At 69.5% G+C, this 55664-nt stretch carries 55 protein-coding genes and 1 pseudogene (1 of these 56 running past the window's edge); 28 read left to right on the forward strand and 28 right to left on the reverse strand.

Annotated features, from left to right (window positions below; genetic code table 11):
• Positions 1-628 precede the first annotated feature (628 nt).
• From H7965_RS18615 to H7965_RS18665, 11 genes and pseudogenes are all read left to right on the forward strand, one after another.
• Complete coding sequence (locus H7965_RS18615) at positions 629-1423, forward strand: enoyl-CoA hydratase/isomerase family protein (RefSeq protein WP_186772091.1); 795 nt, start codon at positions 629-631, stop codon at positions 1421-1423.
• Between the two features lie 148 nt (positions 1424-1571).
• Positions 1572-2765, forward strand: a complete 1194-nt coding sequence (locus H7965_RS18620) for a sensor histidine kinase (RefSeq protein WP_186772092.1) — start codon at positions 1572-1574, stop codon at positions 2763-2765.
• 217 nt (positions 2766-2982) lie between these two features.
• Positions 2983-3527 (forward strand): annotated as a pseudogene (locus H7965_RS31085) (IS701 family transposase); the annotation flags it as partial.
• 260 nt (positions 3528-3787) lie between these two features.
• On the forward strand, positions 3788-4186 hold the full coding sequence (locus tag H7965_RS18630; protein ID WP_229682700.1) for a PadR family transcriptional regulator: 399 nt from the start codon (positions 3788-3790) through the stop codon (positions 4184-4186).
• 67 nt (positions 4187-4253) lie between these two features.
• Positions 4254-5651, forward strand: coding sequence for an NAD(P)-binding domain-containing protein (locus H7965_RS18635; RefSeq protein WP_186772094.1), 1398 nt, complete (start codon positions 4254-4256; stop codon positions 5649-5651).
• Positions 5652-5775: 124 nt separating this feature from the next.
• Positions 5776-6858, forward strand: coding sequence for an MFS transporter (locus tag H7965_RS18640; RefSeq protein ID WP_229682702.1), 1083 nt, complete (start codon positions 5776-5778; stop codon positions 6856-6858).
• A gap of 33 nt (positions 6859-6891) precedes the next feature.
• Positions 6892-7056 (forward strand): hypothetical protein, encoded by a 165-nt coding sequence (locus H7965_RS18645; RefSeq protein ID WP_186772095.1) that lies wholly within the window; start codon positions 6892-6894, stop codon positions 7054-7056.
• A 156-nt stretch (positions 7057-7212) separates the two neighbouring features.
• Positions 7213-8073: a metalloregulator ArsR/SmtB family transcription factor gene (locus tag H7965_RS18650; protein WP_186772096.1), complete on the forward strand. Its 861-nt coding sequence runs from the start codon at positions 7213-7215 to the stop codon at positions 8071-8073.
• Positions 8070-9113, forward strand: a complete 1044-nt coding sequence (locus H7965_RS18655; protein WP_186772097.1) for an ArsJ-associated glyceraldehyde-3-phosphate dehydrogenase — start codon at positions 8070-8072, stop codon at positions 9111-9113. The genes H7965_RS18650 and H7965_RS18655 overlap by 4 nt, the downstream gene beginning before the upstream one ends.
• A gap of 1 nt (position 9114) precedes the next feature.
• The gene (gene arsJ, locus H7965_RS18660; protein WP_186772098.1) at positions 9115-10392 is read left to right on the forward strand and encodes an organoarsenical effux MFS transporter ArsJ; all 1278 of its coding nucleotides are present in this window, start codon (positions 9115-9117) and stop codon (positions 10390-10392) included.
• A 325-nt stretch (positions 10393-10717) separates the two neighbouring features.
• Positions 10718-10912, forward strand: a complete 195-nt coding sequence (locus H7965_RS18665; protein ID WP_186772099.1) for a hypothetical protein — start codon at positions 10718-10720, stop codon at positions 10910-10912.
• 85 nt (positions 10913-10997) lie between these two features.
• On the opposite strand, the gene H7965_RS18670 is transcribed toward H7965_RS18665, so the two are convergent.
• From H7965_RS18670 to H7965_RS18705, 8 genes are all read right to left on the reverse strand, one after another.
• The gene (locus tag H7965_RS18670) at positions 10998-11660 is read right to left on the reverse strand and encodes an FMN-binding negative transcriptional regulator (RefSeq protein ID WP_261394294.1); all 663 of its coding nucleotides are present in this window, start codon (positions 11658-11660) and stop codon (positions 10998-11000) included.
• 693 nt (positions 11661-12353) lie between these two features.
• Positions 12354-12896, reverse strand: a complete 543-nt coding sequence (locus tag H7965_RS18675) for a DUF1003 domain-containing protein (RefSeq protein WP_186772100.1) — start codon at positions 12894-12896, stop codon at positions 12354-12356.
• 270 nt (positions 12897-13166) lie between these two features.
• A complete protein-coding gene (locus H7965_RS18680) occupies positions 13167-15623 on the reverse strand; it encodes a peroxidase family protein (protein ID WP_186772101.1) in 2457 nt (818 codons plus the stop codon).
• A 201-nt stretch (positions 15624-15824) separates the two neighbouring features.
• Positions 15825-16502, reverse strand: coding sequence for a DUF599 domain-containing protein (locus tag H7965_RS18685; RefSeq protein WP_186772102.1), 678 nt, complete (start codon positions 16500-16502; stop codon positions 15825-15827).
• A gap of 353 nt (positions 16503-16855) precedes the next feature.
• Complete coding sequence (locus H7965_RS18690; protein ID WP_186772103.1) at positions 16856-17860, reverse strand: hypothetical protein; 1005 nt, start codon at positions 17858-17860, stop codon at positions 16856-16858.
• A gap of 8 nt (positions 17861-17868) precedes the next feature.
• Positions 17869-18510 carry an OmpA family protein gene (locus tag H7965_RS18695; protein WP_186772104.1) on the reverse strand — a complete coding sequence of 214 codons (642 nt, stop codon included), beginning with the start codon at positions 18508-18510 and terminating at the stop codon, positions 17869-17871.
• A gap of 64 nt (positions 18511-18574) precedes the next feature.
• Positions 18575-19156: an OmpA family protein gene (locus H7965_RS18700; RefSeq protein ID WP_186772105.1), complete on the reverse strand. Its 582-nt coding sequence runs from the start codon at positions 19154-19156 to the stop codon at positions 18575-18577.
• Positions 19157-19343: 187 nt separating this feature from the next.
• Positions 19344-20732 carry a carbohydrate porin gene (locus H7965_RS18705; protein WP_186772106.1) on the reverse strand — a complete coding sequence of 463 codons (1389 nt, stop codon included), beginning with the start codon at positions 20730-20732 and terminating at the stop codon, positions 19344-19346.
• 178 nt (positions 20733-20910) lie between these two features.
• On the opposite strand from H7965_RS18705, the gene H7965_RS18710 reads away from it, so the two are divergent.
• The 3 genes from H7965_RS18710 to H7965_RS18720 all read left to right on the forward strand — a co-directional run bounded on the left by H7965_RS18710 (position 20911) and on the right by H7965_RS18720 (position 22627).
• Positions 20911-21618 carry an RraA family protein gene (locus H7965_RS18710; RefSeq protein ID WP_186772107.1) on the forward strand — a complete coding sequence of 236 codons (708 nt, stop codon included), beginning with the start codon at positions 20911-20913 and terminating at the stop codon, positions 21616-21618.
• Between the two features lie 93 nt (positions 21619-21711).
• Positions 21712-22182: a thioesterase family protein gene (locus tag H7965_RS18715; RefSeq protein ID WP_186772108.1), complete on the forward strand. Its 471-nt coding sequence runs from the start codon at positions 21712-21714 to the stop codon at positions 22180-22182.
• A gap of 181 nt (positions 22183-22363) precedes the next feature.
• Positions 22364-22627 (forward strand): diguanylate cyclase domain-containing protein, encoded by a 264-nt coding sequence (locus tag H7965_RS18720; protein ID WP_186772109.1) that lies wholly within the window; start codon positions 22364-22366, stop codon positions 22625-22627.
• Between the two features lie 315 nt (positions 22628-22942).
• On the opposite strand, the gene H7965_RS18725 is transcribed toward H7965_RS18720, so the two are convergent.
• A complete protein-coding gene (locus H7965_RS18725; protein WP_229682699.1) occupies positions 22943-23995 on the reverse strand; it encodes a 1-phosphofructokinase family hexose kinase in 1053 nt (350 codons plus the stop codon).
• Between the two features lie 322 nt (positions 23996-24317).
• On the opposite strand from H7965_RS18725, the gene H7965_RS18730 reads away from it, so the two are divergent.
• Positions 24318-25187: a TauD/TfdA dioxygenase family protein gene (locus H7965_RS18730; protein WP_186772110.1), complete on the forward strand. Its 870-nt coding sequence runs from the start codon at positions 24318-24320 to the stop codon at positions 25185-25187.
• A gap of 27 nt (positions 25188-25214) precedes the next feature.
• Here the strand turns inward: H7965_RS18730 and H7965_RS18735 are convergent, their stop codons facing one another.
• Entirely contained in the window at positions 25215-26207 is a 993-nt protein-coding gene (locus H7965_RS18735) for a tripartite tricarboxylate transporter substrate binding protein (RefSeq protein WP_186772111.1), read from the reverse strand.
• Positions 26208-26334: 127 nt separating this feature from the next.
• On the opposite strand from H7965_RS18735, the gene H7965_RS18740 reads away from it, so the two are divergent.
• Positions 26335-27081: an enoyl-CoA hydratase-related protein gene (locus H7965_RS18740; RefSeq protein WP_186772112.1), complete on the forward strand. Its 747-nt coding sequence runs from the start codon at positions 26335-26337 to the stop codon at positions 27079-27081.
• 55 nt (positions 27082-27136) lie between these two features.
• Positions 27137-27778 (forward strand): glutathione S-transferase family protein, encoded by a 642-nt coding sequence (locus H7965_RS18745; protein ID WP_186772113.1) that lies wholly within the window; start codon positions 27137-27139, stop codon positions 27776-27778.
• Here the strand turns inward: H7965_RS18745 and H7965_RS18750 are convergent.
• The 8 genes from H7965_RS18750 to H7965_RS18785 all read right to left on the reverse strand — a co-directional run bounded on the left by H7965_RS18750 (position 27775) and on the right by H7965_RS18785 (position 35591).
• A complete protein-coding gene (locus tag H7965_RS18750; protein WP_186772114.1) occupies positions 27775-29319 on the reverse strand; it encodes a DHA2 family efflux MFS transporter permease subunit in 1545 nt (514 codons plus the stop codon). The genes H7965_RS18745 and H7965_RS18750 overlap by 4 nt on opposite strands.
• Positions 29319-30215 carry an HlyD family secretion protein gene (locus H7965_RS18755; RefSeq protein WP_315898703.1) on the reverse strand — a complete coding sequence of 299 codons (897 nt, stop codon included), beginning with the start codon at positions 30213-30215 and terminating at the stop codon, positions 29319-29321. Before H7965_RS18755 ends, H7965_RS18750 begins: the two co-directional genes overlap by 1 nt.
• Before the next feature lie 9 nt (positions 30216-30224).
• On the reverse strand, positions 30225-30413 hold the full coding sequence (locus H7965_RS18760; RefSeq protein ID WP_186772116.1) for a hypothetical protein: 189 nt from the start codon (positions 30411-30413) through the stop codon (positions 30225-30227).
• Positions 30414-30429: 16 nt separating this feature from the next.
• Positions 30430-30882 (reverse strand): MarR family winged helix-turn-helix transcriptional regulator, encoded by a 453-nt coding sequence (locus tag H7965_RS18765; RefSeq protein ID WP_186772117.1) that lies wholly within the window; start codon positions 30880-30882, stop codon positions 30430-30432.
• A gap of 501 nt (positions 30883-31383) precedes the next feature.
• Entirely contained in the window at positions 31384-32703 is a 1320-nt protein-coding gene (gltA, locus tag H7965_RS18770; protein WP_186772118.1) for a citrate synthase, read from the reverse strand.
• A 145-nt stretch (positions 32704-32848) separates the two neighbouring features.
• Positions 32849-33412 carry a thermonuclease family protein gene (locus H7965_RS18775; protein ID WP_186772119.1) on the reverse strand — a complete coding sequence of 188 codons (564 nt, stop codon included), beginning with the start codon at positions 33410-33412 and terminating at the stop codon, positions 32849-32851.
• A 77-nt stretch (positions 33413-33489) separates the two neighbouring features.
• Complete coding sequence (locus tag H7965_RS18780; RefSeq protein ID WP_186772120.1) at positions 33490-34956, reverse strand: CYTH and CHAD domain-containing protein; 1467 nt, start codon at positions 34954-34956, stop codon at positions 33490-33492.
• Positions 34957-35039: 83 nt separating this feature from the next.
• A complete protein-coding gene (locus H7965_RS18785) occupies positions 35040-35591 on the reverse strand; it encodes a SixA phosphatase family protein (protein WP_315898702.1) in 552 nt (183 codons plus the stop codon).
• A gap of 271 nt (positions 35592-35862) precedes the next feature.
• On the opposite strand from H7965_RS18785, the gene H7965_RS18790 reads away from it, so the two are divergent.
• The 4 genes from H7965_RS18790 to H7965_RS18805 all read left to right on the forward strand — a co-directional run bounded on the left by H7965_RS18790 (position 35863) and on the right by H7965_RS18805 (position 38036).
• Complete coding sequence (locus H7965_RS18790) at positions 35863-36495, forward strand: DUF6134 family protein (RefSeq protein ID WP_186772122.1); 633 nt, start codon at positions 35863-35865, stop codon at positions 36493-36495.
• A 70-nt stretch (positions 36496-36565) separates the two neighbouring features.
• Positions 36566-36769, forward strand: a complete 204-nt coding sequence (locus H7965_RS18795; RefSeq protein WP_186772123.1) for a hypothetical protein — start codon at positions 36566-36568, stop codon at positions 36767-36769.
• Positions 36759-37523 carry a creatininase family protein gene (locus H7965_RS18800; protein WP_186772124.1) on the forward strand — a complete coding sequence of 255 codons (765 nt, stop codon included), beginning with the start codon at positions 36759-36761 and terminating at the stop codon, positions 37521-37523. Before H7965_RS18795 ends, H7965_RS18800 begins: the two co-directional genes overlap by 11 nt.
• Positions 37524-37547: 24 nt before the next feature.
• Positions 37548-38036 (forward strand): GNAT family N-acetyltransferase, encoded by a 489-nt coding sequence (locus H7965_RS18805; protein WP_186772125.1) that lies wholly within the window; start codon positions 37548-37550, stop codon positions 38034-38036.
• Between the two features lie 6 nt (positions 38037-38042).
• Here H7965_RS18805 and H7965_RS18810 read toward each other — a convergent pair whose 3' ends face one another.
• The 5 genes from H7965_RS18810 to H7965_RS18830 form a co-directional block, all read right to left on the reverse strand.
• The gene (locus H7965_RS18810; RefSeq protein ID WP_186772126.1) at positions 38043-39011 is read right to left on the reverse strand and encodes a Bug family tripartite tricarboxylate transporter substrate binding protein; all 969 of its coding nucleotides are present in this window, start codon (positions 39009-39011) and stop codon (positions 38043-38045) included.
• Between the two features lie 47 nt (positions 39012-39058).
• The gene (locus H7965_RS18815) at positions 39059-40672 is read right to left on the reverse strand and encodes an AMP-binding protein (RefSeq protein WP_229682697.1); all 1614 of its coding nucleotides are present in this window, start codon (positions 40670-40672) and stop codon (positions 39059-39061) included.
• Complete coding sequence (locus H7965_RS18820; RefSeq protein ID WP_186772128.1) at positions 40665-41873, reverse strand: acyl-CoA dehydrogenase family protein; 1209 nt, start codon at positions 41871-41873, stop codon at positions 40665-40667. Before H7965_RS18820 ends, H7965_RS18815 begins: the two co-directional genes overlap by 8 nt.
• Positions 41874-41883: 10 nt before the next feature.
• The gene (locus tag H7965_RS18825; protein WP_229682696.1) at positions 41884-42663 is read right to left on the reverse strand and encodes an SDR family oxidoreductase; all 780 of its coding nucleotides are present in this window, start codon (positions 42661-42663) and stop codon (positions 41884-41886) included.
• Between the two features lie 68 nt (positions 42664-42731).
• Positions 42732-43694, reverse strand: a complete 963-nt coding sequence (locus H7965_RS18830) for a Bug family tripartite tricarboxylate transporter substrate binding protein (RefSeq protein WP_186772129.1) — start codon at positions 43692-43694, stop codon at positions 42732-42734.
• Between the two features lie 52 nt (positions 43695-43746).
• On the opposite strand from H7965_RS18830, the gene H7965_RS18835 reads away from it, so the two are divergent.
• Positions 43747-44757 carry an ABC transporter substrate-binding protein gene (locus tag H7965_RS18835; RefSeq protein ID WP_186772130.1) on the forward strand — a complete coding sequence of 337 codons (1011 nt, stop codon included), beginning with the start codon at positions 43747-43749 and terminating at the stop codon, positions 44755-44757.
• 61 nt (positions 44758-44818) lie between these two features.
• Here H7965_RS18835 and panB read toward each other — a convergent pair whose 3' ends face one another.
• The 4 genes from panB to H7965_RS18855 all read right to left on the reverse strand — a co-directional run bounded on the left by panB (position 44819) and on the right by H7965_RS18855 (position 48454).
• A complete protein-coding gene (gene panB / locus H7965_RS18840) occupies positions 44819-45631 on the reverse strand; it encodes a 3-methyl-2-oxobutanoate hydroxymethyltransferase (RefSeq protein WP_456308175.1) in 813 nt (270 codons plus the stop codon).
• A gap of 125 nt (positions 45632-45756) precedes the next feature.
• Positions 45757-46722: a CobW family GTP-binding protein gene (locus H7965_RS18845; protein ID WP_186772132.1), complete on the reverse strand. Its 966-nt coding sequence runs from the start codon at positions 46720-46722 to the stop codon at positions 45757-45759.
• Entirely contained in the window at positions 46719-47027 is a 309-nt protein-coding gene (locus H7965_RS18850; RefSeq protein WP_186772133.1) for a hypothetical protein, read from the reverse strand. The genes H7965_RS18845 and H7965_RS18850 overlap by 4 nt, the downstream gene beginning before the upstream one ends.
• Positions 47024-48454: an amidohydrolase family protein gene (locus H7965_RS18855; RefSeq protein WP_186772134.1), complete on the reverse strand. Its 1431-nt coding sequence runs from the start codon at positions 48452-48454 to the stop codon at positions 47024-47026. The genes H7965_RS18850 and H7965_RS18855 overlap by 4 nt, the downstream gene beginning before the upstream one ends.
• 96 nt (positions 48455-48550) lie before the next feature.
• On the opposite strand from H7965_RS18855, the gene leuC reads away from it, so the two are divergent.
• Both leuC and leuD read left to right on the forward strand, forming a co-directional pair.
• Positions 48551-49930: a 3-isopropylmalate dehydratase large subunit gene (gene leuC / locus H7965_RS18860; protein ID WP_186772135.1), complete on the forward strand. Its 1380-nt coding sequence runs from the start codon at positions 48551-48553 to the stop codon at positions 49928-49930.
• Positions 49930-50553, forward strand: a complete 624-nt coding sequence (gene leuD, locus H7965_RS18865) for a 3-isopropylmalate dehydratase small subunit (RefSeq protein ID WP_186772136.1) — start codon at positions 49930-49932, stop codon at positions 50551-50553. The genes leuC and leuD overlap by 1 nt, the downstream gene beginning before the upstream one ends.
• Here the strand turns inward: leuD and H7965_RS18870 are convergent.
• The gene (locus tag H7965_RS18870; protein WP_186772137.1) at positions 50546-51598 is read right to left on the reverse strand and encodes a hydroxyacid dehydrogenase; all 1053 of its coding nucleotides are present in this window, start codon (positions 51596-51598) and stop codon (positions 50546-50548) included. The two genes, leuD and H7965_RS18870, sit on opposite strands and share 8 nt — an antisense overlap.
• 97 nt (positions 51599-51695) lie before the next feature.
• Between H7965_RS18870 and H7965_RS18875 the strand changes: the two genes are divergently transcribed.
• The 4 genes from H7965_RS18875 to H7965_RS18890 all read left to right on the forward strand — a co-directional run.
• Positions 51696-52430, forward strand: coding sequence for a sulfite exporter TauE/SafE family protein (locus H7965_RS18875; RefSeq protein ID WP_186772138.1), 735 nt, complete (start codon positions 51696-51698; stop codon positions 52428-52430).
• Between the two features lie 879 nt (positions 52431-53309).
• Positions 53310-53639, forward strand: coding sequence for an FtsB family cell division protein (locus H7965_RS18880; protein WP_186772139.1), 330 nt, complete (start codon positions 53310-53312; stop codon positions 53637-53639).
• A gap of 326 nt (positions 53640-53965) precedes the next feature.
• A complete protein-coding gene (pdhA, locus tag H7965_RS18885) occupies positions 53966-54994 on the forward strand; it encodes a pyruvate dehydrogenase (acetyl-transferring) E1 component subunit alpha (protein WP_390624578.1) in 1029 nt (342 codons plus the stop codon).
• Position 54995: 1 nt separating this feature from the next.
• A protein-coding gene (locus tag H7965_RS18890; RefSeq protein ID WP_186772140.1) for a pyruvate dehydrogenase complex E1 component subunit beta crosses the window boundary here: on the forward strand, positions 54996-55664 show its start. Its footprint extends 762 nt past the window's final position; only the first 669 of its 1431 coding nucleotides appear in the window; its start codon is at positions 54996-54998; its stop codon lies beyond the right edge, outside the window.

Raw genomic sequence — 55664 nt, forward strand, 5'->3', positions numbered from 1 at the left:
AGATCGAACTCGCAAGACATTGAAGACGCGCCGATTCTGGGCTGCGGGAGCCCCGCTCTCCCATGCCGTTCTTCCTGTTAATCCGTTGGTCGTTGGTTCGAATCCAACCGCCGGAGCCATCATCCCCTCCTCAAGAAAATCTGTGGTGTTCTGCCTGGCAGGTGTTCCAGCCCACAATTTTGCCTGTTGCTCTCCATTAAGGGCGAGGCGGTAGGCGCCATCAGGACCGGATCGCGTCAACGGTAGCCTGGCCGGATCCCGGTTCTGGTTTCAGCCGCAGAGTGGCCGGATGCACCGGGCCGGCCGCTGCCGGGTTGCGTCGGCTGCTGCTGGAGGAGAATCGGCGCCGCCACCAGGCCGCCGTCCGCCGGATGTTCGAGGGCCGCCGTCTTCATCTTCACCCTGGGTCTGACCTAGGGGTGGGTCGCTACCAAGGATGGCGCCGCCGTGCCGCTGGCGCCCGGAGTGGCCGGTGCCGGAGTCGCGCCGGCGACCTGGCTCTGGCGGCCCTGCTGGGGTGAGATGGGCCATCGCCCGGCCGCCGTGCATGCGCGGATGGCAAGGGTCCGGGCCGCTGGTATGACCCCGGCCATGCCGCACGCGCGCGGCAAGACACCGGAGGAACCCCATGGCCGATCACGACCCGCTGCTGGTAACCCGCGAAGGCCCGGTGGTGCGCGCCACCATGAACCGGCCGGAGCGCCGCAACGCGCTCAGCACCGCCATGGGTGCGGCCTGGGATGCGCTGCTGGCGGAACTCGCCGCCGATGCTACCGCGCGGGTGCTGGTGATCGGCGGAGCCGGCGGCCATTTCTGCGCCGGCCTCGACCTGACCGAGGTGGCAAGCGACGAGACGCCGGAGCAGAAGCTCGCCCGGCAGACCGTGCGCAACCGCCGCACCGGCCAGCGCTTCGCCGATATCTCGGCGCTGCCGCAGGTGGTTATCGCCGCGGTGGAAGGAAGCTGTCACGCCGGCGGCCTCGGCTTCGCCTGCGCGGCCGATATCGCCGTCGCCACCGCGACCGCGCGCTTCGCCGCGCCCGAGGTGCGGCGCGGCCTGGTGCCGGCGCAGATCCTGCCCTGGCTGGCACGTCGCGCCGGGCGTACCGCGGTGACCCGGCTGGTGCTGGAAGCCGGGGTGATCGATGCGGCAGAGGCGGCGCGGATCGGCCTGATGCATCAGGTGGTGGTGGATGCCACGGCGCTGGAGCGGCAAGTGCAGGCGACCATCGCCGCGGTGCTGGAAGGGGCGCCACGGGCGCTGGCGGAGACCAAGGGGCTGCTGGCCGCGCTCGGCCCGATCGCGCCGGAGGGCTATGCCGAAGCCGGCGCCGCCGCCTTCGCCCGCACCGCCTCCAGCGCCGAGGCGACGGAAGGGATCGCGGCCTTCAAGGCGAAGCGGAAGCCGAACTGGGTGGGGTAATACCCGTCTCATGACGTCCTGACCGACCGCAGGTAGGGGTAGTCGTTCACACCAAACGCCGTGATCAGGCCCGTTGGAAGCGTGACCCGGCAACGGGTTGGGTTGATCGAAGCCGCCAGCCCCAGGTGGCAGGATCCACAACCTGTGGATGCAACGAATGGCAAGATTACTCAGTATTGGAGAGTGCGCGCCATTTCGTTCTCCTCTTCATCGCCGTAACGCAACGCCCAAGCTGCTCCGTCGTTACGCCTTCACCGGGCCGGCCTTCCGGCCCGCGATGGAGGCGCGCGTGAAGACGGGCCTGCCGAATGATGCAGCGTTCATGGAGCGTGCCTTCGTGAACCTGGTCCGCTGGTTGCGCCCGGCACAACGGATGCCTGCCTGGGCACAGTACGCCATCACCATCCTGCTTGTGCTGGCCGCATTGGCGCTGCGGCTCGCCTTGGAGGACATCTACCGATATCCATTCCTGACCTTCTACTGCGCGATTCTCCTGGCGGCCCTGCTGTTCGGATGGGGGGCTGGCTCTGTCGCCACGCTGCTCAGCGGCATTTGCGCATTCTGGTTCTTTGTCGAGCCGCGCGGTGGTGGCGTGTTCCTGCTGGCCGATGGGCTGGTGGCCTTCACCGCCTTCGTCATCCTCTGCATGGTGGCCGCCTTCACAGTGGCGATCGCCCGCGCCACGGTGAATGATCTGGCCGAGGCGAACCAGCGCCTGGCCGCCTCGGATGCGCAGAAGGCCGTCCTGCTCGTTGACATCAACCATCGTCTCAAGAACAGCCTGCACGCGATCGCCGGCATCCTCAGCGCTGAAGGCAGGCGTATGGCTGATGCCCGCGTGCGCCCCTTGCTGGAGGATGCGGCCGGACGACTTCGGGTCCTGGCCCGCGTGCATGAACGGCTGCACCTCGGCCCAAGCACCGATGCCGCCTTGTTGGTCGAAATGCGCGGCTTCCTCAACGCGCTCTGCGCTGATCTGCGGCCGACATTGATAGAGCTGCGTCCCGTGGCGCTCAGGGTATCGGTCGATGACGTCACCCTCGGCGTGACGCAGGCCGTCGCGGTCGGGCTGATCGTCAACGAGCTTGTTACAAATGCGCTGCGCCACGCCTTCCCGGGTGACCGGGCCGGTACCGTCTCGGTCCGGCTGTCCGGTGAGGATGACGGATGGCTTTCGCTGCAGGTGACGGATGACGGGGTCGGCACCAGGGCCGAAGGCGGCGGCACGGGGACACGGCTCATCCGCGCGTTGGCGCAGCAGCTGGGCGGCACGGTCGAGCAGCGGGAACGGCAACCGGGAACCGAAGTGACGGTCCGCTTTCCGGCGGCGGAACTCGGATGAGGCGGCGAAGCCAGCTGGCCCTGGATCGGTCATCCGACCCGGGCGGGCGCTGGTCGTCGTGACACCGCCCCACAGCGGTTGGCGTTCAGGTCTGGACGCAAGCCACTGTAGCCTGTGGTTGCAAAGCGGATTCACGCCCAAGAGCGTTCGCGCCACCCTGCAATCCGCTTTAGCACTACCTGGGCACTGTTGAGTTTGCTTTGCGTTGCCTTTGGGCTTGGCCGAGTTGCCCTGGCACCGGGTCACTTGGCGGCAGGGCACTAATGCCCGCTCACGGCACGGTTCACGACGAGGCGCATCCGGGTCGGCGACGGGGCAGGCTGGGCCAACAACCGCCACTTGCCAAGCGACGAGGTTTGGCTGCTAGGCGAATAGCGCCCGAGTGGGGAGCGCAACTGCGACCTGCCCAACCTGCCGCCGCGGAGCTCGCTGCGGGCTCTGGCCTCGGCCATCAAAAGCCGCTGGGCCTGCGAGCCGGCGCGTCAGCAGCTGAAGCAGGAGCTGGGCCTGAGCCACTTCGACGGGCGGTCCTGGACCGGCCTGCATCGGCATGCGCTGATGACCTGCATCGCCTTCGCGTATCTGCAGCACCTCCGCCTCGCCGGTCAGCGCCCGACGGGGCTGGGGGAAAATGTTGCGCCAAGTTCCAGGACCACCACCATCGCCCAGTCTGCAGTACGCCGTGCCATCATGACGCGCCTGTTCGCCAACCTCGCCAATCGGGTAACCGCACTGCCAGTGCAAACTCAGGCCACCACCTGACTTCAGACCGCCCAGGTCGTGGTAGCACGTATGCTGTTTGGTACCATCGCCCGGGTTGCCGCCTGGATGCGAAATGGGCGGTGACGCTCCACCTCCTGTCCGACCACGGCGCGCTGCCGGCGGATGGCACTCTGGCCGCGCAGAACGCGGGAGCGATGCAAATCCGTTGAGGCTGGTACCCCTTGATGCCTCAACCCTTGAGGTATAAGTATGCGCCCATGCGAGCGCCCCGACAACCAGCATCCCGTGAGCCCCGGACGGTGCCCCCGCCTCCCATCGACTACGCCTCCCGCCACTACTGGGCCGGCACGATCAAGATGGGCCTCAGCAAGTTTTTCATCCTGCGCGTCCTGCATGACGGACCGATGCACGGCTACGACGTCGCTCGGGCCGTTGAGCGGGCGACCGGCGGCTGCTGCTCGCCCACTGAAGGGACGATCTACCCGGTGCTGCGGGAGTTCGAGGCCGGCGGCTTCGTCACCGCCACCGAGGAGGTGGTCCAGGGTCGCCAGCGGCGTGTCTACGCACTGACCGATGCTGGGCGTGCCGCCTTCCGTGTCGCGCTGGAGGCGTGGATGGAAGCGACCACGGCCTTGCAGGACACCGGCCGCGCCTTCGCTGCCGCCGATCGCGCCAAGGCCGAGAAGGGCTGCTGCTGATGCGCGGCCTGCGGATTTATCGGTTCGGCCAAATACATCAATCATCTATGCATCGGAGAGCAATGCCATGAGCATGAACACGCTACCGGTTGCCATCATTGGTGCGGGTCCGATCGGCCTTGCCGCCGCCGCCCAGCTGCTGTCCCGTGGACTGGAGCCGCTGGTGCTCGAAGCCGGGCCCGAAGTGGGACATGCGGTGCGCGCCTGGGGCCATGTCAGAATGTTCTCGCCCTGGCGCTACAACATCGACTCCGCCGCCAGAACCCTGCTGGACGCCGAGGGCTGGGTGGCGCCGGACGCCGATGGCTACCCGACCGGCGCGGAGCTGGTGGCCGATTACCTCGCCCCGCTCGCCGCCAGCGCCGCGCTGCGTGGCCGGATTCGCACGGGTGCCAGAGTTGTCGGTGTCGCCCGCCGCGACCATGGCCGCCTCCATGACGGCCAGGGACGCGACGCCGCATCCTTCGTACTGCACATCGCCTCAGCCGATGGCAGCCAGGCGATCGAAGCCCGGGCCGTGATCGATTGCGCCGGCACCTGGCAGGCGCCGAACCCGGCCGGTGCGCATGGCATGCCGGCCCTTGGCGAGGCCGCCCATGCCGAGCGGATCGCCTATGGCATCCCGGACGTGCTCGGCGCCGCCCGCGCCACCTATGCGGGCGCGACCACGCTGGTGGTCGGCGCCGGTCACTCGGCAATGAACGCCGTGCTCGATCTGGTCGAGCTAGCGAAGTCGGCGCCGGGAGGCCGCATCCTGTGGGCCTTCCGCCGGCCGCTGAGCGCGGTGAGCTTCGGCGGCGGCGCGCGCGATGCCTTGGCGGCGCGCGGCTCGCTCGGTGTCCGCGCGCAGGCGCTCGTCGGGAGTGGCGCGGTGACAGCGCTTGCGCCATTCGTGATCGACCGCATCACGGCCGAAGGCTCGGCGCTGGCCATCTCCGGCCGACAGGGTGAACGCGCGGCCACGGTGCAGGCGGACCGCATCATCGTCGCCGCCGGCTTCCGCCCGGACCTGTCCTATCTGCGCGAGATCCGGCTCACCCTCGACCCAGCGGTGGAGGCAACGCCTGCCCTGGCGCCACTGATCGACCCCAACCTGCATTCCTGCGGAACCGTCAGACCGCATGGTGAGGCGGAACTGCGTCACCCGGAGGCCGGCTTCTGGATCGCCGGCATGAAGAGCTACGGCCGCGCACCGACCTTCCTGATGGCGACCGGGCATGAGCAGGTGCGCAGCATCGCCGCGGCCCTGGCGGGCGATTGGGTGGCAGCGCGCGAGGTGCGGCTCGAACTGCCTGAGACCGGCGTCTGCGCGACGACCTTGGCAAGCGCCGAGGAGGCCTGTTGCACTGCCGAGACGCCGCAAGGCGTCTGTTGCCCACCGAAGCCGGCGCTTGCCGCCTCCGCCCCCTGCTGTGGCCCTGCCACCGCGGCGACGGCACCGCCGGCCAAGGGATGCTGCAATTGAGGCTTGACGCATGACCAGCAGCCCGGCCCCACCAGGCAGCACCCGGGTCGTGCTCGCGCTCGGCGCGGCGCAGACCCTGGCCTGGGCCTCCTCCTAATACGTGCCGGCGGTCCTCGCCGTGCCGATGGCGCGGGACCTCGGCATTCCGACCTCCTGGATGTTCGGCGCCTTCTCGGCCGCGCTGGTGCTGTCGGCGCTGCTCGGGCCGGCGGTTGGTCGCGCCATCGATCGCCGCGGCGGCCGCAGCGTGCTGGTGATCTCCAACCTCGTGCTCGCCGCGGGGCTGGTGCTGCTGGCTGCAGCGCCCGGGCCGGCAGTCATGGTCGCTGGCTGGCTTGTGCTGGGGGTCGGCATGGCCATGGGCCTCTATGATGCGGCCTTCGCCACCCTTGCCGGCCTCTATGGCCGCGCGGCGCGGGGGCCGATCACCGGCATCACGCTGCTCGCGGGCTTTGCCAGCACGGTCGGCTGGCCGCTCTCGGCGCTCATGGAGGATGGCTTCGGCTGGCGTGGCGCCTGCCTGGGCTGGGCGGGGCTGCACCTGCTGCTCGGCCTGCCGCTGAACCGGTTGCTGGTGCCGTCAGCACCGCCGCCCGAGCGTGCCGCCGTGCAAGGCTTGGCCGAGGATCGGCCACCGCCCCGCTTCGCCATGCCGCTGCTGGCCGTCGCCTTCGCTGGTCCATGGTTCGTCACCGGCGCAATGGCGGCGCATCTGCCGCAGCTTCTCCAGGCCGCCGGCGCCACGCCGGCGCTGGCGATCGGGGCCGCGGCGCTGATCGGGCCGGCGCAGGCGGCGGCGCGCCTCGCCGAGTTCGGGCTGGTGCGGCACGTCCATCCGCTGGTCTCGGCGCGTCTTGCCACGCTGGGCCATCCCTTGGGGGTGGCCGCGCTCGCCCTGTTCGGCGGACCTGCGGCGGCGGCCTTCGCCGTTCTGCACGGCATGGGCACTGGTGTGCTCACCATCGCCAAGGGCACGCTGCCGCTGGCGGTTTTCGGGCCGGGCGGCTATGGCGCGCGGCAGGGCTTGCTCGGCGCGCCGGCGCGCCTGCTGCAGGCCGCCTCGCCCTTCCTGTTCGGCCTGATGCTGGAAAGCACGGGGGTGCGGGCAGCCCTCATGCTGACCACGGCCTGCTCTCTGCTGGCCCTCCTCGCCCTGCTGCTGTTGCGCCCGGCCGCCCGCTCAAGCTTGCCGGCCAAGGCGGCGTAGGATTGTCAGGCCGGTCAGCGTGACCGCCGCCCGGTGGCCGGGCTGGAGGGGCGCGTCGTGCAGGTTTCCTTCGGCACCACTGCCATCGCCCTCGCCGCGGCATCGAACATCTTCGAGATGGCCATCGCGGTGGCTATTGCCGCCTTCGGCCTGGCCTCCCCGGCTACTTTCGCCACGGTGATCAGGTCCTTGTGCTGAGCTCGCTGGCCGGCGTCGTGCTTCGGCTGGAGCGCCGCTGGTTCCCTGGCTCCGCTCCCGCCGCGACCGTGCAGGCGTGAGCGACCGCGTGGGCTGATCCCGGGACGTCATCGAAGTATCACAACCACGCCCTGACAATTCGATTAAACTAAAATCATGGAAACCGACCAAGCAGCTTTCGCCTTCGCTGCCCTCGGTCAGGGCACCCGGCTCGACCTGTTGCGCATCCTGCTGGATGCCGGGCCGAGCGGCCTGGCCGCCGGCGAGGTTGCCGGCCGGTTGGGCGTGCCGCCCTCCACCTTGTCCTTCCATCTGCGGGCGCTGGACCAGGCTGGGTTGATCGCGGCGACCCGGCAGGGCCGCAGCCTGATCTACGCGGTGCAGTTCGCGCGCCTGCGCGCCCTGCTGGCCTTCCTCGCCGAGGCCTGCTGCGGCGGCGAACCGGAGCGCTGCGGCGACCTGGGGCGGATGCTCGACACCTTCACACGGGAGAACACCACCATGCAGCAGCCGGCCTTCAGCGTGCTGTTCCTCTGTACGCACAATTCGGCGCGCTCCATCATGGCCGAAGCGATCATGACGAAGCTTGCACCAGGGCGCTTCGCGGCCTTCTCCGCCGGTTCCGACCCTTCGCCGGCAGGACCGCTGCCCGAGGTGATGTCGCTGCTGAAGACGCTGGGCCACGACGTGTCCGGACTGCGGTCGAAGTCCTGGAACGAGTACACCGGCCCGGCGGCGCCGAAGATGGATTTCGTCCTGACGCTCTGCGACACGCTGCACGGCCAGATCTGCCCCGATTTCGGCACGACGGTGATCACCGGCGCCTGGCCGCTGCCGGACCCGGCGAAGTTCAGTGGCAGCCTGGCAGAGCGCGGAACGCTGTTGAACGAGGTCTATGCCGGCCTGCGCCGCCGGCTGGAAGCATTCACCAGCCTGCCCTTCGCCTCGCTGGACCGCATGGCGCTGAAGGCGCGCGTCGACGAACTCGCCGACCCGCATGCGGTGCTGCGGGCATGAGGGTCGGCATCTCCGGCATGGGCCGCATCGGGCGGCTGGCGCTGCGCGCGGCGATGGGTGCCGCCGAGCGCCAGGCTGAGGATCCGCGCGCCGGCAACCGGCTACAGGTCGTGCACCTGAACGAAATCAAGGGCGGTGCCCCCGCCATCGCGCATTTGCTGGAGTTCGACAGCGTGCAGGGCCGCTGGCGCGCGCCGATCGCGGCGGAGGGCAACGACGCCATCCGCATCGGCGACCACCGCATGACCTATTCGGAGCATGACAAGCCTGGCGACATCCCCTGGGGCGAGCTGGGCGTCGATGTGGTGCTGGAATGCACCGGCAAGTTCCTGACGCCGGAGGTGCTTGCCGGCCATCTGGGACGCGGCGCCAAGCGGGTCATCGTCGCCGCACCCGTGAAGTTCGACGGCGTGCTCAACGTCGTGGTCGGCGTGAACGAGAGGCTCTACGACCCGGAGCGGCACCGCATCGTGACCGCCGCCTCCTGCACGACCAACTGTCTCGCCCCGGTGGTGAAGGTGGTGCACGAGGCTATCGGCATCCGTCACGGCCAGATCACCACCATCCATGATCCGACGAACACCAACGTGGTGGTCGACGCCCCGCACAAGGACCTGCGCCGCGCCCGCTCCGCCATGCTGTCTCTGCAGCCGACCACGACCGGCAGCGCCACCGCCATCGCCGTGATTTATCCCGAGTTGAAGGGCAAGCTGAACGGCCATGCGGTGCGCGCCCCGGTGCTGAACGCCTCGCTCACCGACTGCGTGTTCGAGATGCGGCGGGAAACCTCGGCCGAGGAAGTCAACGCATTGTTCGCCGCCGCCGCCGCCGGACCGCTCGCCGGCATCCTGGGCTATGAGACCCGGCCGCTGGTCTCAGCCGATTACGCCCGCGACACCCGAAGCGCGGTCGTGGACGCGCTCTCCACCATGGTCACCGACGGCACGCTGCTGAAGGTCTATGCCTGGTACGACAACGAGATGGGCTATGCCTGCCGCATTCTCGACCTGGCCTGTCACATGGCGGAGGTCGGGATCTGAGATGAGCAGCGCCGCGACCGCCTCCGGCTCAGCGTCCGGGACGCGCAACTACGCCATCGTCACCGCTGCCTACTGGGGCTTCACGCTGACGGACGGCGCGCTGCGGATGCTGGTGCTGCTGCACTTCTACCGCCTTGGCTACAGCCCCTTCACGCTGGCGCTGCTGTTCCTGCTGTATGAGGCGGCGGGGATCGGCGCCAACCTGATCGGCGGCTGGCTCGCCACGCGCTTCGGCATCGCGCGGATGCTCGCGGTGGGGCTCACCACGCAGGTCTTCGGCTTCCTCGTGCTCTCCGCCGTCTCGCCCGACTGGAGCGCGGCGCTCTCCGTTGCTTGGGTGGTGACGGCGCAGGGCATCTGCGGCGTCGCCAAGGACCTGACCAAGACGGCGAGCAAATCCGCGATCAAGCTGACGGCGGGCAATGCCTCTGGTCGGCTGTTCCGCTGGGTCGCCTTCTTCACCGGCAGCAAGAATGCGATGAAGGGCTTCGGCTTCTTCCTCGGAGGCCTGCTGCTGGAAGCGCTTGGTTTCAGGGGTGCGCTCTGGGCGATGGCGGCGGTACTTGCTGCGATCCTGTTCGCGGTCATGCTGTCGCTGCCACCCCTGATGGGACGGGCCAAGGCCTCGAAGACCGCCAGGGAATTCTTCGTCAGGAACCGCGGCGTGAACCTCCTGGCTGCGGCGCGGGTGTTCCTGTTCGGCGCGCGCGACGTGTGGTTCGTGGTGGGGCTGCCGGTCTTCCTTTACGCCTCAGGCTGGACGTTCACGATGGTTGGCGGCTTCCTGGCGATCTGGACCATCGGCTACGGTGCGGTCCAGGCGGCGGCACCGGCCTTCGTGCGCAAGAGCGCCGACGGGCTCTCGGCAGAAGTGCCGGCGGCGTGCGCCTGGTCGCTCGGTCTGGCGATCGTGCCGGCGCTGCTGGCGATGCTGATCGTGGCGGGCGCACCACGGCCCGACATCATCGTCCCGATTGGGCTGTGCCTGTTCGGCGTGGCCTTCGCGATGAATTCCTCGGTCCATTCCTATCTGGTGCTGGCCTATGCCGGCAGCGAGAAGGCGGCCGAGGATGTGGGCTTCTACTATGCCGCCAATGCGGCCGGCCGCTTCGGGGGGACCCTTTTGTCCGGCTTACTCTACGCCTGGGGGGGGCTCGGCGCATGCCTGATCGGCTCGGCGGCGATGCTGACCGCGTGCTGGGCATTGACCCTGGCCCTGCCCTTAGGACAACCCAGCTCCACCTCAGCCACGGCGAGCTCGCCAAGACGGGGCGAATGACCGGCCGCTCCGTGTCGGTCGGCGTGACAGGCGAAGAATCGTAGAACACCTCGTCACACGGGATAGGTCTGGGTGCCGGGTGGTATGGTCGCGGGAATGCGGTCGTGCCGTTCCCGTTTGCGGTCCCTCCAGCCTAGGCACGGCCTCCGCGTGCGGCACGGTCAGCAGGCCAATGGCCGGCGCGGGCGCCACTGTGCCGGTTGGCATCCTATGCGGTTACAAGCGCGGTTACGGGTGCGGCGGCCTTTCAGCGCTCTCGCCGGCCCGCTGCGCCGGAACCCTCCGGCATGGCTGGCGTTCCGCTGCCGGACCGAAGGAGGATAGCATGGCCGAGGAGAAGAAGGGCACTGGGGAGCCCGGCTGGAAGCCGGAGGAGAAGTCGCCAGGCGCCTCCGGTGAGGCCGGTTCGGCCAAGGCGGCGGGCGAGGCAGCGCCGAAAGGCCGGCCGAATGATATGCGGGAGCAGACCGAAACCGCGGCCGCCCGGACCGAGCAGGATTCGAAGCGCCAGGGCGGATAGCCGAAAGGCCGGGCAAAGAAGGCGGGGCGCAGCACGGCCCTGGACTGCGATCGCCGGGAGAGCCGTTAGCGTTCCGCCTGGCCCCTTATCGCCCCTCCACCACCGACCGCATCGCCGCTGCCGTTGCCCGGTCCCGCGGATCCTCGCTCGCGGCCAGCCCGGCCACCGCGCCGGCGCGGTCCGGCTCGGCCCGGTTCTGGCTCAGCTTCCGCTTGCCCGTCAGCCGCTCGATCCGCAGCACCAGCCCGACAATGCCCTTCAGCTGACTGGCGATGAAATCCGCCGGCGCGTCGGTCACCGCCCACGGCCTGGGCTGCACGGCTTCCTTCTCCGCCGTCAGCGCACTGACGATGGCGTGCAGCCGGGCAGCCTCCTCGATGATCTCGACCGGCCCTTCGGCATGCACCGCCTCGTAGTTCCAGGTGGGCACCACCCGGTGGTGCTCCGCCTTGGAAGGATACCAATTGGGTGAGACATAGGCCTCCGCCCCACGGAACACCGCAATGGCGCGCCCGGCTTCGCGCAGCGCCTGCCAATGCGGGTTGGCGCGCGCCATATGGCCGATCAGGACACCGGCCTCGGCATCCAGCGTCAGCGGCAGATGGGTGACGTCTGGCACACCACCGCTGCCATTCGACAGCAGCAGGGCGAGGCGCGCTTGCCGGATCAGCGCATGCAGGATCTCGGGCCGGTCTTCCCGGAAGGCAGGCGGGTTGTACATGGCGCCAACCTGCCGGAAGCGCCCCATCCCTTGCAATATCCCGGAACGCTGGACAGCCCCGCGCTGGGCTCAGCCACGCTTGAAGCAAGTGGGGATTGATGGCCGGGGCGGGGCCAGGACTATCGAAAAATCAGCGCCTTGCCGCAGTCCAGGACACCAGCGCGTCACATCAGATATCAATGGGCTCAGGATGGAGTGCCCCATTCGGCCACTCGGGATGCACTGACCGTGAGGCAAACATAGCTGCGCTTACCCCTCCCTAAGCCGCACTGCTCCGCGCGGGAAAGAATAGGCTGCGCGCCCTGGCAGGGCGACGCGGTCCGCAAGCAACAGACGATACTTAGGGGCGGTTGATCAAGCCGTGGAGCGCGCCGTCACCTACCGCGCATCCGTGAGGTCACCGGCCGGATAGACCATGCTGCCATCGGCAGGGGGTGCCGTCTCTATGGCTCCCGACTGGTCGAGGCATGGTGCCGGTCCGGCTGGATGCTACCGCTGGTGCCGGTCGAGCTGCACCGGCTGCTTCCCGAACCCTGGCCCTCCAAGCGCGCCGCCGGGAGGACATTCCCGCCGCCGGCACGGCCAACATTGCGTTGGTGAGGGCAGGGATGCGCCCATGAGATATGCCCCTCTTCGGGCGCCATCCACCATTGAATGCCAAGGGTGCGGTTGGGAAGGCATGTCGTTTCCGTACCAGGTCGCCAGCCTTTCGGGATCCGCTTAGCTGGCTCCTCGCTTCGTCTCGATTTCATCGAGCACCGCTTCCGGGGCAACATCCTTCTTGATCTCGCCGATCTCGGGGTCGGCGTTTGCCTTGACCCCGGCTTGCTCGGCAAGGGCGGTGACAAGCGCCACCAGCCTCGTCAGCTCGTGCTCCGTGAGGAGGCTGATGTGCAGGTCAAGGTCGGCCCGCTTGTCTGCCGCTGCCGCCATTCGGTTCTGGCTGATCAGCACGAAGGTAGAAAGGAAGATTGCCTCCACCGATGCCGCCATTGCCAGCACGACGAAGGTTGGATCAAAGCGGGGCAGGCCGGGCACGAGGCCTAGGTTGACCAGGATCCAGCTGCCATAGAGTGCGAGATGCAGGTACACGAACCGCATGCTTCCGGTGAAGCGGGTAATTGCTTCGGCAATCCGCGCTTCCGTTGACGCCGTGGCAGCCTCATGCCTGCGGCGGTCCTCCAAGGCCTGGATGTTGCGCCTCAGGGCGCTGTTCAGGTCATCCGGTTGCGGCGGCGGTAGGGTCGGCGTCGCATTTTCCATGGAGAGCAATCCTCGGGGCACGATCCGCCGGCGGGAGGCGAGGGTTACCCTGGTGTGCTGCTTCGTCCGGCGGGTGGATAATGGGTCGCGGTAGCTTTGGTTCCTGGCAGGCGGAGTACCGCGGCCCTTCGCGTCGGAGATGTGGCAGCCGATGCGGAGGGCCATCCGGTGGCGCCGTACAAGCGGTGCTGCCGAGGGGGGCGTACCCTCCCCCTCGCGGCTGAACGTGGCTGACGTTCGATCCTGCCGGCTCCGCCGGACCGCGTGTTGTTAGGCGAAGGCGAAGTCCTGCGCGCTGAAGTCGGCGATCGCCACCTTGTAGATCACCACCATATCCTCGCCGCCGAGATTGATGGCGGTGGTACCGTCAATCTCGAACATCGCCGCCTGCACCATGGCGAAGCTCGAGAAGCCGAGACCTGACAGTAGGATCAGATCCTCGCCCGGGTTGAAGTCACAGATAGTGTCGACGGCGGCAACGGGACGGAAGACGAAGGTATCCGCTCCGACATCGCCGAACAACACGTCCCAATCGCCGGCGCCGTCCAGCGTGTCGTTGCCCGCGCCGCCGAACAGCCAGTTGTCGCCACTGTTGCCTTCGATGTAGTTGTCGAGATCGTTGCCGGAGCCCCAGCTGTCGGCGTTGCCAAGCAGCCGCAGACCCTCGATTCCGGCATAGAGATAGTAGGCGTTCTCGAAGCCGGGACCGACCAGGGTGTTGACCAGATCGTCGCCGCCGTCCAGCGCTTCGAAGATGAGATCCTCCATGCCGTCGACGAAATAGCGGTCGTCGCCACTCCCGCCCGCCAGCGTGTCGATGCCGGTGCCGGCGTAGAGAAAGTCATCGCCGTCCTGGCCGAATAGCGTATCGTTGCCGACGCCACCGATCAGCGTATCCGCGCCGTCGCCACCGATCAGCAGATTGTCGCCGTCATTGCCGGTGATGGTGTTGTCGAGATCATTGCCGTAGCCGAAGGCGTCGCCTGCCTCCGGTGCCAGGATCAAGGCCTCGATCTCCGGGTACAGATAGAAGCCGGCTTTGGAGATAACCGTGTCGTAGCCGCCGCCAGGCGCCTCGTACACCAGGTCCAGCAGGCTTTCGACCTTGTAGAGGTCGTTCCCGGCCCCACCCTGCATCCAACTGGCGCCGCCGCCGCTCACCAGTATGTCGTCGTGGTCGCCGCCGACCAGCGTCTCGTCGGCAGCGCCGCCGACGATCAGCTGTGGGTTGTCCGGATCCTCTTGAACGGCGTCCGGTGCCCGGCGCTCATAGGCGAGGAACGCATCTGCCTGCAGGTGCTGGGTATCGGTGTTGCGCAGGATGATGTCGCTGAGCTTGGTGCCCTCGATCATCGCCAGCGTTGTGGGGTCGAAACCCTGATTCTGGTACCAGAAGCGGTCGCCGTCGCGCAGCGCGATGAACTGGTCGGCGACGATACGGGCGAAGGTCTCGCCGATAAGGGCCTCGCCGCGCGCCTCCTCGGCCAGGCCGCCAGTCCGGAGGTCGATCTGGTCGACCAACGCATAGGTGGCGCGCAGCGCCGTGACGGTGGCTGCATCCGAGGTGATCTGGCCGAAATCGGTATAGGCCTCAAGGCCGAGCGACACCCGGGTCTGGTTCAGCGTGCCGAGGCCGAGATCGCGGCCGCGCTGGATGTTGATGGCCGCGAGATCCTGGCCGACCGGCGGGTCGAACGGGAAATTGCGCAGGTCCTCGACAATACGAACATCCATCGCCTGCGATACGTCGGCACCGAGGTGGCGCAGGAAACCGTCCGCCCCACCATGTGCGGCGAAGGATTCGGGGGTCAGGAAGAAGGTGTCACGCAGGGTCAGCTCCGGCCCGGTGACCCTGCCCTGTTCGTCCTTCCGCTCGGTCACCGCCGGGACGGTGGAATGACCCCAGCGATAGGCCACGCTGGTGAACTCGGTGCTCAGCCGGGCATCGATGCTGGAATCATAGCCGGTGTAGTTGGTGATCGCGTCCGCCCCCAGCAGACGCGGCAGGAATTCGCTGTAGGTGATGTGGGCGATCTCGGCAGTGACGATGGCGCGGGCCATCTCATACAGCTCGTCGCCGGTCAGCGACGGGTCGGTCGCGGCCAGCCGCCCCACCTGCCAATTATGCTCGCGGACGAAGATGGTCTGCAGCGCGGTGAGGGAGGGTTTCTCCATCACCCGCACGTCGCCGGCCATGAAGCCGCCGCCGACGATCGGCAGGTTGTCGCCCTCGGAGGTCGCCATGCGCCCGTCGGCCAGGCGCAGCGCCGTGGCGGTGACGGGGTCCGAGCCATAAATCATTGAGCCGTCGAGCCAGCCGGTGACAGCGTTCACCGTGGCCGCCGGAGTGTCGGTGCCGGCGCCGCTGCCTTCTGCGTGCCTGGCGCGGTTCATGGCGATGGAGGCGCCATCACCGAAGATCGGGTCACCCTCCGGGTTGGTGATGTTGAAGGCGGAGGAGCGGTCGGTGGCGGCGCGGGTGAGGTCGTGGTCGATGAACTGACCCCAGGCATACATCATGCCCGAAAGGCTCTGTTCGTTCGCCACGGCGGCGTCGCCCTCGCCGACGACCTGGTTGCTGATGATGCGCGCATTGGGGCCTTCGACCGGCACCGAGAGTCCATCGGCGTAATTCGCCGGGCCGATGCGGGAGTGGACGGTGCTCGCGGCGTTCTCGCCTGGGGCGTCCAGGTCGTTGTCCAATCCATCGATGGTTCTGAAGAGCATCCTGGCATCCTTGTTGCGGCAAGCTATCAAGAAGCCTGTTAGCGGACGCTCTTCGTCTACAAAATCAGCAAATATTATAAATATATATAACGAAGCGGTGATTTTAAAAAAATATTGATCCAGATAATGAATATATATTCATTGCCTTCAATGCCGCATAATTTGTGATGGCGAAATCTGGTCAAATTTCGATCGGAAATATCAACCTATGAGTGCCGACCGGACTTCGGAGCGAAACTCGCGCCGGTACAATTCCCAGACCACGAGCAGGGTGGCTGCGATAAGGGCGAGCGGATGCAGGATCCAGGCGAGTGCGGCCAAGCCGAAGTAGTAGGCACGCAGCCCTGTGTTGAAATGCCGCGCCGCGCGGTTGGCGACCTTCGCTGCCATCTCCGCCTGGAATTCGCGGGAAGCATCGGCCGGGTCATGCGCGACGCCGCCCATGACGATGGAGCAGTAGTTGAACTGGCGGAGTGCCCAGGTCAGCTCGAAGAAGGCGCGGACGAAGATCAGCAGCAGCAGGGCGATCTTCATCTCCCAGGCGGCTGGGTCGGGCGTGGTGGCGAAGGGCAGGGCACTGAAGACCAAGGCGCCCAACTCCGGGCTGCCCATCATCGCCACCAGACCGCCGAGGATGAAAATGGCAGTGTTGGCGAGGAAGGAGGTGCTGTTCATCAGATTGCCGATGATCTGGGTGTCCATGATGCGGTTGTCCCGCTTCATCATGGTGTGCATCCAGCGGCGACGATGCGCATCCATGGCGGCGATGACGCTGCGGCGGTGCAGCACCGGCAGCTTATCGACCACCAGCGTGTAGCCGACCCAGGAAGCGGCGAAGACGGCCAGGGCCAGCCAGTCAAGGGAGGTGAGGGAGCGCATTGCGACAGGTTAGAGCGGATCGCGGCGAGGCGTGAGCGCTCCGGCGCGTGAACCTCTCTGCAAGCGACAGGCTAAGGCGGGCCGGCGTGCGGACGAACGCCAGGCCCGCAGGAGAGGAGTGTCACCCAGACCATCGGTGGCCTGCGGAAATAGCTGCTCCAGACCGGGACGCTTCCAGAGCACGGGTTTGAGACTGATCCGGTACGGTCGACCTGAACCTGCTCCGGAGCGGGATCGCGCCACGACGCAGCCGGCCAACTCCGGCCTTCACGGGAGGCGCGCTTGCCACCTCCGGCGGATGGGTCCGGTGTGATGGGCTTCAGCCGTTCCGGCTTCACCGTGAAAGGCGCCGCTCAGGGCAACGGCAGCCCCAGGCGCATCAGCTCGCGCAGCCGGTCCAACTGCGGCTCCGTCATGCCTACCATGCCGGCGTTGAAGATGCGCGGGTCCGGGGTGAACAGCATATAGGCCATGGCCTCATTGGCCATCAGCTCGGCGTTCGTCGTATCATAGCCCTCGCGGGCGAACAGCGTGGTAAAGGCCACCCGGTCGGCGTCCGAGAAACGGTCGTGCCAGACCATGTGCACATGGGCGGCGAAGCCGGGCAGGGTGAAGTAATGCCCATGCGCCACTTCATGCCGCAGGATGACCGCCCGCATGGTCGCATCCATCTGCGGCCCGGCATTGGCGACGGAGACCAGCGCCACTGCCCCGCCTGGTTTGGATTGCGCCAGGGCGTCGCGCAGCCGGTCACGGACCCAGAGCTCCGCCTCGTTCAGCGGCACCCCGTCGCGCAGGGCGAAGCTGAAGAAGCGGCCGAGATCGCTGGCGCGGTAGTCATGGCCGAAGAACCAGGTGGCAGGGGTATCGCCGGAGGCGGCGATCGCCGCCGCCAGTTCGGCATCGGTCAATAGCCGGTCGCGCGGCAGCCCGCGCTTCTCGATCAGCGCCGCTACGCGGTTGAGCGCGGCGCCCTGCTGATCGAGGTCGGTGAAGAGCAGGACGAAGATGGCAGGGTTGGACTGCAGCCGCAGCATGATCGGCTGCTCCGGCTGCAGGGCGAGGATGCCGGCCTCATCCAGCATCGGCGCGACCTTGTACGGCAGCGCTGCCACTGGCGCCGTCGGCAGTTCCGGCACCACGGGCTGCACGTCCTGCGGCCGCTTGGGCGCTGGCGAGACGAGGAGGAGCCAAGCGGCGATGCAAGACAGCGCCAGCACCGCCGCGCAGACGGCGAGGCCGGTCCTCGGCAGGCCCTGCCCGGCGGTTGAGATCGCCTTCGCCCCGGCCGGGGTAGCGGGCGCGGCGGCCTGTGCCGCCGGCGTCAGCCGGACGGTGGCGTCCTGATCTTCCGACATCGGCGCTGTCAGTTGCCGATGTTCACCACCTGGACGCGACGGTTGCGCGGGTCGGCCACCTGCGGCGGGGTCTGCACCAGCAACTGGCTGGAGCCGAAGCCGATGGCGACCAGCCGGCCGGCATCGACATTATAGACCCGCGACAGATGCTGGCGCACCGCAGCCGCACGGCGCTCGGACAGCGCTTGGTTCACCGCGGCATCGCCAACGGTGTCGGTATGGCCCTCGATACGGAAGCGATAGGGGGCAAGTTCGGGCGAGGCCAGGGCGCGGCCGAGCGGTGCCAGCGCACGCTCCGCCTCTGGCGTCAGCGCGGATGAGCCGCTGGCGAAGGTGACGGTAATGGAGACGGAAGGTGCATCCGTGGTTGTCTCTCGCGGCTGCGCGGGCGGTGCGGCCGTGGTCCGGGCTGCGGCCTGCGGCGCCGGCACGGCCGCGGCGGGGCGCCAGACCGGCGCCGGCGCGGCCGGGGTGGAGGGTGTCGCTGCCTCGCCTTGGACTCGGATCCCCCGGCTGCTGGAAGCGGCACTCGGACGGAGACGGTCGATCAGCGACTGTGCCGCCAGATCGCTCTGCGCCGCTGCCGGGCCTGGCGCGGTGGTAGCCGCGACCAAGGCAACCGCGCCAAGAAACATCGTCAGGCGCACCATCAAGGGTCTCCTCAGGAACGGGATCAGCATATCAGGGAGAAAGGGTCCTGAAACCAGGGCGCGATCAACCACCAATATTGACAATCTGCACGCGCCGGTTGCGGGCCTCCGCGACCTCGTCCCCGGTCGCGACCAGAGGCTGCGCCTCACCGAGCCCGACCGGCTCCAGCCGCGCCGCCGCCACGCCGAAGCGGGTGACCAGGAAGTCCCGCACCGTCAGGGCGCGTCGCTCGGACAGGGTGCGATTGACCTCAGCATCGCCCATCGTATCGGTATGGCCTTCGATTCGAAATCGGAATTGCTGCAGATCGTTCGAGGTCAGGGCGCGGCCCAGCGTCTCCAGCGTCCGCTCAGCGGCCGGAGTGAGATTGGCCGAGCCGGTGGCGAATTGCACCCGCAGCGATGCCGCAGGCAGCTCGGTCGGCGCGGTGCGGGATGCGGCGACGGCCGGGTTGGCTGCCGGTGGCGGCGCCTCGCTCGGGAGGCGAATTCCGCGGGTGCCCTGGCCGGGCCGCAGCTGGTCGATCAGCTGATTCACGCTTGGGTCGCTGCCGCGCTGCGCAGCGGCCGGCGGGGTGAGCAGTAGCGGCGAAACAGCCAGGGCAAGGCCGCAGAGACGAAGAAAGGCGCGGGACGCTGGCGACATGGCGAGACCTCCGAGGCTGGGTGCAATCTAGCTGAGCCTGCTCGTTACGTATATGGCGTGCTTGGCTACACAACTCTCGGTAGCGGGATAAAGCTGAGGAAGCGTCTCAAAACGGCTGGCCCGGACATATGCTCACGGGGTTTTGAGTGAGGAAACCCGGATCATCCATGCGCCGGGTGCCTTGGCTTCAGAATGCCGAATGCAGCCGCAGCCCGAAGACCGGCACCGGCCCGCGGTCGGCGTTGTAAGCCGGGTTCACCACCAGCTGGAGATTGGCGGCGGCATTCAGTCCGGGGCCGAGCCGGACGTCGTAATAGGCCTCCATGGCCGCCTCCGGGGCATAGGACAGGCGGCCGTCGCCGGTGATGAAGCCGATGCCGCCAGCCTCCAGGTAGCGCCGCCGTCCGGCCGAGATCCAGGCGAGGTTGAAGCCAACGCCTACCGTATCGCCGGGGCGGTCCCAGCGCTTGCCGTCGAAGGCGAGCCCGGCGGAGACGGCGCGGTCCATTTCGGTGAACATCCAATTCTGCGTCCGCCCGTCGTTCCAGGACAACCGGGCGAAGACGCCGACACCATCGGCCACTTCCTGCTCGAGGTTCGCCGCCAGCATGTGCTTGTTCCGGTAGCCTTGCGGGTTGATGGCGAAGGGGGCGGTGCCGTCGGGCGGCAATTCCTCCCACCGCGACTGCCGGGTGCGGGACAGGCCGTAGAGGCCGCGCAGCGCCCCCGGCCGGCCACCCAGGCTCCAGAACCTGTCGAGTTGGATGATTGCCTGGAAGCCGCGGGTCACCGCAGGGTCGAGGAACAGCCCATTGGCCTGCCGCGCCACCCGGAAGGCGCCGAGCCGGATGCCCCAGCGCCCATCCTCCCATTCGACGGCGGCGCCCTCGGTCCAGCCGCGGCCGTCGGCGGCGAAGTCGAAGGCGCCGGCGCCGACCAGCCCCCAACTCAGGAATTGGGTGCGGGCGTCATGGGCGTAGAGGTTGTCGTCGAAGATATCCCAGACCGAGAATTTGCCGAGGGTGATGGTCAGCCGCTCGCGCGGCCGGGTGGTGCCGAAGCGCAGCGGGTCGGCATCCTCGATGCTGTCGGCGGAGAGCGCGATGGTCTGGCGGAAGAAGGCGCGCGGGACGAAGAAACTGGGCTCGGTGCTGCCCAGCCGGAACGCCTCGTTGTTCGGGTAGCTTGCCACGCCGGTGGAATTGGAGAGGCCGAAGCCGCGGGTAACCGAGGCGTCGACCACCACCTCCGCCCCTGGCCAGAGCTGGCGGCCGAGGATCAGGTCGGTCGAGAGCGTGTTTCGCGCATTCGCCTTCGGCGCCAGGCTGCCCTCGCCGCGATAGGGCGAGCGGAAGCCGGGGTGGCCCTGCAGCACGAAGGTGGCTTGGCCGCGCAGCATCCAGCCCTGCTCCTCCAGCCGGTCCTGCAAGGCGGCGAGGCCAGGGAACAGCGCATCCTCGGGCGGGCCGACATTGGCGACGGCGGCGCTGCCATAGCCCTGTGCCGTGGCCGGGCCGGCGACCGGGGGCAGCATCGCGAGGGAGGCGAGGCCGGCCGCCAGAAGCGTCTTCCGCATATGCCCTCGCCCGCTGTTCGCGCCCTGCCGCTAATCGAAGCGCCGGGCCTCCGCAACCCTGCCAGGGACACCGGCGGAGGGTGACGCGAAAGCTTCACCCGCGGTTGCCCAGCGCAGGACAATTGACCGCCGGACCTGCCTCCCGGATGCTGCCGCGAAACCCGGGAGGTTCCTTGCCATGACCGAGCGCAGCTTCACCCGTGCCGATCTGGAACTGCTGCGGCGTTGGGATACGCCGACCATCTGCAACGCGATGGAACTGGTGATGCCGGCCCGGCGCGGCCGCGGCTTCACCCTGCAGCCCTTTGTCGCTGCCGACCCCTCCCTGCCGCCGATCTGCGGCCTGGCCCGCACCGGGCAGATCCGCGCCGCGGCGCCCTCCGGCCGGTCGCGGGAAGAGGACAAGGCGGCGCGCGTCGGCTGGTACGAATATGTCGCCGACGCCGATCTGCCGACCATTGCGGTGATCGAGGATCTGGACGAAACGCCGGGCTTCGGCGCCTTCTGGGGCGAGGTGAACAGCAATGTCCACAAGGGCCTTGGCTGCCTCGGCTGCGTCACCAGCGGGTCGTTCCGCGACATCGACATGCTGGCGCCGGGCTTCCAGATCATCGGCGGCATGATCAACCCGAGCCATGCGCATGTTCACATGGTGGATTTCGGCCGCGACGTGATCGTCCATGGCATGCCGGTGATGCATGACGACGTGATCCATGCCGACCGGCATGGCGCGGTGGTGATCCCGGCCGAGGCGGTGCGCCAGCTGCCCGCCGCCATCGACCTCTGCACCCGGCGCGAGGCGGTGATCCTGGAGATGGCGAAGCGCGATGATTTCGACATCGGCAAGCTGAAGGATGCGCTGTCGCGCTCCGACGAGATCCACTGAGGGGCGCCGGTCGTCCAATCCCGGCAGCACATCTGGCTTCGGCCGGCGTTTCGGGCGATGAGGGGCGGGACTGCTGCCGGAGACCGACTGCGCATGCCCGACGATGCCTTGGCCACCCCGCCGGGCGGCCCGCCCCTGGCGGTGGTCCGTCCCGATTGGGTCGACAACAACGGCCACATGAACATGGCCTTCTACCTGGCGGTCTTCGACATGGCGACCGACCAGCTCTGGCCGAAGCTCGGGCTTGGCGCGCCGTTCCGGGTCCAGGGCCTCGGCACCTTCGCCGCCGAAACCTGGGTGAACTACGTGCGCGAGCTGCATGAGGGTATGCCGCTGTCCTGCACCAACGAGGTGCTGGCCTATGATGCCAAGCGGCTGCTGGCGGTGCACCGGATGTACCATGCGACCGAGGGCTGGCTCGCGGCGGAGAACGAGGTGCTCTACCTCTGCATCGACCTCGGGGTGCGGCGGGTGACCAGCTGGCCGGCGGAGGTGCTGGCGCGCTTTGCCGAGGTCTGCACCGGGCGGCCGGCACGACGGCTGGCGCTGAAGCGGCGGGACTGACGGACGACCTTCGGTGGCCTCCTTCCTCCACTCAAGCCAATATCAGACATTGCACGCTGAAGCAGAATGTTTGTAGCGCGGGCCGGTCTTGGATCTACCGCCTGATTTTGGTGCGTGCTGAAGAGGCTTGTCCCGACGCGTACTACTCGGTTGTCGCGAGCATTCTGCGACGCCATCGCCCGTGGCGCATCGCCTCTGGCTGCAGGCGAAGATCAGCGAGATCAAGTATCTGCCGACCGGGCTCCTCCCGGGTGCGATCGCACTGAGCCGCGAGGTGGCGCTGTCGGCACGCGCGGGCGCTGCCCTCAGCCCGCTGATGACCGATGCGGGTCACGTCAAGGCAATGAACGATCGCTACGGCTATGCCGGCGGCGATATCGTACGAAAGCGGGTCGCCGAGACCATCCTGGATGCCTGCCGGGTAGGCGATTTCGTCTTCCGCTAGGGCGGGGGAGTTCCTGGTGGAGACCGGTCCCGCTAGGACGCTGGAGGCCGCCGAGCGCATCCGCCGGCAGATGGTGGCCAGGCCACTCCGGCCGGCGGATGGGAAGAAGCCGCGGGTCACCCTGTTGGTCGGCGTGGCGACCTTTCACGGTCACCCCGATTATACGGACCTGGCCAATGCCGCCGGCCGGCGCTCTACCGGGCCAAGCGGAAGGGAGGAACCGCAGCATGATGTCCGGCGGAACGGCGTCTGAGTTCGGCAGGGCCGGTCATCGGCCCACCGGATGGATGCCGGCGCGGCGGGCGCGCCGTGGGATCAGACCGCGCCGATCCGCGCCCTGAGCATCGCCACATCCTCCGGCCGTGGGCGGGCGGTGCCGGGCTGCATCACCGCCGCAGCGCCGGTCGCCATGCCCCAGGCGAAGGCTTCCTTCGGGCTCTCGCCTCGCGCCAGCGCCAGCACCATCCCGGCCACCAGGCTGTCGCCGGCGCCGACGGCGCCCACCACCGGCACATCCAGCGCCGGCAGCCGGGTGACCGCCTCCGGCGTCGCCAGCAAGGCGCCCTGCTGGCCGAGCGAGACCACCACCATGCCAGCGGCGCCGCTGCGCACCATCGCCAGCGCCGCCTCGTTCAGCGCCCGCGGCGTGCCGAGTGGCCGGCCGACCAGCGCCTCGAACTCGCCGCGGCTCGGCTTGATCAGCGCCAGCCCATGGCCGAGCGCCGCCTTCAGCGGCGCCCCTGAGGTATCCAGCACGAAATGCCTTCCCTGCCGCCGTGCCAGCTCGGCTGCATGGACGTAGAACTCGGCCGGCACGCCGAGCGGCAGGCTGCCGCTGCCGACCACCCAGTCGCCGGGCTCGGCTTCCATCGCCGCCAGCACAGCGCGCCATTCCGCCTCTGTCAGCTCCGGGCCCTCGGGGACAAAGCGGAACTCGCGGCGGGTCGAGAGGTCGTTCACCGTATGCGCCATGCGGGTCCAGCCGGCGATCCCGACGGTGCGGTGAGGCACCGCCTGCGCCTCCAGCATCTGTTCCAGCAGCGCCCCGGGCAGGCCGCCGGCGGCGATGATCGCCAGCGTCTCCCCGCCCAGCGTCTGCACCACACGGGAGACGTTGATGCCGCCGCCACCGGGGTCGAAGCGCTCGTTGCGGGTGCGGACCTTGCGCAGCGCGACGATGGCATCGGCGTCGCTGGCGATGTCGAGGCTCGGGTTCAGCGTCAGGGTGACGATGCGGCTGGACGCGGGCTGACTGGACAGTGGGCGGCTCCGGCGCTGGGGGCGGCCTGCTGCGCCGCAGCGCCCAAGATTAGCCGAGGCGGCGGGTGGATGGAACCGCGATCGCCGGCTGCCTACCGCCCGACCCAATCCGCTGGGATCTCTATTTCCCGGATCACCCGCGCCCAGCGTGGCAGGTCACGCGCCAGCACCATGGCGAACTCCCTGGCGTTGCCGCCCACCGGCGCCATGCCCTGGCTGGCGCAGCACCAAGGCTGTCGCCGGCTGCGCCAGCCAGCCCGCCACCAGCCAGCATGCGCCAAGTGCCAGCGCGGTGATATCCCGCCGTCCTGGCATCGCCTTCTCCCCGCTCTGTATCCTGCCGCGTGGCGCACGGAAGGAACCTGAAATCCCGCATGCACCGGCCGCCGGGAAGCGGCTATCCTGTCGCCAAGCACAAGGGGAGGCGGGCATGTGCCAGGCTGCGACCATCGAATTGGTGCCGACCGGCGCCGCCCTGGGGGCCGAGCTGCGCGGCCTCGACCTGCGCAGGGTCGATGACACCAGCTTCGCGGCGATCCACCAGGCTTGGCTGGACCACGGCGTGCTGCTGTTCCGCGAGCAGTCGCTGAGCCCGGATGAGCTCATCGGCTTCAGCCGCCGCTTCGGGGCGCTGGACCACGCACCGGTGCAGGAGCATGGCCGGAGCATCCATGCCGGCCGGCCGGAGCTCTACGTCGTCTCCAACGTGCTGGACGAGAAGGGCCGGCCGATCGGCAGCCTCGGGAATGGCGAGGCGGTCTGGCACACCGACATGTCCTATCTGCCGCGGCCGCCCAAGGCCTCAATGCTCTATGCGCTGGAGATCCCGCCGGCCGGCGGCGACACCCATTTCGCCAGCATGTATGCGGCCTATCAGCGGCTGCCGCCGGCGTTGCGGGATCGGGCGCGCGGGCTGCGGGTCAAGCATGACGGCACCTACAACAGCGGCGGCTTTCTCCGCGCCGGGGTGACGCCGACCGACGACCCGCGCCTCGCCCCCGGCCATCTGCACCCGCTGGTCTGCCGCCATCCGGAGACCGGGCGGGAGATGCTCTACCTTGGCCGCCGCCGCATGGCCTATATCGACGGGCTGGCGCTGGCCGAGAGCGAGGCGCTGCTGGACGCGCTTTGGGCGCATGCCACCAGCCCGGCGATCTGCTGGGCACACCGCTGGCGCGTCGGTGACCTGGTACTGTGGGACAACCGCTGCACCATGCACCGGCGCGACCCCTTCGACGCCACGACCCGGCGCATCATGCACCGCACCCAGGTGCAGGGGGAGGCGCCGCCGGCGTTCTGACCGGCGGCGCGGATGAACGGAGCCGCGCTAATCGATCTGCAGATTCATCTTCTGCAGCACCGGGCGCCAGCGGTCGGCCTCCTGCCGCAGGAAGGTGGCGAAATCATCCGGGTTGGTGCCCATGGCGAATTGCCCCTCGGCCAGCAGCCGCTCCCGCAGGTCCTGGGCCTGCAACGCCGTGGTCGCGGCGGTGGAGAGCCGGTCGATCGCCGCGCGCGGCGTGCGCGCCGGCACCATCAGCCCGAAATAGGTCTGCGCCACCGTGCCCGGCACCACTTCGTCGAAGGTCGGGATCTCCGGCATGAAGGGCATCCGCTTCTCCCCGGTCCAGCCAAGGATGCGGCCCTGGCCATTGCGGTGCGGCTGGATCGCCGAGGCGCCACCAACCATCAGCACATCCAGTGTGCCGGCCAGGAAGGCCGCCAGCTGCTGCGCATCGCCGCGGTAGGTCACATCCTGCATGCGGATGCCGAGGGCGTCGGAGACCAGTACCGCGGCGATGTTGTTGAAGGAGGAGGGGCCGTTGGTGCCGTAGTTCAGCGCGCCCGGCCGCGACTTCGCGAGGGCGACGAATTCCGGGATGGTCGCCGGCAGCCGGTTCTGCACCAGCAGCGCGAAGGGCAGCACGCTGAGCAGCGAGACCGGCGCGAAATCCTCCATCTTGTAGGAGAGGTTGCGCATCAGCAGCGGGTTGATGGTGAGGGTGGTGCCGCTGTTGACCAGCACGGTGAAGCCATCCGGCGCCGCCCGTGCCACTGCCTCGGCGCCAACCACGGTGGCGCCGCCTGGGCGGTTCTCCACCACCACTGGCTGGCCTAGCGCCGGGCCCATGCGGTCCGCCAGCAGCCGGGCCATGACGTCGGTGGAGCCGCCGGGCGGGAAGGGCACCACCAGCGAAACCGGTCGCGACGACTGCGCCACCGCCTTCGGGATCAGACCCGGCCGGGCCAGCCCGGCGGTGAGTCCGGCCCCCAGCCCGATGCCCAGCAGCCCGCGGCGCCGCGTCTCGATCGGTCCCATCAGTGTCCTCCCGTTTGTTGCACCCAGGCTGCCACGTCGGCGCGGTGGCGGCGAGGGGGCATCGCCGGAACGCTTGACGCCGCCGGCCCACCCGCCTGCTATGCCGCGCAGCGCAGGAGGAAACACCATGTCCGAGCAGGTCCGCATCGAGGTTGCCGAGGGTGTCTGCACGGTGACGCTCAACCGGCCGGAGAAGAAGAACGCACTGACCCAGGCGATGTACGCCGGCCTGGCCGAGGCGATCGAGCGCACCGCGGCGGAGGATGCGATTCGCTGTCTGCTGATCACCGGCTGCGAGGACGTATTCTGCGCCGGCAACGACATCGCCGATTTCCGCAGCCGTCCCGCCGATGCCGGCCCACGCCCGAGCAGGCGGGTCTATTCCGGTCTGGCGGCGCTCGACAAGCCGATGGTCGCCGCGGTGCAGGGCCTCGCCATCGGCATCGGCTGCACCATGTTGCTGCACGCCGACCTGGTCTATGCGGCGCCGGAGGCGCGGTTCCGGCTACCCTTCGTCGACCTCGGCGTGGTGCCGGAGCTGGGCTCCTCGCTGTTGGTGCCCTGGATCGTCGGGCGGCACAAGGCGGCGGAGCTGATGTTCCTCGGCGAGTTCTTCGACGCCGCCACCGCCGAGCGCCTAGGCTTTGTCAACCGGGTGGTGCCGCGGACGGAGCTGCTACCGAACGCGACGGCCACGGCGCGGGCGCTGGCGCGGAAGCCGGCGGAGGCACTGCGGGCGACCAAGCGGCTGCTGCGGCCCGACCAGCCGGCGCTGCTGGCGCGGATGGAGGAGGAGCTGGCGATCTTCACCGAGCGCCTGGCTTCCGCCGAGACCCAGGCGATCATGGCCAATGTGCTGAAGCCGAAGCGTTGAACCCGGGGGCCGCCCGGCGGTTGGGGCGGCGCGTTGCCGAGGGGGGAGTAGCCCGATGCCCGAAGATCTCGTCTTCTACACTCATCCGATGTCGCGCGGCCGGATCGTCCGTTGGATGCTGGAGGAGGTCGGGCAGCCCTACCGGACCGAGGTGCTGGATTACGCCACGACGATGAAGGCGCCCGGGTATCTGGCGATCAACCCGATGGGCAAGGTGCCGACGCTGCGCCACGGCGAGGCGGTGGTGACGGAGGCGGCGGCGATCTGCGCCTACCTCGCCGATGCTTTCCCCGCCGCCGGGCTGGCGCCGCCGCCGGGGAAGCGTGCCGCCTATTACCGCTGGCTGTTCTTCGCCGCCGGCCCGCTGGAGCAGGCGGCGACCAACAAGGCGCTCGGGCTGGTGGTGCCGGAGGGACGCGAGGCCATGGCCGGCTTCGGCAGCCTCGACGCCGTGCTGCATGTGCTGGAGCAGGCGGTCTCGCACGACCGGTACGTGGCGGGGGAGAGGTTCAGCGCCGCCGATGTCTATCTCGGCGCGCAGATCGGCTGGGGCATGCAATTCGGCACCATCGAGAAGCGCCCGGCCTTCGAGCAATACTGGGGTCGCATCGGCACCCGCACCGCGGCGCTGCGGGCCAAGGCGATCGACGACGCCCTGCTGCCGCAACAGAAGCCGCCGTCACCGGTCACCTCCTAATCCATCGCCGCATGCGCCGGCCCCGCCGCGACCGCGCGCGGCGGCCGGCGCATCAGCGGCAGCAGCGGCAGCATTCCCAGTGCCAGCAGCATCAGCAGGTAGAAGTCATTGCCATAGGCGATGATGCTGGCCTGCCGCGTCACCTCCGCATTCAGCGCCGCGGCGCCACCGGCGGTCGTGAAATCCCAGAAGCGGTGGATCGCCGGCAACTCGAAGAGCCGGTTCAGCGGCGAGATATTGGCCGCGAGATCGGCATGCATCACCTGGGTATTCCGCGTTAGCAGCGCCGCCATGGCGGAGATGCCGATGGCGCTGCCGAGGTTGCGCAGCAGGCTGATCAGCGCCGTGCCATCGGTCCGCAGGGCGGGGTCCAGGGTGGCGAAGGCGACGAGGTTCAACGGGATGAAGACGAAGCCGAGCCCCATCCCTTGCAGCACCGTCGTGGTCACCAGGGTCGTCATCGAGACGTCCGGCGTCCAGTGCATCATGGTCCAGAGGGTCCAGGACAGCAGCAGGATGCCGCCGAGCATCACCAGCCGCGGGTCGAACCGCGCCGCCAGCCGCCCGGCCACGAACATCGCCGCCATGGTGCCGAGGCCGCGCGGCGCCATCGCCAGCCCGGCGGTGAACACCGGGTAGTCACCCAGGATCTGCAGATAGGGCGCCAGCAGCGCCGCGGTGGAAAACAGGATGGCGCCGACCGCGAACATGATGCCGAGCCCGGCTGCGAAATTCCGGTCTCGAAAGATGCGCGGCGGAATGAAGGGCCGCGGCGCCAGCGCCAGATGCACCAGGAACAGGTAGATGCCGAGCCCGGCCAGCACCGCCTCGAGGATGATCTCGGTGGAGCCGAACCAGGCCAGCAGCTCGCCCCGGTCGAGCATGATCTGCAAGGCGCCGATGCCGAGCGCCAGCACGCCGAAGCCCAGCCAATCGAAGCCACGCCCGGCATCGCCACGGTCCTTCGGCAGGAACACCATCAGCCCGAGGAAGGCGAGGATGCCGAAGGGCAGGTTCACGTAGAACACCCAGCGCCAATTCCAGCTCTCGGTCAGCCAGCCGCCCAGAGTCGGCCCGAGGATCGGCCCGACCATCACCCCCATGCCCCAGATCGCCATGGCGGAGCCGCGCTGCGCCGGCGGATAGATGTCGAGCATGGTGGATTGCGAAAGCGGCACCAGCGCCGCCCCGAAGGCGCCCTGCAGCAGCCGGAACACCACCATCTGCGGCAGCGACTGCGCCGCGCCGCAGAGCACGGAGGCGGCGGTGAAGCCGCCGACCGAGACCAGGAAGACCGCACGCCGGCCGAAGCGCGCCGCCAGGAACCCCACCGGCGCGGTCAGGATGGCGGCGGCGGTGATGTAGCTGGTCAGCACCCAGGTGATCTGGTCGGCAGTCGCCGCCAGCCCACCCTGCATGTAGGGCAGGGCCACATTGGCGATGGTGCCGTCCAGCGCCTGCATCAAGGTCGCCGCCATGGCGCAGACGGTGATGATGCCGCGGCTGGCGACCGGCTCCTCGTCCCTTGGACTCTCATCCATCAGAAGATGTCCGACAGGTGCCGCTCGTGGCCGGTGTCGATCGAGACCACCGCGCTCATCCCGGCGCGCAGCCGCGGCGCATCCGCCGGCTGCTCGACCCGGATGCGCACCGGGATGCGCTGCACCACCTTCACCCAATTGCCCGAGGCGTTCTGTGCCGGCAGCACGCTGAAGGTCGAACCCGAGGCCGGGCTGATGCTCTCCACGCTGCCCTGCCAGATGACACCAGGATAGGTATCGATGGTGATGGTGGCCGGATCACCCGGCTTCACATGCGTCAGGTCGGTTTCCTTCGGCAGCGCATCCACCCAGACATGGTCGGAGGAGACCAGCGCAAAGGCCGGCGTCGCCGCCGCCAGGTATTGCCCGGGCTGCACCGAGGAGACCTGCGTCACCACCCCGGCGAAGGGCGCCCGGAGGGTGGTGTGGTCGAGCTGCCGCTCCGCCTCGGCGACGCGGGCGGCAGCGTCGAGGTAGTCCGGGTGATGCTCCACCGGTGCGTTGGCGTCGCCGCCGAGCTTCGCAAGCTGCACCTGCGCCTGGGCGCGCAGCGACTCCAGCTGCTGCTGCGCCTGCAGCAGGCCGAAGCGCGCCTGATCATAGGCCGAGCGCAGCGCCGCGCTGGTGCCGACCAGCTGGTTTTGCCGGTCGAATTGCACCTGGGCGAGGTTCACCGCCGCCGCCTGCGCCGCGATGTCGCGCTGGATGCGCTGGTAGTCCGCCTGCATGGCGCCGAGGCTCAGCGCGGTCTGCTGGAGCTGTGCCCGCGCCTGGTCCAGCGCGTGACGGAACGGTGCGGGGTCGAGCACCACCAGAACCTGGCCTGGCTGCACCCTATCACCCTCGCGCACCGCGATCCGCTGGACGATGCCGGCGACATCGGTGGCCAGCAGCAGCTTGTCCGCCTAGACATAGGCATCGTCGGTGCCGGCGTAGCGGCCGCCATGCAGCCAGAGGACGCCGGCGCCGATCGCCACCGCCAGCACGCCGCCGAGCATCAGCGCCGGGCGCAGCCAGCGACGGCGACGGGGCGGCGGCTCGGCTTCGGTTGCCGCCGCAGGGGCCTGCGTGGCACGGATCGATCCTTCGGGCATGGTCTCCTTCGCTTTCTCAGGCGGCCTCGCCGGCATCGGCATCCGGGGCCAGCAGATTGGCTTTCAGCCGCAGCAACGCGGCACGGGTGGCGCTGCGTTCGGCCTCGCCCAGCCCCTGCATCGTCTCGGCGGCGAAGCCACGGCGGGCGGCGTCGATCTCGGCCAGCACGGGATCGGCGGCAGCGGTCAGGTGCAGCCGCCAGACCCGGCGATCGGCGGGGTCGGCACGGCGTTCTATCAGGCCACGGCAGGCGAGCCGGTCGACCAGCCGCCCGGCGGTGATGGGCTCCACCTCCAGGATCTCGGCCAGCTCGCGCTGGGTCATGCCATCCTGGCGGCGCAGCCGGACCAGGGTAATCCATTGGGCGCGGGTCATGCCGTGGGCGCGGGCGCGACGGTCGGCCCGGGTCCGCACCAGGCGGGCGACCTCGGTCAGCAGGATCAGGAGCTCGTCGGGCTGGTCAGGCATCGCGGCTTATTCTCATGCCGCTGAACATAAGCCGCGTTATGATCTTCTCAATTGTTGGCTGGCTTACAAATCGGCCATGCGGCGCCTTCAGCCCTTCAGCCCTTCAGCGCGGCTTCAGCGGCGGCGACCGCCTCGGCAGCAGGTTTCGCGATGCCTCGCGGCAATCCGTTGGGTGGGGCAGCAGCGCCGCCTCATTCAGGTCGTCCGCGCATGGACGCGGCGCCTCTCGGCATTCGGCAAGTGCTGAAGGTCCGCATATGCGCACCGCCGGAGGAGGCCACCGGCGCCAGGTCCGGGAAGAGCACGGAAACATGCGCGCCGAGGCGAAAGCGCGTGGTACGAGGATGGCTGAGGGTCTTCAGCCATCCGCTGATGCTCCGCGCCAGCCCGGCGGGCAACTCCGCACATTGGTTGCCCGGCCAGCAATGGGAGGCGACGAGCGCGGCGCCGAGGCCCTGCCGGGAGCCTGGTCCCGGCAGGGCGGTGGATCAACCGCGCCGCTCAGCCGCGGCGATCGACCGACGTGTAGTCCCGCTGCACCGCGCCGCTGTAGATCTGCCGCGGCCGGCCGATGCGCTGCGAGGGATCCTCGATCAGTTCCTTCCACTGGCTGACCCAGCCCGTGGTCCGCGCCACCGCGAAGAGCACGGTGAACATATGCGTCGGGATGCCCATCGCCTTCAGGATGATGCCCGAATAGAAGTCGACATTCGGATAGAGCTTGCGCGAGATGAAGTAGTCGTCGGTCAGCGCGATCCGCTCCATCTCCATCGCCATGTCGAGCAGCGGCTCGTCCTTGATGCCGAGCTCGCCCAGCACCTCGTGGCAGGTGTCCTTCATGATCTTCGCCCGGGGGTCGAAGTTCTTGTAGACCCGATGGCCGAAGCCCATGAGCTTGGTGTGGCTGTTCTTGTCCTTCACCTCGCGGATGAAGGCCGGGATGTTCTCCGGCTTGCCGATCTCGGTCAGCATCTTCAGCACCGCCTCGTTGGCGCCGCCATGCGCCGGCCCCCAGAGGGCGGCGATGCCAGCGGCGATGCAGGCGAAGGGGTTGGCGCCGGTGGAGCCGGCCAGCCGCACCGTCGAGGTGGAGGCATTCTGCTCGTGGTCGGCGTGCAGCACCAGGATGCGGTCCATGGCGCGCGACAGGATCGGGTTGGCCTTCCAGGGCTCCGCCGGCACGGCGTTGAGCATGTAGAGGAAATTCTCCGCATAGCTCAGGTCGTTGCGCGGATACATGAAGGGCTGGCCGATCGAATATTTATACGCCCAGGCGGCGATGGTCGGCACCTTGGCGATCAGCCGGTAGGCCGCGATCTCGCGCTGCCGCGCGTCATTGATGTCGAGGTTGTCGTGGTAGAAGGCGGCCAGGGCGCCGACCACGCCGCAGAGGATCGCCATCGGGTGGGCATCGCGGCGGAAGCCGTCGAAGAACCGCCGCAGCTGCTCATGCACCATGGTATGGTTGGTGATGCCCTTGCGGAAGGCCTCGAGCTGCGCCGCATTCGGCAGCTCGCCTTCCAGCAGCAGGTAGGCCACCTCGATGAAGTCCGACTTCTCCGCCAGCTGCTCGATCGGGTAGCCGCGATAGAGCAGCACGCCGGCGTCGCCGTCGATGTAGGTGATCTTGCTCTCGCAGCTTGCGGTCGCGCCGTAGCCGGGATCGAAGGTGAAGATCCCGAGGTCGCCATACAGCTTGCGGATATCCACCGTCTGCGGACCGATCGAGCCCGAGAGCAGCGGCAGGGTGGTGCTGCGGTTGGTGCCGTCCAGCGTGACGGTGACGGTCGGCTTGGCCGCCCCGGAAGCCGTGCTGCTCATGGTCTGATGTCCCTCGGGTGTTGCGGCGTCGCACAGGGCGTTGCCGGTTTGGTGCACTGCGATATAGCCGCAAGATATCGGTGGGTTTCGGGCCTTGGCAACGCATCGCGCGACGAACCAAGAACATTCCCCCGGCGGGAACGGGTCAGGGCCGGCCACGCCAGCGTTCGGGCGGGCTGGCTCCGGAGGCCCAGAGCCCGCGCCCGGCCTGCCGCGCGCTTTCCTCCACGGCGGCGAGTGCCGGCTGCGCACCGGGCTCCGCCAGCGCCCAGCCGGCCGCTACCAGCGAGGCGTTCAGCTCCACCCCACCGGCGCGGCAGGTGCCGAGGCCGCGGCCGAGCCGGTCGCGCCCCTGCACCCGGCATTCCACCGCCCGGTCAGCCACCAGCCGTGCCAGGCTTTCAGCGGCGAGCCCGGCGCAATCGGAAGGCTGGCTGGCGCCGTCGCGGCAGGTGGCACGGCCGCGGTCCGGCACCTCCAGCGCCGCCAGCCGCAGCACCCGGTCACCGAGGCGGAGCGTGTCGCCGTCCAGCACCCGCACCTCCTCGGGACCGGCAGTCCAGAACTGGTCGCGCGGGGCGGAGCCGAACAACTCCCGCGGCACCGCCACGGCGATCGCCGCGGCTCCGAGCACCGCTGCGGCGCCGACGGCAAGGGTCCCCCAGCGGCGGGGGGAAGGGGCGGGGCGGAAGATGCGGCGGGTGCGCATGGACCAACGCCTAACGCGCCGGCCGGGTCGGCCGCAACCCTGGATCGCATTCGCGTAATTCGTAATTCGTCGTGGCTTCAGACCTCGGGCCAGAAAACCGCGGCAAGCCGCAGATCCTCCCAGGCGGCAAGCGCGTGCTTGCGGGCGGGCAGGGCGCGCGCCGTGGCATAGCCCTCGACCGCGCCAACCGCCCAGGCCGGCACCTTGCTGCCCAGCGAGGCGACCAGCCCGCGCGCCACGCTGGCGTCATTCGCCAGCCCCAGCGCTTCTTGCAGCGCCGCCAGCCGCTTCTGGAACCGCCGTGCCGACTTGCCGGGCCAGAGCGGGGCGAAGAGCTCGGCGGCGTAGCGCAGCCGCTTGGCCTCCAGCCGCAGCTCATGCAACGCCTCGGCGCCGTGCTCCGCGATATCCTCGCCCTTGTCGGCCAGCTTGCGCCACCGGCGATCGAGCAGCTGCGCGGCGAAATCCTCGAGCGGGGTGTCCGGCGGCAGCCGCGGCTTGGCATCCACCGCCGCCACCTGCCCGAGGGCACAGCCGATGCCATGCCATGGGCGTTGCAACAGCAGCGCCAGCCCGTCCAGCACCAGCAGGCGGAAGCCCGGCCCTTCCAGCTCCTGGCGTAGCGCCGCATAGGCTGTCTGGCGGCGCGCCTCCGCCGCCTTCAGCAGCGTGGCGATCCGCCGCTCGCCAGACAATGCCGCTGCCACCGCCGCGCCCATGCCGCCAAGGAAAACATCCCAGTCGCGCGCCGGTCCCAGCCGCGCCGCCAGGCGCTTCAGCCCGACATCGAACCCGTCCACCTCCGGGCAGCGCACCGCCGGCCGCAGCACCTTCAGCACCGAGCGTAGCCGGCGCAGCGCCACCCGCAGCTGGTGCACCCCCTCCGGTCCCTTGCCAAGCTGGCAGGCAGGAGCGTGGTGCAGCATTACCTCCAGCAGATGGCCCAGGGCGCTGAGCAGTGCCGCTTCCACCGTCGTCGCCGTGCCAAGATCCGGGGCGCCACGGCGGCGCGGTCGCGGCGTGGTGCCCTGGGCCAGGGCGCGGCCCGCCTCAGCCAGGGACGTATTCGGCGGCAGCAGCGGCACATCGGCCGCGAGGCTGCGAGCCAACGCCAGCACCGCCGCCGGCGGCCCTTCCAGCAGCAGCCGCGCCAGCGGCCGTTCGTCCGCCACGGCGCGGAGCTTGCCGGCCAGCAGCTCCGCCCGCACCGGGCCTTCCGGCAGGCGCAGCACCAGCAGGCTGCGGCGGCCGCTGAAGGCAGCGACCGGCACCAGCGGCGCATCCGGCAGGTCTTCCACCGCGACTTCGGGCGGGATGCCGGGGCGCCAGGGAAGGCCAGGCTCGGGCATCGACCACAGCAGCCGGGCCGGGCCGCGCCGGCCGCGTTCCAGCGCCAGCCCGGCGGCGGCCAGGGAACCCTTGGCGGTGTCCTGCCAGATAAGCTCCTCGGCCAGGCCACGGCTGCGCCCGTCGCGGTGCGCGGCGATCACCGGGTGGCGCGGCAGCCGCGCCGCGGCGGCCGGGTCCAGCTCCAGCTCCAGCACCTGGCCGGCAGGCAGCAGCTCGGCAGGCGGGGCCTCGGCCGCAGGCGACAGTTCGGCGGTGGTGCCGGTGGGATCGAAGGTGTTCAGGCGGGTAGCTCCGCTGGCAGCAGGTCGCGCGGCGCCAGGAAGCGCACCAGCCGGCCGCCGCCAGGTTCGAGCTGGCGCCAACTGGAGGCGATGGTGAACTCAGCCAGGGCTCCGGTTGGGTAGCCCTCGGTCAGGCGCTGCAGGTCGCGGCTTGGCCGGCCGGCGGCGCCTGCATGGGTGCCGGCCTGGGCGCCAGCCCCGGCCAGCGCCAGGGCCAGCTCGTGCAGGCCGGGGTTGTGGGCGAGGACGAGCAGGCTGCGGGCAGTCTCCGGCACCGCCTGGATCGCCTCCAGCAGCCGCGCCCAGGGGGCAAGGTAGAGTGCGTCCATCGGCTCGATCAGCGCGCCATCCTCGAAGGGGGTCAGCGCCTCCAAGGTCTGCAGGGTGCGGCGGGCGGAGGAGACCAGGACAATGTCGGGTGAAAGCCGCAGCTCCTGCATCGCCTGGGCAATGGCCGCGGCGGCACGACGGCCGCGAGCGTTGAGCGGCCGGGCATGGTCGGGCAGGCCCGGGTCGTCCCAGGAGGATTTGGCGTGCCGGAGCAGCATCAGCTGGCGCATCCCCCGCATGGTGCCACGATCGGGCCAGAATGTCGTGCCCCTTGCAGTGGCGGCGCCGGAGGCATGTGGTGCGCCCCGCCGCCATGGCGGTAGCGGCGTGGGAGCCCTACATCAGGCCGGCATCGGCGCCGCCGGGCCGAGGCTGGCCGTCGCCGAACCCGCTCCGGGCGTGCATCGCCGATCCACTGACAAGGACCCCGCAGATGGCAGAGGCGACCGCAAGGCAATCCCCGACCCGCCGCCCGGCCGAGGCGCGCTGATGCGAAGGGGCCGGGAGCCCGGCACCTGGCCGACCGTGCAGCGGCGCGCACTGCTGGCAGCCCTGCTGCCGCTTGCGGCCGCGGCGCATCCGGGCGAGCTGCGCCTTCGCATCCTGCGCGAGGGCTCGCCGATCGGCCTGCACCGCGTCATCTTCAACGAGGCTGATGGCGTGCTCTCCGCCCGCACCGAAGTGGATATCCAGGTGAAGCTGATGGGCATCACCGTCTTCCGCTTCCAGCACCGCTTCACCGAGGTCTGGGCCGATGGCCGGCTGCGCGACGCCACCTCCCGCCGCGACCGCAACGGCACGGTGACCGAGATGGTGGCGCGGGCCGATGCCAATGGCATCCAGGTGCAGGGGCCGGAGGGCGCGCTGCGCCTGCCGGCCAATGCGGCGCCGCTGAGCTGGTGGGATGTGCGCCGCTTCGACGGCCGCCCGCTGTTTGCCAATGACACCGGCAAGCCGATGCGGCTGCGATTCTCCCATGCCGCGCTGGCCGATGGCGGGGCGCGCTGGAGCGTGACCGGCGAGGAGGAGAGCGAGGGGCGCTACGCCGCCGATGGCCGCTGGGTCGCCTGGAAGACCAAGGCCGAGGACGGTAGCACGGTGACTTATGAGCGGATCGGGTAACCGGCGGAGCGACCCCCGCTTGACCGCCGCTGCGCCGCGCGCAAGAGGCGGTGCGCCGGAGAGCCGGCCCATGCCCATCCCCCGCCATGCGATGGCCGAGGCGGAGCCGCTGCCGCATATTCGCGATATCAGCTTCCGCCCGCTAGCGATCGGCAGCGCTGGACGGCTGGATGATGTGCCGGGGTGGGCGCAGGTTCCGGCGATGGCGGAGCCGCTGCCCGGCCGGGGTCGATCGGCCGCGCCGAGCCAGGAGGGGAGAACCGATGGCCTATGAATTCGAATGGATGCGCCTCACCGCCGAGGAATTGCGTGCCCGCGCCGTCGAGGACGCGATGGTCATCATCCCCATCGCCTCGCTGGAGCAGCACGGCCCTCATCTGGCGACGGGCGTCGACATCATCCTCGGCACCGGCGTCGCCCATGCCACGGCGCAGCGCATCAGCGCCGCCGGCAGGCCGGTGGTGGTCACCCCCTGCGTCTGGACCGGCCTCGCCGAGCACCACATGGCCTTCGGCGGCACCGTCACGCTGGAGTATGAGAGCTTCGCCGGCGTGCTTCGTGGCATTGTGAAATCGGCGGCGCGGCACGGCTTCAAGCGGGTGATGCTGCTGAACGGCCATGGCGGCAATGCCGAGGCGGTCGCCGTCGCCGCCACCGAATTCTCCGTCGAGTTCGGCATCAAGGTGGCCGGCGGCACCTATTGGCATGTGGTGCCGGAGGTGATCGGTCCGCTGCTGGAGCGGCAGTCCGGGCTGATGCATGCCTGCGAGGCGGAGACCTCGATGATCATGCACCTCCGCCCCGAAAGCGTCCGCACCGAACGCCTGGCCGAGGCGCATGGCCCGATGTCGACCCGGGTCGAGGGTCAGCCGCCGGGTCTCGCCATGCGGCGGTCCTTCAAGGCGCTGTCGCCCTCGGGTGTGGTCGGCGATGCGCGCGCCGCGACCGCGGAGAAAGGCGAGAAGCTGCTGGCGGCGATCTCGGCGAAGATGGCCGAGGTGCTGCTGAACCCGAAGCTCTGGGCGTGACGCGCCGCCTGCGAGGACCTGCCGATGCCGGATGATCTGCCCGAGGACCCGCCGGTGCTGCGCGGCCATGCCGCCTGGGTGGCGCTCGCCACCCCGCCACCCGGCATCAGCGTTGCACGGGAGGAGGGAAGGCTGGATCCGGCGGAGTTCATCGCCGTGGTCCGCGCCTCCGGCCTCGGCCGGCCGGTGAATGATCCGGCGCGCATGGCGCGGATGCTGGCCGGTGCCAATCTGGTGGTGACGGCGCGTGACGCGACGGGGCGGCTGGTTGGGGTCGCCCGCAGCCTCAGCGATTTCGCCTATGCCTGCTACCTCTCGGACCTCTGCGTCGATCCGGGCTTCGAAGGGCGCGGCATCGGCCGGGCGTTGATCGCCGAGACCAAGCGGATCATCGGGCCGGAATGCATGCTGCTGCTGCTTTCCGCGCCGAAGCCGATGAGCTGGTATCCGACGCTCGGGATGGAGCGGGTGGCGAATGGCTTCATCATCCGCCGCGACGACCCACCGGTGTAGATCGAGCTACTCGATCCGTAGATTGGCGGCCCGGATCACCGTGCCCCATTTCTCCAGCTCCTGGCCGAGCAGGGCGGTGAATTGCGCGGGGTCCCGGGTCCAGACCGTGGCGCCGGCGCGGCGGATGCGCTCCGCCGTCTCGGCACCGGTGGCGATGCGGATGATCGCGGCCCCGAGCCGATCGCGGATTGCCGCCGGCAGCCGCCCCGGGCCGACGAAACCGAACCAGACATAGACCTCGTAGCCGGGGAAGCCGGCCTCCTGAAAGGTCGGCACATCCGGCATGGCCGGATCGCGCTCGCTGCCGGTGACGGCCAGCGCCCGTAGCCGCCCGCCTTCGACATGCGGCAGGGTGTTCGGCAGATTGTCGATGCTGAAGTCCAGCCGCCCGGCGATCAGATCGGCCAGCCCCGGCGCGCTGCCGCGATAGGGGACATGGGCGATGTCGGTGCCGGTGCGGTGCTTGAACAGCTCGGCCGCCAGATGCGGGCTGCTGCCGGCGCCGGAGCTGGCGTAGCTCAGCTTGCCGGGCGTCGCCCTGGCCTGCTCGACCAACTGGGCCAGGGTGCGGAAGGGGCTGGCGGCCGGGACCACCAGTGCATTCATCACCCGGGCGCAGACCGCGAGCGGGGTCAGATCCTGCCGCGGATCATAGCCGGTATTGGCGAAGAGGAAGGGATTCATCGCCAGGTTGGCGGTATTCGCCACCGCGATCAGCTGCCCGTCCGGCGCCGCCTGCGCCGTGGCGGCGATGGCGAGCGACCCGCTGGCGCCCGGCCGGTTCTCGACCAGCCCATGCTGGCCGAGCACATCGCCCAGCCGCTCGCCGATCAGCCGGGCCAAGGTGTCGTTGATGGCGCCCGGGGTATAGGGCACCAGGATGCGGATCGGCCGGTCCGGCGACCACCCCTGGGCCAGCGCGGGTGCCGCCAGCAGGGCAGGGGTGGCCAGCAGGCTGCGGCGAAGGATGGTCATGGAAGCCTCTCCCGATATCGTTGCCGGGGAGGCTACATCATCTTTTCCTAGGCGCGCAGCCGCTGCCGCAGCTCGAATTTCTGGATCTTGCCGGTGGAGGTCTTCGGCAGCGGCCCGAAGCTCACCCGCTTCGGGCATTTGAAATGGGCAAGGCGCTCGCGGCACCAGGCGATGACCTCGGCCTCGGTCGGCGGGGTGGCGCCGGGGGTGGGGGTGACGAAGGCGTGCGGCACCTCGCCCCATTTCGCGTCGGGCACCGCCACCACCGCGGCTTCCATGATGGCGGGATGGGCGTAGAGCACCTCCTCCACCTCCAGGGTCGAGATGTTCTCGCCGCCGCTGATGACGATGTCCTTGGCCCGGTCCTTCACCTCGATGTAGCCGTCCGGGTGCATCACCCCGAGGTCGCCGGTGTGGAACCAGCCGCCGGAGAAGGCGGCCTCATTGGCACGGGGGTTACGCAGGTAGCCCTTCATCACGGTGTTGCCGCGCAGCATCACCTCGCCGAGGGTCGCGCCATCCGCCGGCACCGGCGCCATGGTTGTGGCGTCCAGCACCGCGGCCTCCTCCAGCAGCGGGTGGTTCACGCCCTGGCGTGCCATGAAGGCGGATTTCTCCACCATCGGCATCTCGTCGAGGCCGGGCTGCCACAGGCAGATGGTCGCCGGGCCGTAGCATTCGGTCAGTCCGTAGAGATGCGTCACCGCGAAGCCGAGCGCTTCCATCCCGGCGATGACGGTGGAGGGCGGCGCGGCGCCGCCGGTGGCGATGGCGACGCTGTGGGCGAAGCTGCGCTTCTGCTCGGCCGGCGCATGGATCAGCATGGTGAGCACGACGGGCGCGGCGCACATATGCGTCACGCCATGCTCGGCGATGGCGGCGAAGATCGCCCCGGCCTCGACCCGGCGCAGGCAGACATGGGTAGCGCCCTGCAGGGTGACGGCCCAGGTGTAGGTCCAGCCGTTGCAGTGGAACATCGGCAGCGTCCAGAGGTAGACGCTGCGTGGCGTGAGATTGAAGGCCAGAGCATTGCCGCAGGCGTTGAGATAGGCGCCGCGGTGATGCGCGACGACACCCTTCGGGTCGCCGGTGGTTCCCGAGGTGTAGGAGAGGCTGATCGCCTCCCACTCATCCTCCGGCATGCGGTAGGGCGCGGCAGGATCGCCGCCGGCGAGGAATTCCTCGTAGCCGATGCCGCCCGTCGACTCCGTGCCCGGCGCCTCGCTGTCGGTGATGCCGATGACGAGCGGCGCATCCGGAACCTCCGCCAGCGCGGCACGCGCCGTGGCGGCCCATTCGCTGTCGACCAGGAAGGCCCGCGCCCCGGAGTGCCGCAGGATGAAGCCGATCGCTGCCGCATCCAGCCGGATGTTCACCGTGCAGATCACCGCCCCGGCCATCGGGATGCCGTAGTGCGCCTCCAGCATCTCCGGCGTGTTCGGTGCCAGGATCGCCACCACGTCGCCGGGCCGGATGCCCGCCCGGCTCAGCGCCGAGGCCAGACGCCGGGCGCGTCCGAACATCTCCGCATAGGTCAGGCGTCGCGCGCCATGGATGACGGCGACGCGCCGCGGGTAGATCCGCGCCGCCCGCGCCAGGAAGGAGATGGGCGAGAGCGGCACATGGTTGGCGGCCAGCCGCGGCAGGTCGGCGTCATCCACCGTAGGACCCCCATTGGTAGAAATCCTTGCCCAGGCGGCGCAGGAAATTCGCCAGCACCATGCGATGCACCTCGCTCGCGCCATCCACCAGCCGTGCCTGGCGGGCGTAGCGGTACATCCACTCCAGCGGGGTGTCCTTAGAATAGCCGCGGGCGCCGAGCAGCTGCAGCGAGGTGTCGACCGCCTTCTGAAGCGCATCGGCGGCGACGATCTTTGCCATCGAGATCTCCTTGCGCGCAAGGCTCCCCTGGTCCAGCAGCCAGGCGGCACGCATGGTCAGCAGCCGGCCGATGTCGAGCTCCATCGCCGCCTGGCCGATCATCTGCTGCACGCTCTCCTTCTCGGCCAGCGTCGTGCCGAAGCTGCGGCGCTGCTCGATATGCGCAGCGGCGATCTCGAGGGCGCGGCGGCCCATGCCAGTCCAGCGCATGCAATGGGTGAGGCGGGCCGGGCCGAGGCGGATCTGCGTCATCCGCAGCCCGTCGCCGACGCCCATCAGCACATTGTCGTCGGTAACCTCCAGCCCATCGAACTCCAGCTCGCAATGCCCGCCATGCTCCTCCGGCCCCATGATCGGAATGCGACGGGTGATCCGCCAGCCCGGCTGGTCGGCATGGAAGAGGAAGGCGGTGAGGCCGGTGCGGTTGTCACCCGAGGTGCGCGCCATCAGGATGAAGTGCTTCGCCTCGCCGGCGCCGGTGATGAAGTGCTTGCGGCCGCTGATGACCCAGCGATCGTTCCCCTTGCGCTCGGCCTTGGTGTAGGTCATCGAGGGATCGCTGCCGGCACCGTCCGGCTCGGTCATGGCGAAGCTCGACTGCACCTCGCCATCGATGATCGGCTGCAGCCAGCGCGCCTTCTGCGCCTCGGTGCCGACCATGTTCAGCACGCGCATGTTGCCGTCGTCCGGTGCTGCGGCATGGAAGACGACGGGGCCGAAGATGCTGCGGTTCATCTCCTCGTAGCAGGCGGCGAGGCCGGTCATCGGCAGCCCGCCGCCGCCGCGCTCCTTCGGCATCTGCAGAGCCCAGAGCCCTTCGGCCTTGGCCTCGGCCCGCAGCCGCGCCAGCAGCGGCTTGGCGATGTTCTGGTGCTCGTCATAGCTCGCCGGATCGGCTTCCAGCGGAATCAGCTTCGTCTCGACCAAGGCGCGGATGCGCTGGGCGATGTCGGTGATCTCGGGGGGAAGGCTGAAGTCCATCGGTACAATCCTACAGGGCGTTCACGGAATGCCCGCCATCCACCACCAGCGCCGCGCCGGTCATATGCGCGCCGGCGGCGGAGGCGAGCAGCAGCAGCGGGCCGGTGAGATCCTCGGGCTGGCCGAGCCGGCGCTGCGGCACCCGCCTGACCACCGCCTGCCCGGCCTCGGAGGCGAAGAACTCGGTGTTGATCGGCGTCTCGATATAGCCGGGGCAGAGCGCATTCACCCGGATGCCATGGCGTGCCCATTCCACCGCGAGTTGCTTCGTCAACTGCACCAGCCCGGCCTTGGAGGCGGTGTAGCCGGCAACCCCCATCAGGATGCGCAGGCCGCCGACCGAGGCGATGTTGATGATGCTGCCCGGCCGCTTCGCTGCGACCAGCCGCCGCGCCGCTTCCGTCGCCACCAGGAAGCAGCCGCGCAGGTTGACGTCCAGCACGCCGTCCCAGTCCTCGGCGGTCTGCTGCAACGCCGGCTTGGTCACCGCGATGCCGGCATTGTTGACGATGATATCACAGGGGCCGAAGGCGGCTTCGGCGGCGGTGAAGGCGCCGGCGACGCTGGCCGGGTCGGTCACGTCCAGCGGCACCGCGAGGGCGCCCTCGCCGAGTTCGGCGGCGAGGGCGGCAAGCGCCTCCGCCCGCCGTGCGGCGAGTACCACCCGGCCGCCGGCGGCATGCAGCACCCGGGCGAAATGCGCGCCCAGCGCGCCGGAGGCGCCGGTGACGAAGGCCGTTCGGCCGGACAGCGAGAATAATTCGGCAGATGTCATGCTGGCAGCGGGCATTGCGCCCTGTTTCCCCGGTCGTTGGTGGGGCCATTTGGCCACCGCCGCCGGGGTGCCGCAAGCTGCCCCTAGTTCGGCTTCAGGTTCATGCCCGCAACAACCGGCGCCATGCCGGCGATATCCGCTTCCAGCACCGCCATCGCCGCGGCCGGAGAACTGTCCGGCCAGGGCTCGCAGCCGACATTCGCCAGGCGCTGGGCGAAGCCCGGCTCGGCAATCGCCCGCTGCGCCGCGTCGCGCAGCACTGCCAGAGCCTCGGGCGGCGTGCCGGGGCGGGCGAAGAGCACCTGGAAGATCGCCATCTCGTAGCCGGCGACGCCGGCCTCCGCCAGGCTCGGCAGGCCGGGCACCAGGGCCGAGGCGGTGGCGGTGGAAACCGCTAGGCCGCGCACCTTGCCGTCGCGCATCAGCGGCAGCAGCATGGTCGGGCTGTCGATGGTCAGCTGCAGCCGGCCGGCGACCAGGTCCTGCACCGAAGCGGCGGCGGCGCGATAGGGCACGACAGTGAAGTTCACCCCGGCCCGCTGCTTCAGCTGCTCACCCGCCATGTGGTTGCTGCCGCCGGGGTTGGCCGCGCCGTAGTTCGCCGCTTCGCCCCGCGTCCTCAACCAGGCCAGCAACTGCGGCACGTCATGCACCGGGAGGTCGGGGTGCACCGCCAGCACGAAGGGCTGCCGTGCGACCAGCGCCAGCGGGATGAAATCCGTCAGCGGGTCGTGCGGGAATTGCGGGTAGATCGCCTTCATCACCGAGTGGTTGTTCGTGCCGATGAACAGCGTATGGCCATCCGCCGGCGCGCGCTGGAAGGCCGCGGCGCCCACGGTGCTGCCGGCGCCGGCGATGTTCTCGGCCACCACGGGCCGGCCGAGGATCGGCGACATCCCTTCCGCCAGCAGCCGGCCGACGATGTCGGTGACGCCGGCCACGCCGACTGGGATGATGAGCCGCACCGGGCGGTTGGGGAACCGCTCCTGTGCCATGGCCGCACCAGCGGCGAGGAAGGGGGTGGCGAGCAGCGAGCGGCGCAGCATGAGGCGGGATCCCGGACAATCGCAGAATGAGGCGGAAGCATGAAGCCGAAGCATGAAGCCGACAGAGAGCAACATAGAGCAAATTCCGCGCCGGAACGCGATTCCGTTGCGCGAGGATCTGCTCTATCTCACGGGTGATCATGAGTTGGAGCGCGCGATGCCGGCCATCACATTGCAGGAACCATTTCGCGGCGTCTTCTATGCGCCCTTCTATGCGGCACTGGCGCGCGGCGACTACGCAGCGGAAGGGGTGGAGGTGGTGCTGCGCACCGGCACCATCCCGGCCAATGCGAAGGATGCGGTGCTGGCCGGGGTCGCCGACCTCGCCTGGGGCGGGCCGATGCGCATCCTGCTGGCGCATGAGGCCGACCCTGCCAGCCCCTTGCGCAATTTCGGTGCGGTGGTGATGGGCGACCCCTTCTTCCTGGTGGGGCGGGCGCCGCGTCCGGACTTCGGGCTGGCCGATCTGGCGCCGCTGACGCTCGGCAGCGTCTCCGAAGTGCCGACGCCGTGGTGGACCCTGCAGCACGACATCCGCCTGGCCGGGCTCGATCCCACCACGATCCGGCGGGTGACGGATCGCGGCATGGCGGAGAATGCCGCCGCCGTCGCCGCCGGCACGCTGGACGTGGCGCAGCTCTTCGAGCCCTTCGTCACCCTGGCCGAGGATGCCGGCACCGGCCATGTCTGGCATGCCGCGGCGTCGCGCGGGCCGACCGGCTACACCACCTTCACCACCACCGCCGAACTGCTGCAGACGAAGCGCGAACCGTTCAAGGCGATGATCCGCGGCATTGCGCGGACCCTGGCCTGGGTGAAGGCGAATCCGCCCGAGGCGCTGGCGGAGTGCATCGCCGGCTATTTCCCCGACCTGCCGCAGCCGGTGCTGGCGCGCTGCATGGCACGATACAAGGCGCTCGGCATCTGGACCGCCGACCCCTTCTATCCGGAGGAGGCCTTCACCCGGCTGGAGGCTGCGATGTTCACCGCCGGCGCCATCACCCGCAAGCCGGGCTTCGCCGCGACGGCGGACAATGGCATCGTCGCCGAGGCGCTGGGGTGACGGGTGGCAGGGCGGGCGGTCGCCGGCGCCTTGGCGCTGGCGACCCTGGCCTGCCGCTTGTTCAGCTGCCGGTGCGGCTTGCGCCCTTCGGCAGGAAGCAATGCTCCCGGCCGGGGAAGCGGCGCGCCCGCACATCCTGGGCATAGGCCTCCGCCGCCTGTGAGATCTGGCCGCCGAGATCCGCATAGCGCTTGACGAAACGCGGCGTGAAGTCGCTGAACAGCCCGAAGACATCCTCCGAAACCAGGATCTGCCCGTCGCAGGCGGCGGAGGCACCGATGCCGATGGTCGGGACGGGCAGCGCCGCAGTGATTTCGGCCGCAACGGGTTCGAGTGTTCCTTCGAGCACCACGGCGAAGGCACCGGCTTCGGCCACGGCCTGCGCATCGCGCATGACCTGGCGCGCCTCTTCCTCCGACCGGCCGGTCGCCTTGAAGCCGCCGGCGACATTGACCGCCTGCGGCATCAGACCGACATGGCCGCAGACCGGAATGCAGCGCTGCGTCAGGAAGCGCACCGTCTCAGCCATCTCGGCCCCGCCTTCCAGCTTCACGCCGCTGGCGCCGGTCTCGGCCATGATGCGTGCGGCGCTGCGGAAGGCCTGCTCGGGACTCTCCTGATAGCTGCCGAAGGGCAGGTCGACGATCACGCAGGCATGCTCCGCGCCGCGCATGACGGCCGCGCCATGCGCGATCATCATGTCCAGCGTGACCGGCAGGGTGCTGTCGAAGCCGTAGACCACCATGCCGAGCGAATCGCCCACCAGAAGCAGATCGACGTGCGGGTCGAGACGGCGCGCCATCTGCGTCGTGTAGGCTGTCAGGCAGACAAGCGGCTCCGCGCCCTTGCGATTGCGGATTTGCGGAATGCTGATGCGCTTGACGCGGGCGACCGTGCTCACGAAATTCCTCCCGGAGGTTGTTCTCTGGTCAGCATGACGCTCTCCGCCGAGGCTCCCGCGCTGTCAAGTGCAGGGTCCTGCCGCGTCAGGGAGGGGCATCACCCCCGATCGGGCGGCTGGCTGTCCAGCACCTCTTCCTCGATCGCCGCGAGTAGCCGCGCCGGCAGGTGGCGCGGAATGCCCTCGCCGATCAGCACAAGGCGGCTGCGGTGATCCGCCGTTGGCCAGCCATCCAGCCATTCCAGCGGATGCACCATGTGCTGGATGGCATGGACGACCACGGGCTTCTCCGGCGCCTCGGCCAGCGCCACCAGCCCCTTCAGCCGAAGCAGCCGCGCCCCGGCGTGCTCGGCCAGCCCCTGCATCCAGAGGGTCAGCGCCAGCGCCGGGATCGGCGCCTCTCGGGTGATGGCGATGCTGGCGACGCCGGCGCTGTGCCGGGCGCTGGCCTCGAGGAAATCCGGCAGCCGGCCCTGGGTGAACAGCCATTCCGGCTCCACCGCGCCATGCGTTGCCGCGCGCTGCGGCGCCGCCGGGTTCAGCGCCTGCAGCGCCGCCTGCAGCGCCGCGGTGTCCGTGGCGAGGTCGGACTTGGTCAGCAGGATGCGGTCGGCCAGCATCGCCTGGCGTTGCGCTTCCGGGTGCCGTGCCAGGGTCGAGGTGCCATGCACCGCATCCGCCAGGGTCACCACCGAGGCCAGGCTGTGGGTCGCCGCCACCCGCTCATCGGTCATCAGCGCATGCAGGATCGGTGCCGGATCGGCCAGGCCCGAGGTCTCGATCAGCACCCGCGCATAGGGCTGCACCTCGCCCGCCGCACGGCGCCGTGCAAGATCCAGCAGGGTCTCGATCAGGTCGCTGCGCACCACGCAGCAGAGGCAGCCGGTGGAGACGCTGACGAAGGCATCCTCGCTGGCGGCGATCAGATCGTGGTCGAGCGGCACCTCGCCATACTCATTGACGATGACCGCGCTGTCCGCCCAGCGCGGGTCGCGCAGCACCTGGCGCAGCAGCGTGGTCTTGCCGGCGCCGAGGAAGCCGGTGATGACGGAGACGGGGATCATGCGCCTGGCAGCGAAATGTTGTCCGGCGCGCCTGCCAGCGCGACCCGCAGCCGGCGCGCCTCGCCCTCACCGGCGCCGACGGCGTTGCGCAGCGCCCGCAGCAGCCCGAGCACGGAGGTGCAGGGCCGCCTCTGGCCCGGACGTTCCAGCCACCAGCGCACCGGCCGGTCGGCGGCATCCGCGGCATAGACCCGCAGCGCCATGCCCTCCAGCGCCACACCGCCCTCGGCAATGCGCAGGCGCCCGGGCACGGCCCAGAGCGCCAGCGCATCCGCCAGCAGGTCGCGCAACTCGGGTGGGGTCACAGCGCCGCGCCGGCGCGGATATCCTCCGGCACCTTGCGGGCCAGCCACTGCCCGCCGCGGTCGTCGCCCAGCCACTTGTCGCCCTCGACGACGATCTTGCCGCGCAGGATGGTCATCGCCGGCCAGGCATCCACCTGCCGGCCTTCCCAGGGGCTGTAGTCGCTCTCATGCATCACCTCGGCCCGCACGGTGCGCTTCAGCGCCGGGTCGAGGATGCAGATGTCGGCATCGGCGCCCGGCGCGATGCAGCCCTTGCGCGGGTAGAGGCCCATGATCCTCGCCGCATTGGTCGAGACCGCATCGACGAACTGCCGCAGCGAGAAGCCGCGCTTGCCGACCATTTCCGAGTACATCACCGCGACCCGCGGCTCGACGCCCGAATTGCCGCCGGTGGTGTCGTCGATCCGCTTACCCTGGGTCTTCACCGCCAGCGAGCAGCAGAGCTCGTCCGTGGCGACGCAGTTGATGCTGCCGTCGCGCGCGCCGCGCCACAGCTCATCCTGGTCGGCCTGCGATTTCAGCGAGGGGTAGGTGTGATACATCTGGCCGTTCGGCCGCTTGTAGTCCTCCTGCGTGTACAGCATGTACTGGTGCAGGCTCTCGCCATAGACGGGCTGGTTCTTCGCCCGCGCCGCGCGGATCGCCTGCACGCCATTCGCCGCCGAGACATGCAGCATGTAGAGCGCGGTGCCGGGCACATGCTCCGCCAGGCGGATGACACGGCGGAAGGAGAGGTCTTCCGACAGGGTGTTGTGCACCTCCGCCATGTTCTCGAAGCCGGTGCGGCCCTCGCGGAACAGCTTGGCGTACATGTGCATGACGATGTCATTGTCCTCGGCGTGGATGACGCCGAGGCCGCCCTTCTTCGCCAGCACCTGGAACACCTCCCAGATGTCGCCGAAATCCACCATGCGGCCCTTGCGGGAGGGGGTGATGTCGGTGGTGAAGATCTTCACCGTGGCGTGGCCGGCCTCGATCGCCTCACCGATCTGGGCGGGAATCTCCGGCGGCAGATCGCCCTCCACCATGGTGTGCAGCGCCCAGTCGCAGGGGCAGCCGTCGTCGCGCCAGGCCGCCATGCGCTCCTCGATGGCGCCCTGCACGGTCTTGCCATGCATCCAGCGGGTGAAGTCGATGATGGTGGTGGTGCCGCCGAACAGCGCCGCCTTGCCGACGACGGAAGGCCCCTGGGTCATGCCGGCCGGCCCGTCCGGCACCGGCACCGGCCAGAGACAATGCGTATGCGGATCGATCCCCCCCGGCATCACCACCTTGCCCACGGCGTCCACCCGTCGCGCATTGGCCGAGAGCGGAAACGCGCCGCGCTCGGCGACGGCGACCACCTTGCCGCCGGCGATCGCGACGTCGGCCGGGCCGATGCTGTGTGGCGTCACCACGCAATCCCCGGAGATGACCAGATCCACCATCGCCCGTACTCCCCTCGTTCCGCGCCCCGATGCTGCCTCCGCGCGGCCCGGCACGCAAGGCTTGCAGGGCGGTTTCAGCCGCCTGAGATTACCGCCATGGCACGCACGCTCTTCGACAAGATCTGGGACAGCCACGTCGTTGCCGATCTCGGCGAGGGCTGGTCGCTGCTGCACATCGACCGGGTGCTGCTGCATGACCTCTCCGGCGCGCGGGCGCTGCGGGAGGTGGCGGAGCGCGGCCATGCGCTGGCCCGGCCGGATCTGGTCTTCGCCACGCCGGACCATGCCGTCTCCACCGCGCCCGGCCGCACCGCGGAAACCTTCGCCGGTGGCGCCGCCACCCTGCACGGGCTGCGGCAGCGGGCGAGGGAGACCGGCATCAGGCTGTTCGACCTCGGCCAGCCCGGCAATGGCATCGTCCATGTCATGGCGCCGGAGCTTGCCATCGTGCTGCCCGGCCTCACCCTGGTCTGCGGCGACAGCCACACCTGCACCAATGGCGGCGTCGGTGCGCTGGCCTTCGGTGTCGGCGCCAGCGAACTGACGCATGTGCTGGCGACCCAGACGCTGATGCAGCGCCGGCCACGCAATCTGCGGCTGCGCTACGAAGGCCGGCTCGGCGCCGGGGTCACCGCGAAGGACATGATCCTTGCCGCCATCGGCCGTTACGGCACCGCTGCGGGCACCGGCTTCGCGGTGGAATACGCCGGCAGCGCGGTGCGGGCGCTGCCGCTCGAGGCGCGGCTGACACTCTGCAACCTGTCGATCGAGATGGGCGCCAAGATGGGCATGGTCGCGCCGGACGACACCAGCTTCGAATACCTCGCCGGCCGCCGCTTCGCCCCGCGCGGCGCGCAGTGGGAGGCGGCGCTGGCGGCCTGGCGCGCCCTGCCAAGCGATCCGGATGCCCATTTCGATGTCGAGCACAGCCTGGACGCATCGGCCATCGCGCCGCAGATCACCTGGGGCAACAGCCCGGAGCAGGTGGTCGCCGTTACCGATCCGGTGCCGCAGCCGCGCCATGCCGGCGATCGCGCCGCGCTTGACTACATGGGGCTGGAGGCGGGGCGGCCGATCGCCGGGACCAAGGTGGATTGGGTCTTCATCGGCTCCTGCACCAACTCCCGCCTGTCCGATTTGCGCGAGGCGGCGGCGGTGCTCGGTGCCAGGCGCGTGGCGCCCGGCGTCACCGCCTGGGTGGTGCCGGGCAGCGAACAGGTGAAGCGCGATGCCGAGGCCGAGGGGCTGCATGCCCGCTTCCAGGCCGCCGGCTTCGAATGGCGGGAGCCGGGCTGCTCGCTCTGCGTCGCCGCCAATGGCGAGACGGTGCCGTCGGGGGCGCGCTGCGTCTCCACCAGCAACCGCAATTTCGTCGGCCGCCAGGGCACCGGGGCGCGGACCCATCTGGCCAGCCCGGCCATGGCCGCGGCGGCGGCGCTGACCGGCGCCATCGCCGATGTCCGGAGCCTCGGCTGATGCAGCCCTTCCGCACCGTCACCGGCATTGCCGCGCCACTGCTGCGCGCCAATATCGACACCGACATGATCATCCCGGTGCAGCGCCTGGTCGGCGCCAGCCGCGACGGGCTCGGGCCCTACGGCTTCGAGCGCTTCCGCTACCTGGCCGATGGCAGCGACAACCCGGAATTCCCGTTGAACCGCAAGGCCTTCCGCACTGCGCCGATCCTGCTGGCGGGCGAGAATTTCGGCTGCGGCTCGTCCCGCGAAGGCGCGGTCTGGACGCTGATGGGCATGGGGCTGCGCTGCGTCATCGCGCCGAGCTTCGGCGACATCTTCCACAACAACTGCTTCCAGAACGGGCTGCTGCCGGTGCGGCTGCCGGAAGCGCTCATCCGCCGCATCGCCGAGGCGGTGGAGGCCTCGCCCGGCAATGCCCGCGTCACCGTCGACCTGGAGCGGCAGGAGGTGATCACCCCCTGGGGCGAAGCGGTGCCCTTCGCCGTGGATGCGCGGAAGAAGCAGGCGATGCTGGAAGGGCTCGACGAAATCGCGCTGACGAAGCAGCGCGCCGAGGAGATCGCCGCCTGGCAGGCCCGGGACCGCGCGGCGCGGCCCTGGGCCTGGGACAGCGTCAGCTGATAGTGGTGCCGAGCTTCGCCGCATAGCGCTCCGTGAAGCGGCCGACCACCTCCGGGTTGATGATGCGCGGCGGCAGCCGCCCAGCCGCCGCATCGGCGAAGGCCAGGGCGGCGATGCGGCTGATGTTGGACCGGCTCTCATGCGTCACCCCGGCGGTGTGCTGGGTGACGATGACGTTGTCCATGTTCAGCAGCGGGTGCGAGGGCGGCGGCGGCTCCTGCTCCCACACATCGAGGCCGGCGGCGGCGATATGGCCGCTGGCCAGCGCCGCATGCAGCGCCGGCTCGTCATGGATGTTGCCGCGTGCCGTGGTGACGAAGACCGAACCCTTCTTCATCCGCGCGAAGCTCTCGGCGCTCATCAGCCCGCGGCTTTCCAGTGAGAGCGGCAGGTGCAGGCTGACCAGGTCGCTCTCGGCCAGCAGCTCCGGCATCTCCACCTTGCGAGCGCCGCGGGCCGCCACCGTCGCCGCATCCACATAGGGATCGCAGGCGAGCACCGGGCAGGAGAAGGCAAGGCGGAGGATCTCGGCGACGCGGGTGCCGACATTGCCGATGCCGACCAGGCCGACGGTGCGGCCGCGCAGCTCGCGCCCCATCAGCGCGACCCGATCCTTGGCCCGGCCGGCGCGCATCGCCGCCTGGGCTTCCGGCATGCGCTTCAGCAGCGCCAGCATCATGCCGACGGCGTGCTCGGCGACGCCCTCGGCATTGCCGCCGGCCTGGTTCACCACCAGCACGCCGGCCTCGGTGCAGGCAATCGGGTCGATGGTGTCGTAGCCGGCACCGGTGCTGCCGGCCATCAGCAGCCCGGGCAGCTCCGCCAGCAGTTCGGCGCGCACATGGAAGGGCTTCGGCAGCTCATCGCGGGACGCCATGACGTAAAAGCCGTCCACCTCACGCAGCGCCGCCAGCACCGCCGATTCCGGCTGGTCGAGCGGGATACGCACCACGTCCAGCGCCGGATGCTGCGCCGCGGTGTCGAGGAAGGATTGGTGCGGCACATGGGAGAGATAGCCGACGCGGAAGCGGCGTGACGCGGGCATTGCGGATTTCCTCCGGATTGTCCCGGCGGTTGTATCGCGCGGCCGGGCGGGCGAAAACCCGGGCGGCGGCGGCAGGGGCGGGGCGGTGACAGTTCAGATGGCGGTCGTCCTGCTCGGGGCGGCCTGTGCCGGCTTCGTGCAGGGGATTTCCGGCTTCGCCTTCGGCCTGGTGGCCATGGCCTTCTGGTCCTGGGTGCTGGAGCCCGCGGTGGCCGGCCCGCTGGTGGTGTTCTGCTCGATCATCGGCCAGGGCATGGGGTTGCGGCTGCTGCGGCTTTCCGCCGTGCCGAAGGCGATTCCCTTCATCCTTGGCGGGCTGGTCGGCGTGCCGCTTGGCGTGCTGCTGCTGCCGATGGTCGACCCACGGCTGTTCCAGGTGGGGCTCGGCGCGCTGCTGCTGCTGTGGTGCCCGGCGATGCTGCTGGCGGCGCGGCTGCCGCGCATCCACCATGGCGGGCGCTGGGCGGATGGGTTGGCCGGCGGGCTGGGCGGGGTGATGGGCGGGCTGGGCGGGCTGCCGGGGCCGATCCCAACCCTCTGGTGCGTGTTGCGCGGCTGGGACCGCCACACCCAGCGCAGCGTCTTCCAGCTGGTGTTCCTGACGATGCACGTCACCACCATGACCGGATACCTGCTGACCGGCACCATCACGGCGGAGGAAGCCTGGATGTTCCCGGTGATGGCACCGGTGGTGATCGCCGCGGCGCTGCTGGGCGCCGCCGCCTACCACCGGCTGGGCGACATCGGCTTCCAGCGCATCGTGCTGGGCCTGCTCGCGGCCTCGGGCGCGATGCTGCTGGCGGCGAGCCTGCCGAAGCTGCTGGGCTATTGAGCCGACCCGGATGATCCTGCCCGGCACCGGGCGGGACCTCTGCTCGCAGCCGGCCGTCCCGGGCACTCCCCACCCGATGCACGTGGCCATGGAGGAGCGCGGCTGTCCCGTCTTGCACCGGGAGCGTCATGGCCGGGCGGTGCGCCGGCTCCTCCGCATTGCCCCGCCCGGCCGCCGGGGCCTGGGACTTGCCATGGGGCGCCTGCGCGAACGCGCCGGCGAGGTCATGGCGTCCAAGCCGACGCCGGCCGGCTGAGCGGCCTGATCTGGTTGAGGGTCGTGAGCGGATGGCGATGAGCCCGCCAGCGCACCGGCGAGCCGGCCACCGCCGGAGAGGTTCGGCGGCTTCAGGTGCCACCACCAGATCCAGAGCCCGCGCAGCGGATGGACCGGATGGCGGTGGTGCCGGCGCCGCTCTTCACCTCCTCCGCCTTCCTCGGCGCTGCGGTCGCGCTCGTCATGATCTTTCGGCCGAGACGTGGTGCGGGAATCGGCGCCGGCGTTCGTCGGCATGCGGCACGGCGCCTGCCATGGCATGCCGGACCAGTGCATCGAGCAGCGGCCGTGGCGATATCTGGCCGATCCTATCGGCCAGGGTCAGGCGCTGGGGGGGCGACGCCCGCCCGGGCGTGGCGGGGCGTGAACGCCACGTAGCGTGTATTCAGTCAATAAACGATTAATCACAGGGGATTGGCGCTCAGGCAGGACCGCAATCCGCTGTAAGGTGACCGGTGTGCTGTGGCGGGAAGACGCCACCCTGCATCCGCACCGCCCGGCGTGTCTTGCCGTATTCTCCAAAGGCTGCATACGATCTCTCTTGCCAAACCTGTGCGCGCCTGATTCTCTGCGGCGGGATTGGGGTATGGGGGTTCGGGCAGCATGTCCTTCGGCCGAGCGCTGAAGCGGAAAGCGCGGGAGGCGGTGTTGCCGCTCGGCTTCATCGCGCTGTGCGGCTATTTCGCCTGGCACTCCATGCATGGCGACTACGGGCTGCTGGCGCGGGAGCGGCGGCTGGAGGATCTCGCCGCCGCGCGCGCCACGCTGGCCCGGGCCGAGGCCGAGCGCGAGGCCATGGAGCGCCGTGTCAGCGGCCTGCGGGGCGACCACATCGATCGTGACCAGCTGGACGAGAGGGCGCGCACCCTGCTCAACCTCGTCGGCAAGGACGAAATCGTCATTCCCTACGAGCCGGGCCGCCGGCTCTACTGATCGCCTTCCGGCGACCCTCCCGCCCACCTGCGTCCTGTCGGCAGCCGCTGCGTGGTGCCGCTTATGGAAAGCTGCGCGGGGCCTGCGCGGCGCTTTACCGAAATTTCGTCAGCCTGCCTGTGCCCTGCGGGACTGTTGCGCGTGGTTGCCGCGGGGTGTGAGGTCGCCGCAATGTCTCGATAACTTAGATTCAGTTAATCGTCGTATTGCATTGCACAAGAACGATTTTTTCCTCCTCGGCGAATGCGAATTCCCGCTGCCGTTCGCTTGAAGACCGACAGTGTCCCGCGTAAGTCGGAACAACGGAGACCGACGGGGAGGTTGAGATGGCCCAGGCAGCGGACACTGCAGGCGCCAAGCGGCGCACGCGGGCGACGAAGGAGCCCGCCATGTCGCGCGAGCAGCTGCTCCAGGCATATCACGACATGCTGCTGATCCGCCGTTTCGAGGAGAAGGCCGGCCAGCTCTACGGCATGGGGCTGATCGGCGGCTTCTGCCATCTCTACATCGGCCAGGAAGCGGTGGTGGTGGGCATGCAGGCCTGCCTCGAGCCCGGCGACCAGGTCATTACCTCCTATCGCGACCACGGCCACATGCTCGCCACGGGCATGGAGGCGCGCGGCGTCATGGCGGAGCTGACGGGGCGCATCGGCGGCTATTCCAAGGGGAAGGGCGGCTCGATGCACATGTTCAGCCGCGAGAAGGGCTTCTACGGCGGCCATGGCATCGTCGGCGCGCAGGTCTCGCTCGGCACCGGCCTCGCCTTCTCCAACTGGTACCGGGAAGCGAAGAACGTCTCGCTGACCTATTTCGGCGAGGGCGCCTCCAACCAGGGCCAGGTGTTCGAGAGCTTCAACCTGGCGGCGCTGATGAAGCTGCCGAACATCTTCATCATCGAGAACAACAAATACGGCATGGGCACCAGCGTGGAGCGCGCCAGCGCCTCGCGCGACCTGTCGAAGAACGCCTCCCCCTGGGGCATTCCTGGCGAGCAGGTGAACGGCATGGACGTGATGGCGGTGAAGGAGGCAGGCGAGCGCGCCGTCGCCCACTGCCGCGCCGGCAACGGCCCTTATCTGCTGGAGATGAAGACCTACCGCTACCGCGGCCATTCGATGTCCGACCCGGCCAAGTACCGCACCCGCGAGGAGGTGCAGAAGATGCGCGAGCAGTCCGACCCGATCGAGACTGCGCGCAAGGCGTTGCTCGATCAGGGCGGGACCGAGGCCGAGCTCAAGCGGATCGATGACGAGGTGAAGGCCATCGTCCAGGACGCCGCCGATTTCGCTCAGACGAGTCCGGAGCCGGATGAGCGCGAGCTCTGGACCGATGTGCTGATCGAGGAGGCCCGCTGAGATGGGCGTGCAGATCCTGATGCCGGCACTTTCCCCGACCATGACGGAGGGCAAGCTGTCCCGCTGGCTGAAGAAGGAGGGCGACGCGGTGAAATCCGGCGACGTGATCGCCGAGATCGAGACCGACAAGGCGACCATGGAAGTCGAGGCGGTGGATGAGGGCACGCTGACCCGGATACTGGTGCCCGAGGGTACCGAGGGCGTCTCGGTCAACAGCCCGATCGCCGAACTCGATGGTGGCGGCGCCAATGGCGCGCGGCCGCAGGCCCCCGGCCACGACACCGCCATGCCGCAGCAGCCCGCCCCGCCGGCCGCCGCCAGCTCCGCGGTGGGCGAGGTGGCCAAACAGGCCGAGGATCACGGCGCCGTCGCGGCTCGTGGTCAGGCGCGCGGCGAGGGCGCGGCCAAGGCCGGAGAGGCCGCCGCTGCCCCGGAAAAGGATTGGGGACCGACCAAGCCGATCACCGTGCGCGAGGCGCTGCGTGACGCCATGGTGGCGGAGATGCGGGCCGACGCCGATGTCTTCCTGATGGGCGAGGAGGTCGCGCAATACCAGGGTGCCTACAAGATCAGCCAGGGGCTGCTGGATGAGTTCGGCCCGCGGCGGGTGATCGACACGCCGATCACCGAGCATGGCTTCACCGGCATGGCGGTGGGCGCGGCGATGACC

Origin of the sequence: Siccirubricoccus deserti (genome assembly GCF_014283215.1) — a bacterium.
GTDB classification, from domain to species: Bacteria; Pseudomonadota; Alphaproteobacteria; order Acetobacterales; family Acetobacteraceae; genus Siccirubricoccus; species Siccirubricoccus deserti.

Bases quoted from the DNA above. Each gene is read 5' to 3' on its own strand.
- H7965_RS18640 (WP_229682702.1), top strand. From the start codon at position 5,776: ATGGCGCGGGACCTCGGCATTCCGACCTCCTGGATGTTCGGCGCCTTC.
- H7965_RS18775 (WP_186772119.1), bottom strand. From the start codon at position 33,412: ATGCGCACCCGCCGCATCTTCCGCCCCGCCCCTTCCCCCCGCCGCTGG.
- H7965_RS18800 (WP_186772124.1), top strand. From the start codon at position 36,759: ATGGCCTATGAATTCGAATGGATGCGCCTCACCGCCGAGGAATTGCGT.
- H7965_RS18670 (WP_261394294.1), bottom strand. From the start codon at position 11,660: ATGGGGCGCTTCCGGCAGGTTGGCGCCATGTACAACCCGCCTGCCTTC.
- H7965_RS18880 (WP_186772139.1), top strand. From the start codon at position 53,310: ATGTCCTTCGGCCGAGCGCTGAAGCGGAAAGCGCGGGAGGCGGTGTTG.
- arsJ (WP_186772098.1), top strand. From the start codon at position 9,115: ATGAGCAGCGCCGCGACCGCCTCCGGCTCAGCGTCCGGGACGCGCAAC.
- H7965_RS18750 (WP_186772114.1), bottom strand. From the start codon at position 29,319: ATGGATGAGAGTCCAAGGGACGAGGAGCCGGTCGCCAGCCGCGGCATC.
- H7965_RS18805 (WP_186772125.1), top strand. From the start codon at position 37,548: ATGCCGGATGATCTGCCCGAGGACCCGCCGGTGCTGCGCGGCCATGCC.
- H7965_RS18675 (WP_186772100.1), bottom strand. From the start codon at position 12,896: ATGGAAAATGCGACGCCGACCCTACCGCCGCCGCAACCGGATGACCTG.
- H7965_RS18715 (WP_186772108.1), top strand. From the start codon at position 21,712: ATGCCCGACGATGCCTTGGCCACCCCGCCGGGCGGCCCGCCCCTGGCG.
- H7965_RS18855 (WP_186772134.1), bottom strand. From the start codon at position 48,454: ATGGTGGATCTGGTCATCTCCGGGGATTGCGTGGTGACGCCACACAGC.
- pdhA (WP_390624578.1), top strand. From the start codon at position 53,966: ATGGCCCAGGCAGCGGACACTGCAGGCGCCAAGCGGCGCACGCGGGCG.
- H7965_RS18730 (WP_186772110.1), top strand. From the start codon at position 24,318: ATGTGCCAGGCTGCGACCATCGAATTGGTGCCGACCGGCGCCGCCCTG.
- H7965_RS18830 (WP_186772129.1), bottom strand. From the start codon at position 43,694: ATGCTGCGCCGCTCGCTGCTCGCCACCCCCTTCCTCGCCGCTGGTGCG.
- H7965_RS18790 (WP_186772122.1), top strand. From the start codon at position 35,863: ATGCGAAGGGGCCGGGAGCCCGGCACCTGGCCGACCGTGCAGCGGCGC.
- H7965_RS18785 (WP_315898702.1), bottom strand. From the start codon at position 35,591: ATGCTGCTCCGGCACGCCAAATCCTCCTGGGACGACCCGGGCCTGCCC.
- gltA (WP_186772118.1), bottom strand. From the start codon at position 32,703: ATGAGCAGCACGGCTTCCGGGGCGGCCAAGCCGACCGTCACCGTCACG.
- H7965_RS18655 (WP_186772097.1), top strand. From the start codon at position 8,070: ATGAGGGTCGGCATCTCCGGCATGGGCCGCATCGGGCGGCTGGCGCTG.
- H7965_RS18795 (WP_186772123.1), top strand. From the start codon at position 36,566: ATGCCCATCCCCCGCCATGCGATGGCCGAGGCGGAGCCGCTGCCGCAT.
- H7965_RS18635 (WP_186772094.1), top strand. From the start codon at position 4,254: ATGAGCATGAACACGCTACCGGTTGCCATCATTGGTGCGGGTCCGATC.
- H7965_RS18665 (WP_186772099.1), top strand. From the start codon at position 10,718: ATGGCCGAGGAGAAGAAGGGCACTGGGGAGCCCGGCTGGAAGCCGGAG.
- H7965_RS18760 (WP_186772116.1), bottom strand. From the start codon at position 30,413: ATGCCCGAAGGATCGATCCGTGCCACGCAGGCCCCTGCGGCGGCAACC.
- H7965_RS18710 (WP_186772107.1), top strand. From the start codon at position 20,911: ATGACCGAGCGCAGCTTCACCCGTGCCGATCTGGAACTGCTGCGGCGT.
- H7965_RS18700 (WP_186772105.1), bottom strand. From the start codon at position 19,156: ATGTCGCCAGCGTCCCGCGCCTTTCTTCGTCTCTGCGGCCTTGCCCTG.
- H7965_RS18835 (WP_186772130.1), top strand. From the start codon at position 43,747: ATGAAGCCGACAGAGAGCAACATAGAGCAAATTCCGCGCCGGAACGCG.
- H7965_RS18620 (WP_186772092.1), top strand. From the start codon at position 1,572: ATGCAACGAATGGCAAGATTACTCAGTATTGGAGAGTGCGCGCCATTT.
- H7965_RS18845 (WP_186772132.1), bottom strand. From the start codon at position 46,722: ATGATCCCCGTCTCCGTCATCACCGGCTTCCTCGGCGCCGGCAAGACC.
- H7965_RS18875 (WP_186772138.1), top strand. From the start codon at position 51,696: ATGGCGGTCGTCCTGCTCGGGGCGGCCTGTGCCGGCTTCGTGCAGGGG.
- H7965_RS18685 (WP_186772102.1), bottom strand. From the start codon at position 16,502: ATGCGCTCCCTCACCTCCCTTGACTGGCTGGCCCTGGCCGTCTTCGCC.
- H7965_RS18820 (WP_186772128.1), bottom strand. From the start codon at position 41,873: ATGGACTTCAGCCTTCCCCCCGAGATCACCGACATCGCCCAGCGCATC.
- H7965_RS18695 (WP_186772104.1), bottom strand. From the start codon at position 18,510: ATGGTGCGCCTGACGATGTTTCTTGGCGCGGTTGCCTTGGTCGCGGCT.
- H7965_RS18705 (WP_186772106.1), bottom strand. From the start codon at position 20,732: ATGCGGAAGACGCTTCTGGCGGCCGGCCTCGCCTCCCTCGCGATGCTG.
- H7965_RS18615 (WP_186772091.1), top strand. From the start codon at position 629: ATGGCCGATCACGACCCGCTGCTGGTAACCCGCGAAGGCCCGGTGGTG.
- H7965_RS18765 (WP_186772117.1), bottom strand. From the start codon at position 30,882: ATGCCTGACCAGCCCGACGAGCTCCTGATCCTGCTGACCGAGGTCGCC.
- H7965_RS18690 (WP_186772103.1), bottom strand. From the start codon at position 17,860: ATGTCGGAAGATCAGGACGCCACCGTCCGGCTGACGCCGGCGGCACAG.
- H7965_RS18810 (WP_186772126.1), bottom strand. From the start codon at position 39,011: ATGACCATCCTTCGCCGCAGCCTGCTGGCCACCCCTGCCCTGCTGGCG.
- leuD (WP_186772136.1), top strand. From the start codon at position 49,930: ATGCAGCCCTTCCGCACCGTCACCGGCATTGCCGCGCCACTGCTGCGC.
- H7965_RS18650 (WP_186772096.1), top strand. From the start codon at position 7,213: ATGGAAACCGACCAAGCAGCTTTCGCCTTCGCTGCCCTCGGTCAGGGC.
- H7965_RS18735 (WP_186772111.1), bottom strand. From the start codon at position 26,207: ATGGGACCGATCGAGACGCGGCGCCGCGGGCTGCTGGGCATCGGGCTG.
- H7965_RS18825 (WP_229682696.1), bottom strand. From the start codon at position 42,663: ATGCCCGCTGCCAGCATGACATCTGCCGAATTATTCTCGCTGTCCGGC.
- H7965_RS18740 (WP_186772112.1), top strand. From the start codon at position 26,335: ATGTCCGAGCAGGTCCGCATCGAGGTTGCCGAGGGTGTCTGCACGGTG.
- H7965_RS18680 (WP_186772101.1), bottom strand. From the start codon at position 15,623: ATGCTCTTCAGAACCATCGATGGATTGGACAACGACCTGGACGCCCCA.
- H7965_RS18745 (WP_186772113.1), top strand. From the start codon at position 27,137: ATGCCCGAAGATCTCGTCTTCTACACTCATCCGATGTCGCGCGGCCGG.
- leuC (WP_186772135.1), top strand. From the start codon at position 48,551: ATGGCACGCACGCTCTTCGACAAGATCTGGGACAGCCACGTCGTTGCC.
- H7965_RS18870 (WP_186772137.1), bottom strand. From the start codon at position 51,598: ATGCCCGCGTCACGCCGCTTCCGCGTCGGCTATCTCTCCCATGTGCCG.